This is a genomic window from Kribbella koreensis (genome assembly GCF_039525325.1).
In the GTDB taxonomy this organism is placed as follows: Bacteria; Actinomycetota; Actinomycetes; order Propionibacteriales; family Kribbellaceae; genus Kribbella; species Kribbella koreensis.
Genome location: NZ_BAAAHK010000002.1, coordinates 303,340 through 359,527, shown reverse-complemented (window position 1 = coordinate 359,527; position 56,188 = coordinate 303,340). Strand labels below are relative to the sequence as shown.

Annotated in this window: 52 protein-coding genes, 1 tRNA gene, 1 pseudogene and 1 riboswitch (2 of these 55 running past the window's edge); of the genes and pseudogenes, 22 read left to right on the top strand and 32 right to left on the bottom strand. The window is 68.2% G+C overall.

Going from position 1 to position 56,188, the window contains the following annotated elements; genetic code table 11:
* Positions 1-358, bottom strand: partial view of an N-acetyl-gamma-glutamyl-phosphate reductase gene (gene argC / locus ABD116_RS03895; protein WP_343964855.1) — the start only. It extends 674 nt beyond the left edge of the window; only the first 358 of its 1,032 coding nucleotides appear in the window; it begins with the start codon at positions 356-358; its stop codon lies off the left edge, out of view.
* Positions 359-454: 96 nt separating this feature from the next.
* Between argC and ABD116_RS03890 the strand changes: the two genes are divergently transcribed.
* The 4 genes and pseudogenes from ABD116_RS03890 (at position 455) to ABD116_RS03880 (ending at position 2,166) form a co-directional block, all read left to right on the top strand.
* Entirely contained in the window at positions 455-829 is a 375-nt protein-coding gene (locus ABD116_RS03890) for a hypothetical protein (RefSeq protein ID WP_343964853.1), read from the top strand.
* 137 nt (positions 830-966) lie between these two features.
* Positions 967-1,320, top strand: coding sequence for a hypothetical protein (locus ABD116_RS03885; protein WP_343964851.1), 354 nt, complete (start codon positions 967-969; stop codon positions 1,318-1,320).
* Positions 1,286-1,801 (top strand): annotated as a pseudogene (locus tag ABD116_RS41775) (sigma-70 family RNA polymerase sigma factor); the annotation flags it as partial. The gene ABD116_RS03885 and the pseudogene ABD116_RS41775, both read left to right, overlap by 35 nt.
* A 262-nt stretch (positions 1,802-2,063) precedes the next feature.
* Positions 2,064-2,166: transfer RNA gene (locus tag ABD116_RS03880), tRNA-OTHER, on the top strand.
* Positions 2,167-2,348: 182 nt separating this feature from the next.
* Here the strand turns inward: ABD116_RS03880 and cpt are convergent.
* Complete coding sequence (cpt, locus tag ABD116_RS03875) at positions 2,349-2,882, bottom strand: chloramphenicol phosphotransferase CPT (protein WP_343964849.1); 534 nt, start codon at positions 2,880-2,882, stop codon at positions 2,349-2,351.
* Positions 2,883-2,937: 55 nt separating this feature from the next.
* Here cpt and ABD116_RS03870 point away from each other — a divergent pair, with 55 nt between their 5' ends.
* A complete protein-coding gene (locus ABD116_RS03870; protein ID WP_343964847.1) occupies positions 2,938-3,456 on the top strand; it encodes a GNAT family N-acetyltransferase in 519 nt (172 codons plus the stop codon).
* A 49-nt stretch (positions 3,457-3,505) separates the two neighbouring features.
* Here ABD116_RS03870 and ABD116_RS03865 read toward each other — a convergent pair whose 3' ends face one another.
* The 8 genes from ABD116_RS03865 to ABD116_RS03830 form a co-directional block, all read right to left on the bottom strand.
* Complete coding sequence (locus ABD116_RS03865) at positions 3,506-9,481, bottom strand: Ig-like domain-containing protein (protein WP_343964845.1); 5,976 nt, start codon at positions 9,479-9,481, stop codon at positions 3,506-3,508.
* 102 nt (positions 9,482-9,583) lie between these two features.
* The gene (locus tag ABD116_RS03860; RefSeq protein ID WP_343964843.1) at positions 9,584-11,863 is read right to left on the bottom strand and encodes a DUF2339 domain-containing protein; all 2,280 of its coding nucleotides are present in this window, start codon (positions 11,861-11,863) and stop codon (positions 9,584-9,586) included.
* Positions 11,860-12,843 carry a glycosyltransferase family 2 protein gene (locus ABD116_RS03855; RefSeq protein WP_343964841.1) on the bottom strand — a complete coding sequence of 328 codons (984 nt, stop codon included), beginning with the start codon at positions 12,841-12,843 and terminating at the stop codon, positions 11,860-11,862. The genes ABD116_RS03860 and ABD116_RS03855 overlap by 4 nt, the downstream gene beginning before the upstream one ends.
* A 322-nt stretch (positions 12,844-13,165) precedes the next feature.
* Entirely contained in the window at positions 13,166-14,713 is a 1,548-nt protein-coding gene (locus ABD116_RS03850; RefSeq protein ID WP_343964839.1) for a gamma-glutamyltransferase, read from the bottom strand.
* A 125-nt stretch (positions 14,714-14,838) separates the two neighbouring features.
* Positions 14,839-17,463 carry a phenylalanine--tRNA ligase subunit beta gene (pheT, locus tag ABD116_RS03845; RefSeq protein WP_343964837.1) on the bottom strand — a complete coding sequence of 875 codons (2,625 nt, stop codon included), beginning with the start codon at positions 17,461-17,463 and terminating at the stop codon, positions 14,839-14,841.
* Complete coding sequence (gene pheS, locus ABD116_RS03840) at positions 17,463-18,572, bottom strand: phenylalanine--tRNA ligase subunit alpha (RefSeq protein WP_343964835.1); 1,110 nt, start codon at positions 18,570-18,572, stop codon at positions 17,463-17,465. Before pheS ends, pheT begins: the two co-directional genes overlap by 1 nt.
* Before the next feature lie 111 nt (positions 18,573-18,683).
* The gene (locus tag ABD116_RS03835) at positions 18,684-19,403 is read right to left on the bottom strand and encodes a hypothetical protein (RefSeq protein ID WP_343964833.1); all 720 of its coding nucleotides are present in this window, start codon (positions 19,401-19,403) and stop codon (positions 18,684-18,686) included.
* A 138-nt stretch (positions 19,404-19,541) separates the two neighbouring features.
* Complete coding sequence (locus ABD116_RS03830; RefSeq protein WP_343964831.1) at positions 19,542-21,056, bottom strand: MFS transporter; 1,515 nt, start codon at positions 21,054-21,056, stop codon at positions 19,542-19,544.
* A 55-nt stretch (positions 21,057-21,111) separates the two neighbouring features.
* Here ABD116_RS03830 and ABD116_RS03825 point away from each other — a divergent pair, with 55 nt between their 5' ends.
* Entirely contained in the window at positions 21,112-21,672 is a 561-nt protein-coding gene (locus ABD116_RS03825) for a TetR/AcrR family transcriptional regulator C-terminal domain-containing protein (protein WP_343964829.1), read from the top strand.
* A gap of 22 nt (positions 21,673-21,694) precedes the next feature.
* Here ABD116_RS03825 and ABD116_RS03820 read toward each other — a convergent pair whose 3' ends face one another.
* The 5 genes from ABD116_RS03820 to infC form a co-directional block, all read right to left on the bottom strand.
* Entirely contained in the window at positions 21,695-22,594 is a 900-nt protein-coding gene (locus ABD116_RS03820) for a CehA/McbA family metallohydrolase (protein ID WP_343964827.1), read from the bottom strand.
* A complete protein-coding gene (locus ABD116_RS03815) occupies positions 22,591-23,403 on the bottom strand; it encodes a TrmH family RNA methyltransferase (protein ID WP_343964825.1) in 813 nt (270 codons plus the stop codon). The genes ABD116_RS03820 and ABD116_RS03815 overlap by 4 nt, the downstream gene beginning before the upstream one ends.
* A 29-nt stretch (positions 23,404-23,432) precedes the next feature.
* Positions 23,433-23,822, bottom strand: a complete 390-nt coding sequence (gene rplT / locus ABD116_RS03810; RefSeq protein WP_328327138.1) for a 50S ribosomal protein L20 — start codon at positions 23,820-23,822, stop codon at positions 23,433-23,435.
* A 71-nt stretch (positions 23,823-23,893) separates the two neighbouring features.
* The gene (gene rpmI, locus ABD116_RS03805; protein ID WP_328327140.1) at positions 23,894-24,088 is read right to left on the bottom strand and encodes a 50S ribosomal protein L35; all 195 of its coding nucleotides are present in this window, start codon (positions 24,086-24,088) and stop codon (positions 23,894-23,896) included.
* Positions 24,089-24,162: 74 nt separating this feature from the next.
* Positions 24,163-24,852: a translation initiation factor IF-3 gene (gene infC, locus ABD116_RS03800; protein WP_343964881.1), complete on the bottom strand. Its 690-nt coding sequence runs from the start codon at positions 24,850-24,852 to the stop codon at positions 24,163-24,165.
* Positions 24,853-25,177: 325 nt separating this feature from the next.
* On the opposite strand from infC, the gene ABD116_RS03795 reads away from it, so the two are divergent.
* Positions 25,178-25,642 carry a DUF1844 domain-containing protein gene (locus ABD116_RS03795; protein ID WP_343964822.1) on the top strand — a complete coding sequence of 155 codons (465 nt, stop codon included), beginning with the start codon at positions 25,178-25,180 and terminating at the stop codon, positions 25,640-25,642.
* A gap of 89 nt (positions 25,643-25,731) precedes the next feature.
* Here the strand turns inward: ABD116_RS03795 and ABD116_RS03790 are convergent, their stop codons facing one another.
* The 6 genes from ABD116_RS03790 to ABD116_RS03765 all read right to left on the bottom strand — a co-directional run bounded on the left by ABD116_RS03790 (position 25,732) and on the right by ABD116_RS03765 (position 32,251).
* Positions 25,732-26,880: an FAD-dependent oxidoreductase gene (locus tag ABD116_RS03790; RefSeq protein WP_343964820.1), complete on the bottom strand. Its 1,149-nt coding sequence runs from the start codon at positions 26,878-26,880 to the stop codon at positions 25,732-25,734.
* 1 nt (position 26,881) lies between these two features.
* Positions 26,882-27,565, bottom strand: coding sequence for a TetR/AcrR family transcriptional regulator (locus ABD116_RS03785; protein WP_343964818.1), 684 nt, complete (start codon positions 27,563-27,565; stop codon positions 26,882-26,884).
* A 107-nt stretch (positions 27,566-27,672) separates the two neighbouring features.
* Complete coding sequence (locus ABD116_RS03780) at positions 27,673-29,019, bottom strand: galactose-binding domain-containing protein (RefSeq protein WP_343964816.1); 1,347 nt, start codon at positions 29,017-29,019, stop codon at positions 27,673-27,675.
* Between the two features lie 39 nt (positions 29,020-29,058).
* The gene (locus tag ABD116_RS03775) at positions 29,059-29,943 is read right to left on the bottom strand and encodes a carbohydrate ABC transporter permease (protein WP_425552052.1); all 885 of its coding nucleotides are present in this window, start codon (positions 29,941-29,943) and stop codon (positions 29,059-29,061) included.
* 133 nt (positions 29,944-30,076) lie between these two features.
* Complete coding sequence (locus ABD116_RS03770) at positions 30,077-30,955, bottom strand: carbohydrate ABC transporter permease (protein ID WP_328327152.1); 879 nt, start codon at positions 30,953-30,955, stop codon at positions 30,077-30,079.
* Between the two features lie 3 nt (positions 30,956-30,958).
* Positions 30,959-32,251: an ABC transporter substrate-binding protein gene (locus ABD116_RS03765; protein WP_343964811.1), complete on the bottom strand. Its 1,293-nt coding sequence runs from the start codon at positions 32,249-32,251 to the stop codon at positions 30,959-30,961.
* Between the two features lie 95 nt (positions 32,252-32,346).
* Here ABD116_RS03765 and ABD116_RS03760 point away from each other — a divergent pair, with 95 nt between their 5' ends.
* Both ABD116_RS03760 and ABD116_RS03755 read left to right on the top strand, forming a co-directional pair.
* Positions 32,347-33,366 (top strand): LacI family DNA-binding transcriptional regulator, encoded by a 1,020-nt coding sequence (locus ABD116_RS03760; protein ID WP_343964809.1) that lies wholly within the window; start codon positions 32,347-32,349, stop codon positions 33,364-33,366.
* A gap of 45 nt (positions 33,367-33,411) precedes the next feature.
* Positions 33,412-34,581: a glycoside hydrolase 5 family protein gene (locus ABD116_RS03755; protein WP_343964807.1), complete on the top strand. Its 1,170-nt coding sequence runs from the start codon at positions 33,412-33,414 to the stop codon at positions 34,579-34,581.
* A gap of 6 nt (positions 34,582-34,587) precedes the next feature.
* Here the strand turns inward: ABD116_RS03755 and ABD116_RS03750 are convergent, their stop codons facing one another.
* A complete protein-coding gene (locus ABD116_RS03750; protein ID WP_343964805.1) occupies positions 34,588-35,319 on the bottom strand; it encodes a TetR/AcrR family transcriptional regulator in 732 nt (243 codons plus the stop codon).
* A 133-nt stretch (positions 35,320-35,452) separates the two neighbouring features.
* On the opposite strand from ABD116_RS03750, the gene ABD116_RS03745 reads away from it, so the two are divergent.
* Genes ABD116_RS03745 through ABD116_RS03735 form a run of 3 tightly spaced genes read left to right on the top strand, consistent with a single transcriptional unit; the run spans position 35,453 to position 39,248 of the window.
* Complete coding sequence (locus ABD116_RS03745) at positions 35,453-35,893, top strand: hypothetical protein (protein ID WP_343964803.1); 441 nt, start codon at positions 35,453-35,455, stop codon at positions 35,891-35,893.
* On the top strand, positions 35,890-36,675 hold the full coding sequence (locus tag ABD116_RS03740; protein ID WP_343964801.1) for an ABC transporter ATP-binding protein: 786 nt from the start codon (positions 35,890-35,892) through the stop codon (positions 36,673-36,675). Before ABD116_RS03745 ends, ABD116_RS03740 begins: the two co-directional genes overlap by 4 nt.
* Positions 36,672-39,248: an ABC transporter permease gene (locus ABD116_RS03735; RefSeq protein WP_343964799.1), complete on the top strand. Its 2,577-nt coding sequence runs from the start codon at positions 36,672-36,674 to the stop codon at positions 39,246-39,248. The genes ABD116_RS03740 and ABD116_RS03735 overlap by 4 nt, the downstream gene beginning before the upstream one ends.
* 27 nt (positions 39,249-39,275) lie before the next feature.
* Here the strand turns inward: ABD116_RS03735 and ABD116_RS03730 are convergent, their stop codons facing one another.
* Positions 39,276-39,767, bottom strand: a complete 492-nt coding sequence (locus tag ABD116_RS03730; protein ID WP_343964797.1) for an SseB family protein — start codon at positions 39,765-39,767, stop codon at positions 39,276-39,278.
* Between the two features lie 100 nt (positions 39,768-39,867).
* Between ABD116_RS03730 and ABD116_RS03725 the strand changes: the two genes are divergently transcribed.
* From ABD116_RS03725 to ABD116_RS03715, 3 genes are all read left to right on the top strand, one after another.
* Positions 39,868-40,386 (top strand): hypothetical protein, encoded by a 519-nt coding sequence (locus tag ABD116_RS03725; RefSeq protein ID WP_343964795.1) that lies wholly within the window; start codon positions 39,868-39,870, stop codon positions 40,384-40,386.
* On the top strand, positions 40,373-41,050 hold the full coding sequence (locus ABD116_RS03720) for a uridine kinase family protein (RefSeq protein ID WP_343964793.1): 678 nt from the start codon (positions 40,373-40,375) through the stop codon (positions 41,048-41,050). Before ABD116_RS03725 ends, ABD116_RS03720 begins: the two co-directional genes overlap by 14 nt.
* 91 nt (positions 41,051-41,141) lie before the next feature.
* Positions 41,142-42,032, top strand: coding sequence for an aldose 1-epimerase family protein (locus ABD116_RS03715; protein ID WP_343964787.1), 891 nt, complete (start codon positions 41,142-41,144; stop codon positions 42,030-42,032).
* Positions 42,033-42,208: 176 nt separating this feature from the next.
* Here ABD116_RS03715 and ABD116_RS03710 read toward each other — a convergent pair whose 3' ends face one another.
* From ABD116_RS03710 to ABD116_RS03700, 3 genes are read right to left on the bottom strand one after another with little or no spacing between them, the layout of a single operon-like run.
* Complete coding sequence (locus ABD116_RS03710) at positions 42,209-42,667, bottom strand: PH domain-containing protein (RefSeq protein WP_343964785.1); 459 nt, start codon at positions 42,665-42,667, stop codon at positions 42,209-42,211.
* Positions 42,668-42,672: 5 nt separating this feature from the next.
* Entirely contained in the window at positions 42,673-43,518 is an 846-nt protein-coding gene (hisG, locus tag ABD116_RS03705) for an ATP phosphoribosyltransferase (RefSeq protein ID WP_343964783.1), read from the bottom strand.
* 45 nt (positions 43,519-43,563) lie between these two features.
* Positions 43,564-43,827, bottom strand: a complete 264-nt coding sequence (locus ABD116_RS03700; RefSeq protein ID WP_343964781.1) for a phosphoribosyl-ATP diphosphatase — start codon at positions 43,825-43,827, stop codon at positions 43,564-43,566.
* Between the two features lie 102 nt (positions 43,828-43,929).
* On the opposite strand from ABD116_RS03700, the gene ABD116_RS03695 reads away from it, so the two are divergent.
* Positions 43,930-44,925 (top strand): P1 family peptidase, encoded by a 996-nt coding sequence (locus ABD116_RS03695; RefSeq protein ID WP_343964779.1) that lies wholly within the window; start codon positions 43,930-43,932, stop codon positions 44,923-44,925.
* Here ABD116_RS03695 and ABD116_RS03690 read toward each other — a convergent pair.
* Positions 44,888-45,856 carry a helix-turn-helix transcriptional regulator gene (locus tag ABD116_RS03690; RefSeq protein ID WP_343964777.1) on the bottom strand — a complete coding sequence of 323 codons (969 nt, stop codon included), beginning with the start codon at positions 45,854-45,856 and terminating at the stop codon, positions 44,888-44,890. The two genes, ABD116_RS03695 and ABD116_RS03690, sit on opposite strands and share 38 nt — an antisense overlap.
* 61 nt (positions 45,857-45,917) lie before the next feature.
* On the opposite strand from ABD116_RS03690, the gene ABD116_RS03685 reads away from it, so the two are divergent.
* Positions 45,918-47,792: a hypothetical protein gene (locus tag ABD116_RS03685; RefSeq protein ID WP_343964775.1), complete on the top strand. Its 1,875-nt coding sequence runs from the start codon at positions 45,918-45,920 to the stop codon at positions 47,790-47,792.
* A gap of 139 nt (positions 47,793-47,931) precedes the next feature.
* On the opposite strand, the gene ribH is transcribed toward ABD116_RS03685, so the two are convergent.
* Genes ribH through ribD form a run of 5 tightly spaced genes read right to left on the bottom strand, consistent with a single transcriptional unit; the run spans position 47,932 to position 51,952 of the window.
* Positions 47,932-48,402: a 6,7-dimethyl-8-ribityllumazine synthase gene (gene ribH / locus ABD116_RS03680; protein WP_343964773.1), complete on the bottom strand. Its 471-nt coding sequence runs from the start codon at positions 48,400-48,402 to the stop codon at positions 47,932-47,934.
* Entirely contained in the window at positions 48,402-49,634 is a 1,233-nt protein-coding gene (locus tag ABD116_RS03675) for a bifunctional 3,4-dihydroxy-2-butanone-4-phosphate synthase/GTP cyclohydrolase II (protein ID WP_343964771.1), read from the bottom strand. The genes ribH and ABD116_RS03675 overlap by 1 nt, the downstream gene beginning before the upstream one ends.
* Positions 49,635-49,637: 3 nt before the next feature.
* Entirely contained in the window at positions 49,638-50,315 is a 678-nt protein-coding gene (pnuC, locus tag ABD116_RS03670; RefSeq protein WP_343964769.1) for a nicotinamide riboside transporter PnuC, read from the bottom strand.
* Positions 50,312-50,920, bottom strand: a complete 609-nt coding sequence (locus tag ABD116_RS03665) for a riboflavin synthase (protein ID WP_343964768.1) — start codon at positions 50,918-50,920, stop codon at positions 50,312-50,314. The genes pnuC and ABD116_RS03665 overlap by 4 nt, the downstream gene beginning before the upstream one ends.
* 3 nt (positions 50,921-50,923) lie before the next feature.
* A complete protein-coding gene (ribD, locus tag ABD116_RS03660) occupies positions 50,924-51,952 on the bottom strand; it encodes a bifunctional diaminohydroxyphosphoribosylaminopyrimidine deaminase/5-amino-6-(5-phosphoribosylamino)uracil reductase RibD (protein WP_343964766.1) in 1,029 nt (342 codons plus the stop codon).
* A gap of 122 nt (positions 51,953-52,074) precedes the next feature.
* Positions 52,075-52,206, bottom strand: a riboswitch (FMN riboswitch).
* A gap of 120 nt (positions 52,207-52,326) precedes the next feature.
* Here ribD and ABD116_RS03655 point away from each other — a divergent pair.
* The 5 genes from ABD116_RS03655 to ABD116_RS03635 all read left to right on the top strand — a co-directional run.
* On the top strand, positions 52,327-53,250 hold the full coding sequence (locus tag ABD116_RS03655) for a 2-dehydropantoate 2-reductase (protein ID WP_343964764.1): 924 nt from the start codon (positions 52,327-52,329) through the stop codon (positions 53,248-53,250).
* On the top strand, positions 53,250-53,825 hold the full coding sequence (locus ABD116_RS03650; RefSeq protein ID WP_343964762.1) for a CGNR zinc finger domain-containing protein: 576 nt from the start codon (positions 53,250-53,252) through the stop codon (positions 53,823-53,825). Before ABD116_RS03655 ends, ABD116_RS03650 begins: the two co-directional genes overlap by 1 nt.
* 169 nt (positions 53,826-53,994) lie before the next feature.
* Positions 53,995-54,864: a substrate-binding periplasmic protein gene (locus tag ABD116_RS03645; protein WP_343964760.1), complete on the top strand. Its 870-nt coding sequence runs from the start codon at positions 53,995-53,997 to the stop codon at positions 54,862-54,864.
* On the top strand, positions 54,864-55,613 hold the full coding sequence (locus ABD116_RS03640) for an amino acid ABC transporter permease (RefSeq protein WP_343964758.1): 750 nt from the start codon (positions 54,864-54,866) through the stop codon (positions 55,611-55,613). Before ABD116_RS03645 ends, ABD116_RS03640 begins: the two co-directional genes overlap by 1 nt.
* A protein-coding gene (locus ABD116_RS03635) for an amino acid ABC transporter ATP-binding protein (RefSeq protein WP_343964756.1) crosses the window boundary here: on the top strand, positions 55,597-56,188 show its 5' portion. 152 nt of this gene lie beyond the right edge of the window; only the first 592 of its 744 coding nucleotides appear in the window; it begins with the start codon at positions 55,597-55,599; its stop codon lies beyond the right edge, outside the window. The genes ABD116_RS03640 and ABD116_RS03635 overlap by 17 nt, the downstream gene beginning before the upstream one ends.

The window sequence follows — 56,188 nt, the reverse complement described above, 5'->3', positions numbered from 1 at the left end:
GACCGGCGTGCTTGCCACCGTAGAACTCCACCCACGCCTCCGCCTCGACCAACCGGAAGTCCGCGCCGCAGTCGATCACGGTGACGTCCTCGCCGAGCTGCTCGGCGATTTCGGCGGACTGCCCGTGTGGAAGGGCCAGGAACACCACGTCGTGACCCGCCAGCGTCTCCGCTGAGGTCTCGACCAGGATGCGCCCGGCCAGGGGCAGGAGGTGTGGGTGGTGGACGCCCAGCGCGGTACCGGCGCTGCCGCCCGCCGTGAGTGCGCCGATCTCGACTTCTGGATGCACCGAGAGCAGCCTCAGCAGCTCTCCCCCGGCGTACCCACTGGCTCCAGCCACCGCGACCGTCAAACTCATGTGAATGAGTATGTCAGATACCGCATGATTATCCAACCCTGAAGATCGGTAGTTCCACTCAAGCGCACTCCCGCCGGGATCGCCAGGATCATCCGTATGAACAGTGACCGACCGTCAGCGGTGCGCGAAGCGCAGGACGCCGAGGATCGCCGGGCGTCGAACAGCTACCTGGTCTTCCTCGGCTGGATCGGCATTCAGCTGGCCGGGTATGCACTGCTGGTGCTGTCGGCCTCCGATGTGAGCCCGATGGGCTGCACCGGGCTCTGCTTCAGCCCGCGGGGCACGCTGATGGTGATCGGGATGGCGTTCGTCGCACCGGTGGTCCTCGGCCAGGTGGCCATGGGGTTGCTGCTCACGGTCGTCTACAACCGCAAGCGGATGACCTCGCTGGCGACCGGCAGCCTGTCCTTCTTCGCCACCTTCGTGGTCGCACTCTTCATCGCCGGCTGCTTCCTGCAGGCCAATCGCTGACCTGCATGTCACAAACGACCTGGCGCCACGTGTCCGGAGGGGTGACACGATAAGCGACCAGGAAGGAGTACCGCGCGCTGTGAAGATCAGTAGATTCACTCAGGTGCTGGGACGGTCCGGCGGCCACGATCGTTGGTATGCAGACCGAGTCCAAGACCAAGCAGATGTCGTCCGGCTATCTGGTGTTCCTCGGGTGGGTCGGAGTGGAGCTGGCTGGATATGCCCTGCTGGCGCTGCTCGCTTCCGACGAGCCGCCGGCGACCTGCAGCGGGCTGTGCTTCACCGACCGGGGGCTGATTCTGTTGCTCGGGATGATGTTCGGGGTGCTGACCTTGGGTGTTCAGCTGGTAGTTGGGGTGCCGCTGACCAGGATGTACGGTCGGCGCGGGATGCGGCCTCGCGGGGCCGGCAGCGCCGCCTTCTTCACGACTTTCGGGGTGATCGCGCTGGTACTCGGTGTTCTGTCGGTGGCGAACCTGTCTCATATGTGAGGTCGGCGTGAGTGGTGACGAGGAGTTGGCGGCGGAGTTCGACGAGCATCGGGCGGTGCTGGTCGGGGCGGCGTACCGGGTGGTCGGGAGTGTGGTCGACGCGGAGGACGTCGTCCAGGAGACGTGGTTGCGGTGGTCGGCCGCGGATCGGGAGGACGTGCGGGATGTCCGGGCGTACCTGATCCGGATCACGTCGCGGCTCGCGCTCAATCGGTTGCGGCAGCAGAAGACGCGGCGGGAGCAGTACGTCGGTCCTTGGCTGCCCGAGCCGATTCTGTCGACCCGCGAGGCGGACGACCCGGCTGTCGTGGCGGAGGTCGCCGACTCGGTGTCGATGGCGATGCTCGTCGTACTGGAGACGCTGTCGCCGTTGGAGCGGGCTGCGTTCGTACTGCGGGAGGTGTTCGATCTGCCGTTCGGCGAGATCGCGGGGACGCTCGGGCGGTCCGAGGCGGCGGTACGGCAGTTGGCTCATCGGGCGCGGGAGCACGTACACGCTCGGCAGCCTCGGCATCAGGTCGACAAGGCTCGGCACGTCGAGGTGACCAACCAGTTCCTGTCGGCCGCCTGGTCAGGTGATCTCGACGGGATGGTCGCGCTGCTCGCACCGGATGTCGTGCTGGTCGCCGATGGCGGCGGCAAGAAGCAGGCCGCGATCCGGCCGCTGCGCGACCCGAACAAGATCTCCCGGTGGACGATCGCGCTGCTCGCGCCCGGTCAGCCGGCGCGCGATCTGGTGGTGCGGCTGATGGAGCTCAACGGCGAGAGCGCGTTCGTCTTCTACGACGGCGACGAGGTCGACAGCGCCGGCTTCTTCGACTTCGACGAAACCGGCCGGATCAGCCAGATCTACGTCGTCCGCAACCCCGACAAACTCACCCACGTCCCCCGCCTCAGCGAACTGCCTGACTGAGCCGGTCGAGCGCACCCTGACCGGCTTGGGGAGGATCTTGTCCGGGACCGGGGAGGGCTGTACCCCAGTTCCGGGGTATTTTCCTCCCCACTCGGGCCCGGGCAGGGGCGTCCGGTTAGCGGAGGTGGGTGGCGATGGTACGGGCGCAGGCGAGGGATTCGGCGGCACCGGTGTCGACCTCGAGGTCGTAGACGACGCCTTCGTGGACCGAGATCGCCTGCAGCTCCGCCATGCCGCCTGTGCGGTCGCCTCGGGCGAGCTCGCGGCCGGCGGCGATTTCGGGGGCGCAGTGGACTCCTACCCAGAGGACTTCGAGGCCGTCGAGCTGTGAGCGCACTCGGGCCTGGGAGGCGGCGCCGCTCAGGAAGACGTCGTCGAGGATGATTCGGGCGCCGGCTCGGGCCATTGCGGCGATGCCGGTCATCCAGGCGGCTTCCAGCTCGCGGAAGCCGGCACCTACCTCCACCTCGCCGTGGTCGCCGAAGGCGATCCCCGAGCCGGAGTCGAGCAGCCCGGGCGGCAGCGCGTCGACCAGGTCGTCGACGCCGAGGCTGATCCATGGCTGCGGCAGGACGGCCTTCAGGCAGCGCGCGATTCCGGTCTTTCCCGAGCTGGACCCGCCGTTCAAAACGATGACTTGAGTGGACACCTCAGCGATTCTGCCAGTTAGGCTTCTGCAAGTCAGTCGCATTTAGGAGGCAGCGGTGGAGTACAGAGTGATCGACCCCGAGGCCGTTTCGGACCCGGAGCTGCGCGCCGATCTGCTGGATACCTGGATCGCCGCCACCGACGCGGGCGGCAGCGTCGGGTTCACCGCGCCGGCGCCGGTACACCTGGTCGCCGAGACGCTCGACCTCGCGCTCGAACGAGTTGCCGCGGGCAAGGACCTGCTCGGCGTCCTGCACAACGGCGACCGGTACGTCGGCATGGGACTGCTCGTCGGCAAGGACAGCGCCCTCAACCTCCACTGGCGCACCGTGCTGCGAGTCATGGTGCACCCGAAGTACCAGGGCGGTGGCGCCGGCTCCCTGCTGATGAACGGGCTGCGGCAGTCCGCGGTAGAACTCGGGCTGGAGCAACTGCAGCTGACTATCCGCGACGGGAACAGCCTGGAGGAGTTCTACGGCAAGCTCGGCTACCGGGTCGTCGGCAGCCACCCCCGCGCAGTACGGGTCGCCGCTGACGACTACCGCGACGAACTGATGCTGGTCACCGATCTCTAACGGCGATGCCGGGCCCCGCCTCCCAGTGACGGGACCCGGCGGTTCCCCACTATTTTTGGCGGCCCCGGCGGGCTATGCCCAGCAAGGTGATACCCATGCCGACCAGCAACAGGGCCAGCGTGAGGAGCAGGACCGACGGGCCACCGGTGTCCGGTAGTGCGGTCCTGTCCAGGCCGGCCTGCGCGGCAAGCTGAGCCCCGATGGTCACCTTCACCTGCGAGTCCACTGTCACGCCATCCGTGTCAGTGACCCGGTACGACTGCTTCGCCGTACCGATGAAGCCCCGCTCCGGAACGAGCCTGATCGTCCCGTCGGTACCGACCGTCCACTCGCCGACGTCCGGTACGACCACCCGCTTCCCACAGGTGGCCGGCCCGGTGGCCAGGCAGACACTGCCCGGGTCCCAGGCCGCGCCCTGAGTCGCAGCGTCGTTCAGGAGGGGGTTGACGACCACCGGGTTGCCAGGGCTGCCGGTACCGCTGTCCGGGATGGCCTTCGACGCGCTGGGAGCACCGACGGTGATCTCCAGGCGTGCCGTGTCCGACGTCCCGTTCGCATCGGTCACCCGATAGGTGAGCGATCTGGTGGTACCGGCGAAGCCCTTCACCGGGGTGTATCCGACGGTGCCGTCCGGCCGGGCGGTGAAGCCGCCCTCGTCCGGGATCGTCACCGAAGTCTTGTCCTTGCCGTCCGCCGGGTCGCGCAGCACGACCGAGGAGACGACCAGGGGCGCCGACGGATCGCCGGCCTTGTCATTGCCGAGCACCGGCACGCTGACCCCTTGTCCGTACTGCGTAGTCGCGCTGTCGTCGACCGCGACCGGCCGGACCGGCAGCACCGTCACCGAGACCGTCGAGCGGGCCGCGTTGCGGTCGCTGTCCTTCACCTCGTACGCCGCCGGCCGCGCGCTGCCCACAAAGGTCTTGATCGGAGTGAACGTCACCTTGCCATCGGCCACCGCATAGCTTCCTTGCGCAGGGATCGTCACCTTGTCGACAAGGTTGCCCGAGGCATCGACCAGGAGCAGCGTGGCCGGATCGAGGGTCGCGCCGGCGCCGGGCTTGTCGTTGGCCAGCGGGTCGAAGGTGACCGGGACGTGCTGCTTGGTCTTCGCCACATCGGGCAGGGCGACCGGCTTCGCGCCGACGGTCACGGTGAGGGTCGCAGTACCGGCGCTGCCGTTCTCGTCGCTGACCTGGTACGTCACCGGCGTCGTCTGCCCGACCCAACCGCCCCGGGGCAGCAGGCGGATGCCGCCGTCCGGCTGGACCGTGTAGGTGCCTTGGCCTTCGACGCGCAGGCTCGTCACCGGGTCGCCGGTCGCGAAGTCGATCAGCCGGACGCTGGCCGGGACGAGAGGTGCGGTGGGGTCGCCGGGCTTGTCGTTGGTCAGTACGGGCACGGTGATCGGGGTGTCGAAGGCGGTCGCGGCCGTGTCGTTCGCCGGATCGGGGGTGATCGGGTCGACCGTGACGGTGACCGTCGACATCGCCTTGTTCTTGGCTGTGTCCGCTACTTGGTACGCGATCGAACTCGGGCCGCTGAAGGCCGGCACCGGGTCGAAGGAGAGCTTGCCGGTGACCGGGTCGACCTTGTACGTGCCCTGGCCGCTGATCGTCGCGGTCTTGGTCCAGGCCTTGCCGTCGTAGAGCTGGACCGACGTCTTCTCGAGTTCGGCCTGGGTGCCGGGCTGGTCGTTGGCCAGTGGGTCGAGTTGGGTGTCGACGTTCTGCTTCGTGGTACCGGTGTCTGGTTTGGCCTGTGGTCCCTTGCCGACGGTGATGAAGAGCAGTCCGTCGGCCGGGGTGCCGTTGGTGTCGCTGACCCGGTAGGTCGCGGGCGTGGTCAGGCCTTGGAAGTCCTTGACCGGCGCGAACGTGATCGAGCCGTCGGCCTTGGCGGTGTAGGTGCCCTCGCCGGCTTGGGTGACAGTCTGCTGGTACTTCGTCGGGTCGGCCGGGTCCTGCAGCAACAGACTCTTGGGCACCAGCGGGGCGCTCGGGTCGCCGGGCTTGTCGTTGGTCAGCACGTTCAGCGTGATCGGCTGGTTGAACGGGGTGATCGCCGAGTCGTCGACGGTGAACGGCTGGATGCCGGTGACCTCGACCCCGAGCGTCGACGACGCCGTGTTGTGCTGCGAGTCGGTGACCTTGTACTGGACGAAGCTGGTGTGTCCGTCGAAGGCCGGGTCGGGGTCGAACTGGACCGCGCCGCTCTTCTGTACCTCGTAGGTGCCCTGGCCGGGGACGGTCAGCTTCTTCGTGAAGACGGCCGGCTTCGCCGCGGGCAGTTCTGGCGAGGCGATGACCACCGAGCCCGGGTCGAGCTTGGCGCCGGTGCCGGGTTCGTCGTTGGCGAGCACGTCGATCGTGACGGTGACGTTCTGAAGGGTGGAGGCGCTGTCGGGTTGGGCGACGGGCGGGAGGCCGACGGTGATCCATACGGTTGCTTGGGTGGTGGTCCCGTTGTCGTCGGCGACTTGGTACGTCAGCGCAGTACCGGGTCCGCTGAATCCGGCGACCGGCTCGAACACGACGACGCCGGCTCGCGCGGTGTAGACGCCTTCTTCCTTGACCGTCACCGTCGGCTTGAACAGTCCGTCCGCCGGATCTTTGAGTTGCAGGCTGCCGATGACGAGCGGCGCGCTCAGGTCGCCGGGCTTGTCGTTGGCGAGCACCTTGACCGTCGCCGTGACGCCGTACGGCGTGGTCGCGGTGTCGTCCTCGGCCTTGGGGACGATCGGCGTCACAGCGATCGTGATCGTCGAGCGAGTCGCCTGATCGAACCAGTCCGACACCCGGTACGTCAGCGTGGTCGCCGTGCCGGTGAAGGCCGGGAGCGGATCGAAGCCGACCGTGCCGTCGGGATTCACGTGGTAGGTGCCCTGATCGGCGACCGTGACGACCTTCTTCAGCGAGCCGTCGGCCGGGTCGATCAGTACGACGCTCAGCGGGTCGAGGCCGGTGCCCTGCCCGGACTCGTCGTTGGCGAGCGGGTCGATGGTTACCGGGTCGTCCTGCTTGGTGGTCGCGGTGTCCGGCTTCGCGGTCGGTGGCGGCGGTTTGGCGACGGTGACCGTGATCGTGGCCGTCGCGAGGGTGCCGTTGACGTCCGAGACGGTGTAGGTGAGCGCGGTCGCGACGCCGGTGTACGTCGGCAGCGGGTCGAACTGCACGTCGCCGTCGGCCACCACCTTGAAGGTCGCCTCGCCGTCGACGACGACGGTGGTCTTCGGTTGGTGCGTCATCGGGTCGATCAGCTTCACGCTGCTCGGCACCAGCGGCACGGCGGGGTCGCCGGCGCTGTCGTTCGCGAGCACATCCACGGTCACGTTCTGGTCGTACGCCGTACTGGCGGTGTCGTCCGTCGCATCCGGCTGGACCTTGGTGATCTCGAGGGTCAGCGTCGCCTTGCCGATGGCACCGTTGCCGTCGGCCACCTGGTAGGTGATCGGGGTGGCGTGGCCGCTGAAGCTGGGGACCGATTCGAACAGCACTCGGCCGTCCGGCTTGACCGTGTACTTGCCCTGGCCGGCGACGACGATGCTGGTGGCCGGGTCGCCGGCGGCTGTTGCTGTCGGCATCGGCAGCGGGGTTGCGGGGGCTGGCGGCTTGGAAGGGGTCGACCGGGTTGCGGTGATCGTGGCCGGAGTCGGCGGGATCAGGCGGACAGTGCCCGGTACGAGCGCTGAGCCGGTCGGGCCGGGCTTGTCGTTGCCGAGGACCGGGACGAAGATCGAGCCGCCTTGGAGAAGTACGGCCTGGTCGGGGTTGGCGACGGGCGGGCCGGGTGCGTCGACCGAGACAGTGAGCTGGGCGCGGGCAGGGGTGCCGTTCTTGTCGAGCACTTGGTAGGTCAGCGGGGTCGTGACGCCCTGGAAACCCTGGGCGGACTCGAAGGCGACCTTGCCGTCGGACACCGTGTAGGCGCCCTGGTTCGGCACCGTGACCTGGTCGACGAGTTTGCCCGCCGGATCGACCAGCTTGAGGGTCTGTGGGTTGAGCGGGGCCTCGGGTGAGCCGGGCAGGTCGTTGTCGAGGACCGGGATCACGACGTTGGTGTCGAAGGGGGTGGTGACCGAGTCGCCGAGCGCCTTCGGGGTGATCGGGGTGACGGTGACCGCGATCGTCGACTCGGCGACCTGGCCGGTGCTGTCGGTGACCCGGTAGCCGAGGGTCGTCGCGACGCCGGTGAACTGGGGCAGCGGCAGGAAGTCGACGGTGCCGTTGGGCTTCACGACGTACGTGCCTTCGCCGGGGACGATCACCTTCTTCTTGAAGGTGTCGGCGGCTGCTGTGGTGAAGGCTGCATCGGCCGGGTCGCGCAGGACCACCGAACTGGGGTCGAGGGTGACGCCTGGTGCGGGGCGGTCGTTGGCCAGCGGGGCCAAGGGGATGCTGACGTTCTGCTGGGTGGTGGCTTTGTCGGGGACGGCTACCGGCTTCGCGGGGAGCGCGACTGTGACGGTCAGTTTTGCGGTGGCGGTGGTGCCGTTGGTGTCGGCGATTCGGTAGGTGACCGGTTTGCCTTGGCCGACGAAACCGGGGACGGGCTCGAAGGCGATGGTGCCGTCGGGCTTGGCGACGTACTTGCCTTGGGCCACGACGTTGATCATGACGCCGCACTTGCCTGCTTCTTCGAGGCAGAGCGAGCCGGGTTTGAGGGGGCTGGCCGGGTCTCCGGGGCGGTCGTTGCTCAGGACGTCGGTGGTGAGGTCCTCGTTGTAGGGCGTGGTCGCGGTGTCGTCCAGTGCGATCGGTGGGGGTGGGGGCGCGATCGCCAGGGAGTAGTCCTCTACCTCGCCGCTGTCGGCGGGGCCGGTGGGCTTCTCGACCTGGGTTGTTGTGTAGCCCGTGCGGATGCGGACGTACGTAGTACCGGCGGTTGGTTTGTCGAAGGCTGACCAGGTCAGGGTCACGGCGCTCTGGCCTGGGGTGAAGGTGGCGCAGGCTCGCTCGGTGGGGTCGAACTTTCCGTCCTTGTCGAGGTCCAGCCAGCCGCAGACCTTGCCGGGCCTGCTTGCTCCGGTGAGGGCGACTGTGGCGGCGTAGTCCTTGGCTGTGGTTGCCAGCGGTTTGAGGGTTGTGCCGTCGTCGGCCTGGTCTTGGGTTTTCGGGCCGGTGGTGCCGTTGGCGGTTGCCGCATTGTCTTCGGTCGCGTCGTCGCCGAGGCGGAGGTCGGTGAGGACCGACCAGGCTGCGCCGTACGAGGTGGGCGCGTCGCCGAAGTCCTCACCGGTGGAGGCGACGATCGAGAACGCGTCGGCGGAGGACGGTGTGTTGAACGCGGGGAGCTTGGCGTTCTTGGTGAAGACGGCGGTGAGGTCGAAGGTGATCGACTTGGCGACGCCGTTGACCTTGACCGAACCGCAGGCGGCGGTGGCGGCCGCGTCGGGGCCTTCGCCGGTGTCGGTGTTGATGCAGTTCGGGCCTGCGTCGGGGTTGAGCGCGGTGATCGTGTCGCTGCTGACGGCGAGGTTGTTGCCTTGCCCGACCTTTGTCAGGCTGAGACCGGCGGTCGTGAGTCTGAGGACCGAGTGCAGCTCGGACTGGCCGCTGGTCCGGCCGTTGGTGGTCTCGGTGGCCGCGCCGCCGAGGCCGGCGAGGTGGAGGATCGGGTCGCGGACGGGCTGCGAGAAGGTGACCGTGAGGGTGCCGCGGCTGCTGCAGGTGCCGATCGCGGCGCAGGTGCCGGTGTTGACGAGGATGTCCTGGGCGGGTGTCGTGCGCGCGATGACCGGTTCGTACGTCTTGGCGGTACTGCCACGGACGCCCGCGGTGGTTGCGTCGAGCAACTCGGTCTGGCCGGTGACGGTGATCGACTGGGTGAGCCCGGACCCGGGCATCGTCGCGGTCGCCGTGTTGCCCTGGGCAAAGGGGGCCGTCGGCACCTGGTACGCCGCGGCTGGACTCAGCGCGGTCGTTGCGACGACAGCAAGACTGAGCGAGACGCCGGTGAGGACGACCGGCAGGCGCCGGTGTGCCGGCGATCGGCGGATGGCGGGCCGGTGGCCGGTCCTCGTCATACCCACGCCCTCCCGAGCACTCACGTTTCCGCATGCGTCGGCCTCGGGGCGAGCGGGCCAGCGTAGAGCTAACGCGCTACGCCAGTCCGATGTTACGCGGGATCAGCCAGTGAGTTCGTAGATCCGGACGTGCTGCCAGGAGTGTCGGAGTACCGCAAGCTTGCCGAGGTCCGGCGACACGGGTCCGCCGAACAGATCGGCGTACACCCAGCGCACGTGGTACTGGTCGCGCAGCTTGCGCAGTACGTCGGCAGTCGGCTCGTAGATCGCCTGATTCGTCAGCTCGACGCGGTCCGGCCAGGGCGACGGCTGCTGGTTGTACCGCAGCCCACCGTCACCGTGGTGGGCCATCGCTTGCGACGTGTAGCCCCAGCCTTCGAGGAACGTCCGGCGCCCGGCGATCCCGCTGACGATGTACCCACGCGCATCACACCCCGGCCCTTGCTTGCCCGCCGGGCGACACCAGGTGTTGCTGACGACAACATCCGTCGTCTTGGAGTTCTTCGCCAGCCAGAGCGCGGCGGCTTCCTCGTCCGGATAGACCCACCAGGTAGCCGACGTAAACGTCTGCGCCTGCTTCCCGCCGTTCAAATGCAGATTCTGCTCGAAGGTCCGCGCCGACGGCACCACCAACAACGTCAGCAGCACCAACAACCCACCGAGCCCAGCCACCCGCGGCACCCGCTTCACCAGCAACAACCACACAAACATCAACGCGGCGGTAACTGCGACCACAACAAGCAGCGGCCGGGCGACAAGCGCGACCCGGCGCAGCTGCGAGCCGCTGGGCAGGGCGTCGGTGGTGAGGAGAATGAAGGCGAAGAGTGCACCAAGAAGCACCCCGGCCACGGCAATCCACAGGAGCACCCGGCGCCGCCCCGCCGGTGCACATGACCTGGTGATGGTTGCGGCTAGCCAGCCTGTGGCTGCGAGGCTGAAGGGGACTGCGGAGTGGACGAAGTAGGCCTCGGAGATTGAGGGGTGGTCTACGAGGAGGAAGCCGGCCCAGCCTGCGATCAGGGCTCCGAGCAAGAACCAGGCGATGGGGTCTAGGCGGAGGGTGCGGTTAGCCAGGAGGGCGTAGCCGGTGGCGGCTAGGAGTTGGCCTGTTAGTAGGAGGGCGCACAGGACTAGTACGCCGGCGATGGAGAGTAGGTGGCCGGAGGTTAGGGCGGGGAGGATGAGGCCGCCTTCGCCTGCGGGGGTGGTGTCGCGGGTGGCTGCTGCGTAGCCGCCTTGGGTTTTCAGGACTGCGAGGAACTGGAGTCCTGAGCCGCTGGTGCTGCCGGCGACGGTGACCATCGTGCCGATGGCGGCGGCGACCAGTAGGGAACCGGCGGCTAGGAAGCGGGGTGGTAGGCGGCGGTCGCGGATCAGGAGGAAGAGGGCGGGGAGGCCTACCGCGCCTACCAGGATCGGCAGAGTGGTTGGTTTGGAGCCGCCGCCGACTACCGCGACGGTGAAGGCCAGTAACCACAGGCCCTTGCTGGATTCGCCTTTGAAGAGCAGGTGGATCAGGAAGACGGCTGCCGCGGTACCGGCGACCATGCCGAAGGTTTGGGACGGGCTGAGCAGGCTGAGCGGCGGCGACAGATTTACAGCGGTGTCGATGAAGAGGAACAGTTGCGGGCCGGCCAGCGCGACAGCGGCCAGTACGCCGGTCCACCACGCGCGACTGACCGTCCTGGCCAGCGTGGCGCACACCAGCAGCGCGACGAGCAGTTGCGGCAGCAACCACAACCGGTAGAGCACGATGATCGGTGAGAGCTTGGTGATGTCCACCGCCGCCGCCATGTCGGCATTGGCGAACCAGTGGTACTCCAGCGACTCCCCCGACACCTGCGGCAGCTGCGGCGGTACGGAGCGAGTCAGCTCGTTCAGCATCGACAGGTGGTACAGCAGGTCTTGGTAGTACGACGTGCCGTCCGGCGGCGCCGGGTGGTACTTCATCGCCCCGAGCACCGCCCCGCCGAGCAGTACGGTCGAGGCGATCACCATCCCCCACGTCCACAGCAACGGCAGCGGCTTGGGGTCGTGGATCCGCCAGTACTTCCTGAGCCGCGGCACGGCGGCGAAGGCGACGAGCACGAGCGCCGGCCAGATCATCAGCACGCGTTGCCAGCCCAGCGCGGTGAAGATCGCCCAGCCGGCCAGCTGGTACGTCGCTCCGACGGCTGACCCGAGTCCGAAGTCCTCCGCCCAGTTGCCCGTACTCCGCCAGAGCGCGCGCAGGATCAGGATCCCCGGCAACGCGACCGCCAGAGCGAAGTACAGGCTGTACTTCGCGATCGGCACGACCGGGACGTCGAGGGAGATCAGCGCGAGAACCGTGACGACATACGGAATCAGCCACGGCGCCAGCCGCGGCAGGAAACGCGTCATCTAGCAGAGACCTCATCCAGTGGCTTGTCGATGGTCTCGTGGCCGGGGTCTTCGAGGCTGTCGTAGCCGACCAAGAACTGTGGGCGCCGCTGGCTCGACTGGAACAGGCGGGCGACGTACTCCCCCAGCAACCCGAGGCACAGCAGCTGGATCGCGCCGATGACGCTGACGGCGAGCACGGTCGACGTCCAACCGGGAACGCTGTTGCCGGACAGCTTGATCACCAGCGCGCCGACCGCGAACATCCCGGACAGCAGACCGCCGAGCAACCCGAACCATGTCGCCAGCCGCAGTGGCGCCGCCGAGAACGCGGTCACGCTGTCGAACGCCAGCCGGAACATCTTCGACCAGTTGTACTTCGTCACGCCCGCCGCCCGCTCCGCCCGGACATACGGGACCTCCGCACTCGGAAAGCCGAGCCACGGGATCACCAACCGGAAGACCCGTCCGTCCTCGGGCAGCGAGTTGACCGCGTCGATCACCCGCCGCGAGACGAGCCGGAAGTCCGCCGCGTCGAACGGAATGTCCTTGCCCACCAGGCGACACATCAGCCGGTAATACATCCGCGCCGTCGTCCGCTTCGGCCACGAGTCGCTCGAACGGTCGGAGCGCACGCCGTACACGACGTCGACGTCCTTGTCCCGGGCCGTCGCGAGCAGCTCGGCGATCACCTCCGGCGGATCCTGCAGATCGGCGTCGATGGTGACCAGGTACTTCCCCCTGGCGCGACGGAACCCGGCCGACTGGGCGGCCTGGTGGCCGGAGTTGCGGAGCAGCCGGACGACCCGGAGCTGATGCCAGTCGACCGCCGCTTCGAGCAGCATCGAGGCGGTCGCGTCCCGGCTGCCGTCGTCGACGACGAGCACCTCGTAGCTGATACCGAGGCCGTCCAGCAGGGGGCGCATCCGCTCGAAGAAGATCGGCAGCACCTCTTCCTCGTCGTACATCGGCACGACGACGGAGAGTTCGGGATCCGGCATGTCCGGTGGTCCTCCACGACTGATCTGGCTGAGCCCCGTTCGGGCGGATCGGGCGGCCGGGTGGAAAGTACAGGGGCCGAAACTAGCAGGTCACACCCCGCGGCCACCCATCCCCGTCCGCCTCGCACCGGGCGCGAGGCCGACGCCCAGCCCATCAATCCGCCCCGGTTGGCCCATCGTTGTCCTCAGCACACGCTCGTGCCGCTCCCTGGACTCGACTTGGGCTGGCGATTGATGGGCTGGCGGTCCGCGCCCATCACTCCCCGGGTGGTGGGGGGCGAGCCGACGTGAGGACGAGCGGTAGGCGGGGCGAGGCGGCCGGTCAGCTGGGTGGGGAGACGGCGATGGCGCCGGTGCGGCGGGGGTCGCCTACTGCGAGGAGGCCTTCGGTGGGGTCCCAGAAGGCTGCGGCTACGCCGCCGAAGTACATGGAATGGGGTGGCATCGGGCGGGTGGGGAGGTTTGTGGCGAAGCCGGAGACGGCGAGGTCGTCCTCGTAGTCGACGACGATGTCCTCACGGACGCGGACGTGGAGCCGGGGGTACTCGACTGCCTCTTCGAGCGACAGGCCGCCGTGGGTGTAGAGCGCGTAGACCTGAGCGATCGCGGTCGGGATCCGGTCGGAGCCGGGTGAGCTGATCGCCAGGACGGCGCCATCGCTGTCTCGGCGGGCGACGCTCGGGGCCATGTTGGAGGTGAGCCGGGTGCCGGGGGCGAGGCTGTGGGGGCCGCCGTGCACGAGCTCTTGTTCGCCGAGGGCGTTGTTGAGCCAGATGCCGGTACCGGGGGTCATCACGCCGGAGCCGTAGCCGGACGAGACGGTGATCGCGCAGGCGTCGCCCTCGTCGTCGACCACGGAGACTGTCGCAGTACTGGGTGAGCTGATCGCCCGCAGATCACCGGCGTTGGCGAGGTCGAGCAGCTTCTGGCCTTCGAGCTGGCGAACGTCTTCTTCGTCGAGCTCGGCCAGCCGGCGACCGAGCACCGCGTGCTGTACCTCGATCAGCCGCTCAAGCTCGGCTGGATTCCAAGCACCCTGGCCCGGTACTCCGTCGAGCAGCGCGAGGATCGCGGCCGCCGCGACTCCGCCGACGGCCGGTGGTGGGTTGGTCGCCAGCCGCCAGCCGTTCTGCCGGATCATCAGGGCCGGGCGGACGATCGCCTCGTACGCCGCGAGGTCCTCCGCCGTCAGGATGCCGTCGTTGTCGGCCATGTCGCGGACCAGCAGCTCCGCGAGCGCGCCGGTGTAAAGCGTCTCCGCGCCTTCGCTGGCGATCAGCTCGAGCGCCTCGGCCAGCTCGGGGATCACGACGGTACTGCCCGCCTTGATCACCACGCCGTCGTCGTCATGCACGACGCCGTGGCTCGGTTGATGCCAGCCGAAGATGATCTCGTGGGTGTACCCGAGGTAGTACCCGGAGGTCCGGCTGAGCGAGAACCCGTTGCGCGCGACCTCGATCGCCGGCCGGACCACCTCACTCCAAGGCGCCTTCCCAGACCGCTCGTGCGCAAGCGCCAGCGCCTTCATCCCACCCGGCGTCGCCACGGACCCATGCCCGACAGTGGTCGTCGTACCACCGCCGTACTCCGTGGTGATGTCCCAAACCCCCTGGCCGAACTTGTGCTCCGGCAACCCACGCCCAGGCATCTCCACCCAGCCGTCGATCGTGACCGCGTCGCCACCCTTCACCTGCAAGGTGACAAACCCACCCGAGGCCGGCGACACCACCCCGATCTCATTGACCATCGTCACCAAGGTCGCGGCGATAGCAGCATCAACCGCATTGCCACCCTCGGCAGCCAACCGCACACCCGCATCAGCAGCAGCCTTGTTGGGCGCCGCCACCGCAACCCGCGGATGCCCGCTCATCGTGCACCACCCGCGCGCAGACCTCGTGCGACGTTCGCCTTTCCGTCCGCCCTGTCCTCCGCTGGGACGGCGGAAGACAGCGCGGTGGAGTCGCCGATGGACTGCGCGGCCGGGGGCATCGGGGGTCAGCCGACTCGCTGGACTGCGCCGAAGCGGTCGACGGTCACCTGGACGGCTGCTTGGCGGGCGGCGCTTACTTCGGTTTCGGTGAGGGTTCGGTCGTGGGCGCGGAAACGGAGGGCGAAGGCGAGCGACTTCTTGCCTTCGCCGATCTGCTCGCCGGTGTAGAGGTCGAAGAGCCGGATCGACTCCAGCAGCTCCCCCGCACCTTCGACCAGCGCCGCCTCGACGTCCGCCGCGGCGACCTCGGCCCCGACGATCAGCGCGACGTCTTCCTTCGCGACCGGGTACGACGAGAACGGGTGCGCCGTCACCGACGCCGGAGCCGCGGCCATCAAAGCGTCGAGATCCAACTCGACCGCACCGGACCGGGCCGGCAGCCCGAACGCCTGACACACCTTCGGGTGCAGCTCACCGGCATGACCGATGACCTTGCCACCGACCGACACCTCGGCACACCGACCCGGATGCCACGGCGCCAGCTCGACGTTCCGCAGTACCGGCTCGACACCGACGACAGCGGCAACCGACCGAGCAACCTGTACCGCGTCCGCCCAGCTCGCGGGCCGGCCCTTACCCCACCAACCGGTCGGCGTGCGCAAACCGGTCAGCACGACGCCGAGGTGGAGCGGCTGACTCGGCAGCGCGTCGTACAGCGCCTGGATCTCCGCATCGCTGGGACGCTGCGCGACGGACGGCAGCGGCGCGGGCTTCGACTCCGGCCGGGGCAGGAACACCAGCCCGGTCTGGAAGATCGCCAGATCAGTAGCACCGCGACCGACGTTGCGCTCAGCGGTCCGGAGCAGGGTCGGCAGCAACATCGTCTGCATCGACGGCTCTTCGTCCGAGATCGGGTTGGCCAACTTCACCGTCGTACGCCGGACGTCGTCAGCAGGCAGCCCCATCGCATCGAAGTCTGCGTCGCCCGTGAACGGGTAAGACACAACCTCGGTCAGCCCTGCCCCAACCAGCGCAGTGGCAATCCGCCGCCGACGCTGCTGCGAGGCGGTCAGCCCCTTGCCGCCGGGCGCCTTCGGCAGTACGGACGGAACGTTGTCGAACCCGAACAGCCGAATGACCTCTTCGGCGTAGTCGTTGGGGTCCCGCAGATCCGGCCGCCACGACGGCGGCGTCAGCATGAGCAACGCCCCGCCGGTGCCCGCACCGGTTGTCGCGGCGCCTGCGTTTGCTTCGGCGGTGCTTGCGTCGCCGATGGCGAGGGGGGCGCCGCTCAGCGCGACCGCCTCGGCGAGCATGCTCGCCCCAGCGGCGGTGCCGGCCGTGCCGCTTTCGTTGCCTTCGACAACTTCGCAGCCCACCGCGCGGAGGTGGCGGATCGTCTCCTCCAGCGAGATCGGTGCGCCGGCGACCCGGGCCGCGTGGTCGGCGCGGATCGTCACGCGCTTGGGCAGCAGGTGGGTGTCGATGACGGTTTCGTCGGGCTGGATGGTGCCGCCGGCAAGCTCGGCCAGCAGGTCGGCGACGCGTTGGGCTGCGTACCGGGGAAGCTGCGGGTCGACCTCGCGCTCGAAGCGGCGGGAGGCCTCGGAGGAGAGTCTGTGGCGGCGCGACGAGCGGGCGATCACGATCGGGTCGAAGTGCGCCGCCTCGATCACGACGTCGGTGGTCGACGCGGAGATCTCGGTGGACGCGCCACCCATCACGCCGGCGATACCGATCGGGCCGGAGTCGTCGGTGATCAGCAGGTCCTCGGCGTCCAGCTCGCGGGTCTGATCGTCGAGCGTCATCAGCTTCTCGCCGGCCGCTGCCCGGCGTACGACGATCTCGCCGGTCAGCCGGGCCTTGTCGTAGCCGTGGATCGGCTGACCCAGCTCGAGCATCACGTAGTTGGTGACGTCGACGCCGATCGAGATCGGGCGCATACCCGACATGACCAGCCGCTGCTGCAGCCAGCGCGGCGACGGCGCCGCCGGGTCGATACCGGTGACCGTGCGCGTCACGAAGACGCTGCAGGCCTCAGCGTCGTCGACCCGCACCGGGTAGCCCCCGGATTGCGTGCCGGTGACGGTCAGCGCGGCCGGGTCCTTCAGCTCAACGCCGTACGCCGTGGCTGCCTCGCGCGCGACTCCACGGATCGACAGGCAGTACCCGCGGTCCGGGGTGACCGCGATGTCGAGCACGTCGTCGCGCAGGCCGAGCAGCTCGATCGCGTCGGTACCGACCTCGGCCTCGCCTGGCTCCAGTACGACGATGCCGCCCGTGCCGTCGTCGCCCAGACCGAGCTCCGACGACGAGCAGATCATCCCGCTGGACACGTGCCCATAGGTCTTGCGCGCGGAGATCGCGAACCCGCCCGGCAGCACGGCACCCGGGAGTACGACGACGACCAGGTCGCCGACCTCGAAGTTGCTCGCGCCGCAGACGACCCATTGCGGCTCGTCGTTGCCGATGTCGAGCGAGCACCAGCGGACGGTCTTGCCGTTCTTCTGCGGTTCCGGCTCGTAGCTGAGCACCTTGCCGACGACGAGCGGACCGGTCAGGCCGCCGCCCGCCTCGTCGACGGTCTCCACCTCGAGGCCGGCGCGGACCAGCTTCTCGCCGACGTCGCGACCGGTGACGCCGGCCGGCAGCTCGACGTACTCACGAAGCCATGACAGTGGGACCCGCATCAGATCTCCATCCCGAACTGGCGGCTGAACCGCACATCACCCTCGACCATGTCGCGCATGTCCTCGACGCCGTTGCGGAACATCAACGTCCGCTCCAGCCCCATTCCGAACGCGAATCCGGAGTACCGGTCGGTGTCGATCCCGCAGGCCTGCAGCACGCGCGGGTTCACGACACCGCAGCCGCCCCACTCGATCCAGCCCTCGCTGCCACACGTCCGGCACGGGCGGTCGGGGTTGCCGACCGACGCGCCGCGGCAGACGAAGCACTTGAGGTCGACCTCGGCCGACGGCTCGGTGAACGGGAAGAAGTTCGGCCGCAGGCGCGCTTCGAGCCCCTCGCCGAACATCGAGACGACGAAGTGGTCGAGGGTGCCCTTGAGGTGCGCGAGCGTGATGCCTTCGTCCACCACCAGGCCCTCGACCTGGTAGAAGACCGGCGTGTGCGTCGCGTCCAGCTCGTCGGTGCGGAACACCCGGCCGGGGCAGATCACGTAGATCGGCGGCTTGCGGGTGAGCATGGATCGCGCCTGGACGGGCGACGTGTGCGTACGTAGTACCGTGCCGGAACCGGGCGGGTCGATGAAGAACGTGTCCTGCATCTGCCGGGCCGGGTGGTCGGGCTGGAAGTTCAGCGCGTCGAAGTTCAGCCACTCGGCCTCGACCTCGGGTCCCTCGGCGACGTCCCAGCCGAGCGCGGTGAACACGTCCGCGACCTGCTCGGAGATCAGGCTCAGCGGGTGCCGCGCGCCGAGCTCCGGGCTGTGCCACGGCAGCGTCACGTCGACGCGCTCGGTGGCGAGCATCCGCTCCTCGTGCTCAGCCTCCAGTACGGCGAGCCGGCCCGCGAACGCGTCGTTGATCGCCTTCCGAGCCGACCCGATCCGCTGCCCGGCCTCCTTGCGCCCCTGCGGCGGCAGCGCACCGATCTCCCGGTTGGCCAGCGCGATCGGCGACCGCTCCCCGAGGTGGGCGACCTTCGCCTCCTGCAGCGCGCTCAGATCCCCCGCCTTCGCGAAGGCGTCCAGAGCCTCATCGCGCGTCCGTTCGACCTCGTCGGCATGCAAGGGTGTGACCTCGACGGGGTCATAATTCTGGTTCGGACCGGACATGGCTCTCTTCCCGGGGTAGCTGATACCTGAAACTGCTCAAAGCAGTCTAGGAACCCCAAGCCCCCGAGCGTGAATCGGTCGTCCACAACCACTCCCCCGCAGCCTCGGGAATTACTGGTGGAGGCCGAACCAGGGTCCTTTGGCGCGTTCTCGGTGTAGGACTTCCTGGTCGCCTGGGTCGGCTACTTGGGCGGTCAGGTCGGTGGCGCGGGCTAGTTCGAGTCGGGCGGCTTCGAATGAGCCGGTGGCGGCTAGGGAGCGGGCTAGGGCTTCTCGGGCGAAGGGTTCGTCCCAGTCGGCCATCAAGGTGGGGTGGGCCAGGACCAGGGAGAGGCAGCGTTGGGCGTGTTCCAGGCCTAGGGCGGCGCGGCCGATGCGGAGGGCTGCTCTTGCGATCATGTACTCGCCTCGGGCGTGGTTGGCCTCATTGCCGGCTTCCAGCCAGTGCAGGCAGGCGGCGTACGCGCCGTAGAGGAGGCGCTCCTGGTCGGCCAGGGGGCTGGTTTCGTCGATCTGGTCCATCAGGTCCCAGGTCTCGTTGTTGAGTTCTACGCCGAAGTAGCGGTGGAGTTCGCGGCCTTCGACCAGTTCGGAGGCGACCTTCTCCATCAGTTCGGGCCAGCTGGGCATGCCGTGTTCGCGGGCGATGGTGAGCTGGGCGTCGCGCAAGGTGAAGGTGCCCGGGTCGACTGCGTTTCGCCGGTACTCCGGGTGGTGCGCCCGGACTCGGGCGATCGCGTCCGGGCGGGCCTTGGCGACGGCCTTGCGGAGGTCCTTCGCGCGGGTGCGGAGCTGGCTGAGGCTCGCCTTGGCGGGCAGTTCGGTGGTCATCGACTGATCCTTCCGGGCAGCCTGCTCCGCTGAACCAGGCCGTCCCGAAGGGTTCGTCGGCCATCGCTCACAACCACATGATCCCAGGTGCACTCGGTGCTTGCCGCGGAGAAGAGGCGCCCTGGCGCGCGCTGCGGCCTACGCTGACACGCCTTGCTCCTCCGCGTCAATCTGCACCGGGTCGGTACGCCGGCGAGGCAGCACGACCAGAGCCACCACGGCACCAGCAGCGGCGCCCACCAACCCAACCGTCATGGCGATGGACATCGCGTCGGTGAAGGCAGTGCGGGCGGCCGAAGCGAAGCCTGGGCCGAGTGCGAAGGTTTCGGCGATGGAGCTTCGAGCGGTGGCAGGGATCGAGTCTGGGAGGGCTGCTGTGTACGCCGCCGCCAGCACACTCCCCAGTACGGCGACTGACAACGCCGCCCCCGTCTGCTGCACGGTGTCGTTCATCGCCGACCCGACGCCACGATGCTCCGCCGGTACCGCCTGCATGAGCAGCGTGTACGCCGCCGGCCCGGCCAGCCCGCCGCCGACCCCCATCACCAGCAGTCCCACGATCAGCAACCCGTACCCCGTCGAAGCGCTGATCTGCGTCAGGATCCCGAAGCTCACCGCGATCACCGCGAGCCCGATCACGATCAGCGTCCGGTCAGCCAGCTTCTTGCCCAGCGTGGCCCCCAACCCGTTGAACACCGTCGCGGCCACGGCGTACGGAATCAGCGCCAACCCGGCCTTCAGTGGGCTGTACCCGAGTACGAACTGCAGGTACTGCGTCAGCGCCAGCAGCAACCCACCCGCGGTGAACGACAGCAGCACGATCGAGAAGCTCGTCCCACTGAAGTTGCGATCCCGGAAGAGCCCCAGCGGCACCATCGGATGCGCACTCCGCTTCTCCCACAAGGCAAAACCGAGCAGCCCCACGACCCCTGCCGACAACCCACCCAGCACCCGGGCAGAACCGAACCCAGCCGAAGGAATCGAGATGATCGCCCAAACCACAGCGCCCATCCCGACGATCGAGAGCAAAGCACCGACCGGATCCACGGCCCGCGCCGGACCGCGCGACTCAGGAACGAAGGCCAGCGTCCCCACGATCGCGACCACCGCGATCGGCACGTTCAGCCAGAAGATCGAACCCCACCAGAAATGGTTCAGCAGTACGCCGCCAACGGTCGGCCCGGCCACCACCCCGAGCATCGCGACCGCCGACCAGCCGGCCATCGCCTTCCGCTGCTCCTCCGGCGGGAACACGGTGAACAGCAGCGACAACGTGCTTGGCATCAACAGCGATCCCCCGACGCCCATCAGCCCGCGACAAGCGATCAACTGCCAGGGACTCCCGGCAAAAGTAGCGAGTAGCGACGCCGCCCCGAAGAGCACCAGACCGACCAGGAGCAATTTCCGCCGCCCGAACCGGTCGGACAGGCTTCCGGCCGTCAGCAGCAGCCCGGCGAACGCCAGGATGTAGGCGTCGATGACCCATTGGATGTCGGCCGGCGTCGCGCCCAGATCGCGCATCAGCGACGGGATCGCCAGGTTGAGCACGGTGTTGTCGACCACCAGAACCATCAGGCTCAGGCAGAGAATCAGCAGGATCCACCAGCGGCGCGGGTGTCCCGGAGCGGTTGACTCGAACGCTGTACTAGTCACTCGCACACTGTACGACAGACTCGTACGCCGTACCAGCGCGAGCTAGGATCACCCCATGGACTCGATCTGGACCCGCGAACGGCCGGCCCCCGCACGCGAGACGCTCAGTCGGGCCCAGATCGTCCATGCCGCGATCACCCTGCTCGACGCCGAAGGGCTCCAAGGCCTGAGCATGCGCAAGCTCGCGGCCAGACTCGACTCAGGCGCGACCAGCCTCTACTGGCACGTCCAGACCAAGGACGACCTGATCGAGCTGGTCATCGACGAGGTCTACGGCGAGGTCGACCTGCCGGAACCCGAGCTGGCCGGCTGGCGTCCCGGCGCGATCCTGTTCGCCCACAGCCTCCGCGCGGCGATCATGCACCACACCTGGCTACCCGAGGTCGTCTACACCCGGCCGAGCCTCGGCCCCAAGGCGATGTCACTCGGCGAGCGTGGACGGGTTCTGTTCGGCGCCGCCGGATTCGCCGACCGTGAGATCGACTACGCGATGGGCGCGGTGATGTCGTACGTGATCGGCGCCGCCCGCCGCGCCGGCGACATGATGCAGAACGAAGCCTTCGCCTTCGGCCTCGACAGCCTGCTCGACGGCCTCGACGCCCGCCTGAAGAAGTAGGTCGCCTGAAGAAGCAGGCGGGCTAGCCCAGGTAGATCGGGTTGGTCCAGGCCCGGCCGCCGGTGGCATCCTCGATGGTGATGCGGCAGTGGCTGCCGCGGAAGAGCGCGAGTGGGAGCGAGCAATCGGTCAGATCGGTGCCCTGGGCAACCTCTGCGCCGGGGTGGCCGCCGCTCAGCAGGATTTTCGTCGCGGGTGAGCAGTGGACCAGGACCACATCGCCTTCGATCCGTACGTCATACAGGTCGGGGCCGGTGCTGGAGTAGAAGTGGCCGGCCTTCAGCGCGGTCAGGAGTGCGTCCGGCTCGAGAGCTTCCGCGCGAACCTGGACCCAGGCCTGACACGGCGGCGGGTCCTGCGGTTGGAGGTGCGCGTCGTCGGCGGCGTACGTCGTGAGTCGGTGGCCGCGGTTCAGCAGAACGTCCGTGAGGTGCCAACTGTCGCCACGGTTCTCCCGGTCGGCGAGGGCGTTGTAGACCTCGACCGAGTGAGCCGCGTCCAGGCTCTCGGCGTCGGCTGCTGACAGCAGCGAGGCCGACGGATGCGCCATCCCGATGAACGCCCCGGCCGCCCGGGCCCGGCGCGCGAGCGATGGCCCCGTCTCCGCCTTCCCCGGCGGCTCGAAATCCAGCGGGAGGCCGACCGCCACGATGTGCCAGGACTGTCCCGCCTCGGTACGAGGCGCGTGCAACTCGGCGCCGATCAGCGTGGTGAATCCCTCCGACCGCAACATCCGCGTGTCAGTCACCGGGAAGCCGTACTCCGGCCGGAAGTGGTCGGTGATCGCCACGAAGTCGTAGCCGGCGTCGCGGTAGACTCGCGCGGTCTCGGCCGGCGACAGCGCTCCGTCGGAAACGTTCGAGTGGGTATGCAGATTCCCCCGCCAGAACCGTCCCGGGAGCCCGAACGGCAGCCCGGTCATCGACGCTGGGCGCGGGCGGAGGCGTACAGGCAGACGGCCGCCGCCGTCGCCAGGTTGAGGGACTCGGCGCGGCCGTAGATCGGCACCTTCACCGAGCGGTCGACGATGGCGTCGAAACCGTCGGGCAGGCCGTGCGCCTCGTTGCCGAACAGCCAGACGGACGGTTTGGCCAGCGTGCCGTCGTCGATGCACTCATCGAGGTCGGAGGAGCCGTAGCCGTCGGCGGCCAGGACCTGCAGGCCTTGGTCTCGCCAGGACTTGGCGGCCGTGACGATGTCGGCCTCGACCGTGATCGGGAGATGGAAAAGGCTGCCGACGCTGGCGCGGACGGCCTTCGGGTTGTGGGGGTCGACCGACTCGGCCGACAGTACGACGGCATCCGCGCCGGCCGCGTCCGCCGTACGGATCAGCGTGCCGACGTTGCCCGGGTCGCGGACCTGGACGCCGACCGCGACCAGCCGCGCTGTGCTCAGTACGGCGTCGGACAGCGGTACGTCGACCAGCTGGCAGACCGCGACAACGCCTTGCGACGTGACGGTCTCGCTCAACGCCTCGATCGCGGCGCGGTTGACGTCGTACCACGGGACGTCAGCGATCTGGGCGAGATCACGCAGGTCGCGGTGCCGGGTGGCGACGTCGGGCTCGGCGTACACCTCGACCACCAGTTCGCGGTGCTCGAGCGCCTCGCGGACAGCCTGGGGTCCTTCGGCCAGGAAGCGGCCGGTCTTGCGGCGGAACGCGCGAGTGGCGAGCCTCCGGGCCTGTTTGATCCGCACGGATTGCGCGGTCAGCAGACCTGGGCTCGCCACTCGGGGTGCTATCGGAGGGATGACGCGGCTCAGGCCGCGGCGTCGCTCTTGGCGTTGACGTCGGCCGGCAGAGCAGCCTTCGCCAGCGCGACCAGCGCCGAGAACGCCGGCGCGTCGTTGACGGCCAGGTCGGCGAGGATCTTGCGGTCGACCTCGATCTCGGCCAGGCGAAGACCCTGGATGAGACGGTTGTAGGTCAGGCCTTCGGCGCGGGCCGCCGCGTTGATCCGCTGGATCCACAGCTTGCGGAAGTCACCCTTGCGCGCCTTGCGGTCACGGTAGGCGTAGACGAGCGAGTGGGTGACCTGCTCCTTGGCCTTGCGGTACAGCCGCGAGCGCTGGCCGCGGTAACCGCTGGCCTGCTCGAGGACGACGCGACGCTTCTTGTGGGCGTTGACTGCCCGCTTCACGCGTGCCATGAGGTGTTACTCCTTGTATCTGCGCCGAGAAGGTGGTCCACCCGGCGGGGGTGTTCGGGGTGGGAAGGACTTCAGATGCCGAGCAGCTTCTTGGCCTTCTTGACGTGCGACGAAGCAACCTCAACGGTGCCCGACAGGCGGCGCTTGCGCTTGGTCGACTTCGCCTCGGCGAGGTGACGCTTGCCGGTCTGCTCGCGACGCAGCTTGCCCGAACCGGTCACCCGGACGCGCTTCTTCATCCCCGAGTGGGTCTTCATCTTCGGCATGGCTATGTACTCCTGGTTTTCTTCGTTGACTCGATCGGGGGTGAAGGCTCCGGTCTCGCGACCGGAGCGTCATGTCACTCCGGGTCGAGGTTGTCTGCCGGACCCTTCGGCTTCTTGGTGGCGCCGGCGGCCTTCTCGGCCTCGTAGGCCTTCAGCTGCTCGGCTCGCTCCAGCCGCTCGGCTTCGAGCTCGGCCTCGTGCTCGGCCTGCTTCTTGGCCTTCTCGGCTTCCACGTCCACGCGCGCCTCGGACTTCTTCTTGTGCGGTCCGAGCACCATGATCATGTTCCGGCCGTCCTGACGCGGCGACGACTCGACGAAGCCGAGCTCGCTGACGTCCTCGGCCAGCCGCTGCAGCAGCCGGAACCCCAGCTCGGGGCGGGACTGCTCACGACCGCGGAACATGATGGTGATCTTGACCTTGTCACCGGCACGGAGGAAGCGGACGACGTGACCCTTTTTGGTCTCGTAGTCGTGCGGGTCGATCTTCGGCCGCAGCTTCATCTCTTTGATGACGGTGTTGGTCTGGTTCCGGCGAGACTCGCGCGCCTTCTGCGCGGTCTCGTACTTGTACTTGCCGAAATCCATCAGCTTGCAGACCGGCGGGCGTGCCGTGGCCGCAACCTCGACCAGGTCGAGATCGGCTTCCTGTGCCAACCGAAGTGCGTCCTCGATCCGGACGATGCCTACCTGCTCACCGTTCGGTCCGACCAGGCGCACCTCAGGAACGCGGATGCGCTCGTTGACGCGCAGTTCAATGGTGATGGGTCCTCCTGGGTTGTTCGTTTACTGGGTACCACCTCGTGTCCGCACCGGGGCCGGAACAGCAAAAAGGCCCTCGTGCGTCCACACGAAGGCCCAATTCCCAGATCGACGGCTCCGCAACCCCGTTGCCGGGAACACGAGCCGTACAATTCGCCGCGATTCCCCGGCCGGAGCCTTGGAACCTCGACGTGACCGGGACCCGCCGACTCTTCGTCGACTGGGTGGGAGGTGGCCCTCCGCTTAGACTCGAACCGTTGGCAGCCCTTGAGTATTCCGCTCAGGGGTCACCGTCGGACCGGGTCGGTCGCCATGTAAGAGTAACAGCATGAGCGACCAAGTCTCCACTCCACCTGCAACCACCCCCGAACCGCCCGCTGAGGAGCAGTCCACGGTGGATCCGTTGTCGACGGTATCGCGGGACATCGCCGAGGTGCCGAGCGTGGAGATCATCTCGACCGCCGCCCTGCACCTGATGAGCGCCGCCGCGGTCCACCTCGGCCTGGCCGAGGACCTGCCCGAGCACCGCGATCTCGACGAGGCCCGGTCCCTGATCGACTCGCTGGCCGGCCTGCTCGACGCGGCAGCGCCGTCGCTGGGCCACCACCACGCAGCTCCCCTGCGCGACGGCCTCCGCTCGCTGCAGCTGGCCTTCCAGGAGGCCTCGACCATCCCCGACGAGCCCGGCGCGGGCCCCGGCGAGAAGTACACCGGCGCCGTCCACCCGGCCGCCGCTTCCCGCCCGCAGTACACCCGCCCCCTCCCAGTCGAGGATGTGCCGACCGACAGGTAGTGCACTCCGATACGCCGTACACAGGCTGACCGCCCACGCTCAAGTGCACTACCGCGCGTCGAGGACGTCCTATCGATCGGCACGGAAGGCTAGTGCGGGCGCACCTGGGAGAAGAAGTCCAGGATGCCCTGCGGACTGTCCGGCGCGAAGGAGATCAGCAGGTTGTCGGCCGACCCCTGGGCCGCTGACTCGCTGCGCGGGAACAGATCCGCCTCGTACTCCGCCAGCGCCGTCTCCCGATCGGCGTTGCGGGCGATCGCCTCGGCCAGCTCCGCACCGTCGAGCATCGCGAGGTTGGCGCCCTCACCGGCGAAGGGCGACATCACGTGAGCAGCGTCGCCGAGCAGCGTGACTCCAGGAACCCGATCCCAGCGATGACCGATCGGCAGCGCGTGGATCGGGCGGCCGACCAACTCCGTGTCCGCCTCAGTGACCAGCGCGCGCAGGTCATCGCTCCAGCCTTCGAAGTTCTCCAGCAGGGTGAGCTTGGCTTTCTCCGTGTCCGTGAAGTCGATCGCGGTCGACCAGTCGGCCGGGACCATCAGCGCGGAGTAGATGTGCAGCGACCCGTCGGTCTCGCGGTGAGCGAGGAAGCCACGGCTGTCACCGAGCGCCATCATCATGCCCGGGCCGACCAGTGCGGCAGCCGCCGGATGACGCTCGTCGGCCTCTTCGAGGCTGAACTCGACAAAGGACAAACCGGTGTAGACAGGCACGGCATCCGACACCAGCGGCCGCACCCGCGACCAGGCGCCGTCCGCACCGATCAGCAGGTCGGTGGTGAAACTGTTGCCATCGGCAAGCGTCACCTCATGCCGTCCGTCGCCGAGCGCCCGCATCCCGGTCGCCTTCGCGCCCCAATGCACCGCCTCAGAAGGCAGCGAGTCGAGCAGCAGGTCGCGCAGGTCGCGCCGGTTGATCTCGGGGCGATCGCCCGCATCACCCTCGTCGGCGTCATCGTCGCTGGCAAGCCGGACGGTGCCCTGGCTGTCGAGGATGCGCATCGCCTGCCCGCCTTGATGAACAAGCGTGCGGAACTCGTCGTACAGGCCGGCCGCTCGCAGTGCTGCTTGGCCGGACTCGACATGCATGTCGAGCATGCCGCCCTGGCCGCGGGCAGTGGCCGAGGCGTCCAGGTCGAAGACAGCGGACTCGATGCCGTTGACGTGCAGGACACGGGCGAGCGTGAGCCCGCCGAGCCCCGCGCCGATGATCGCGATCGGGTAGTGGGTGGTCATGTCAGTCTCCTTCGGGTCGCGGGGTGGCAAGCACCCCGTTGATCAGTACGCGGAATCCCCAGCTGAGCCGCGCCTCACCAGGACCGCTCAACAAGTCATCACCATGAGCCGCCAAGTGCGGCCTGTTCTCCGACGCCCGCAGTGCCCGCACCAGCGGCCCGGCGTCGGCCTCGGGTGGGCCCTGACGCGGATCAGTCGGCGCATGCTCAGCAGCCGACGAGGTGGCGAAGTGGAGCAGGATGTCCACGCCCCAGGCCGCCTGCGCTTGCGGCACCCCACCCTCTGCGAGCAGTGCGAGCACCCCTTCGAGCAGGTCGAGGTAGTGCTCCCCCGCAGGCCGAGCCACCAGAGCCGCCTGCGCCAGCCCCGGGTACTCGAAGAGCACCCCGGCGTACGACGTCAGCACCTGCTCCAACCGCTCCCGCCAGTCCCCCGCAGCCGTCACCGGCTCCAGATCGACAACACCGAGCAGCTCATCCAGTACTGCGGCATGCAACTCAGCCGTATTGCGCACGTACACGTAAAGCGACGCCGCCCCCGTGTCGAGCTCCTGCGCCAACCGCCGCATGGTCACCCGGCCAAGTCCCTCGGCCCGGACCAACTCCACAGCGGTCGCCACAATCCCGTCCCGCGTCAATGCCGGCTTGGCAGGTCGCTCCCGCCGGCTCTTCGATTCGCTGCCCATGTCTTCGACCATACACGAACATGTTCGTAACGAACATGTTCGTCAGATCACAAAAGCAAGCCCGCGCCGGGGAAAGGAGGCTCGGCGCGGGCTTGCTGGTCCCTGGATCAGGCGAAGACCTTCACTTCGTAGATGCGGGCGGCGGGGTCGGTGCCTTGGGTGGGAGTGGTGATGTTGAGGCGGACGTAGCGGGCCGAGACGCCGGCCACCGAATGCGTGGTGACGCCAGCGGTGTTGTTGGTGACGGTGGCCCGAGTGGTCCAGGTGGAGCCGTCCGGGGACGTCTGCAGGGTGAAGGCTCGGGTGTTGTAGGAGGCGGACTCGCCGCCGGCCGAGGCGTGCGAGATCTCGACGGACCCGAGCGCTTGTGAAGTACCGAGGTCCACCTGCAGGAACTTGGTCGCGACCAGGGAGCAGAACTTGTCGGAATTGCCGCCGGAGACGCTGCCGTTGAAAGCCTTGGCGGGGCCCTCGGTGGAGGCACAGGAAGCCGAGCCGGTGGCCGGCTTGTTGAGGGCGAGGTCCGCCGGGCCGCCGGTGCCGCCCGCCATCGCCGACGTCATCTCGCGCGCCCATTGCCACGGTGCCGAAGTACCGCCCGGGTCGGAGTTGAAGTACTCCCAACCATCGACGCCGCCGAAGGTCGGGTACTTCGCGACGAGCGCGGCAAGGGTGCTCTTCAGCGTCGGCAACGCGACGTACCCACCGCAGTTGGCCGAGTTCGTCACCACGCCCGCGACCACCTTCGACGCCGGGATCAGGCCGCGGTTGATGATGTTGTCGTAGCCGGTGGTGTTGGCCATCGAGCCCCAGCCGCAGTAGAACTGCGCGTTGTACCAGTCGATCTTGGCGCCGCGATCGCGTTCCAGCGTCTCGTAGTTGAAGCCCGACAGGTTGCCGCCACCGGTCAGCGCCGGCGCGACCGGTGCCAGCGTGATGATGAAGCCGGTGCCGAAGTCGGTGGTCAGCTGGTCGATCAGCCGGTTGATGCCGGCCTGCGACATGCTCTCCTCGACGTCCAGGTCGAGCCCGTCCAGCCCGTACGTCGTGACCAGGTTCTTCAGCCTCGGGTAGTACGTGGTGAAGTCGGTGTCGAGCCGCTGGAAGCTTCCTTGCGCCGCGCCGCCGACGAAGGCCGAGACCTTGACGCCGGCCGCCTGCATCGCGTGCAGGTCGGCCCACATCTGGGTGAACTTCGCGGCCTCGGGCGGATCGTCGTTGAGGTGCACGACGTCCGGGTCGAGGTGGATCGCCCCGACCAGGACGTTCGTGACGCCGGTGTTGTTGTCGGTCAGCGCCTTCGGCGAGACGTAGACGCCGTTGACGTACTGGGTCTGGTAGTAGACGACGACCCGCTTGCTGTCGGCCGTCGTACCGGCCTGGGCCGTGCCGGTCGACAGCACGGCTGCACCGAGCAGCACCGCAGTCGCCAAACTGATTGCCTTACGCAACATGTCGAGCTCCTTGCAATGGGCGGATTGCAAACAGTGGAACTAACCCTTCACGGCGCCCTCCTCGACGCCCTTGAAGAAGAAGCGCTGCAGGGTCGCGAACACGATCACGATCGGGATGAACGCGATCATCGTGCCCGCGGCGATCAGCCGGGGGTTGTTGCTGAAGGTGCCGGACAGGTACTGCAGCCCGACGGTCAGCGTGTACTTGTCCGGATCGGTCAGCACGATCAGCGGCCAGAGGAAGTCGTCCCAGGCGCCGATGAAGGAGAAGATCGCCACCACGCTGAGGGTTCCGCGCACACTCGGCAGCGCGATGTAGACGAACCGCTGCCAGACGTTCGCGCCGTCCACCACCGCCGCCTGGTCCACCTCGAGCGGCAGCGACCGGAACGCGTTGTACATCAGCAGCACGTTCAGCGCGCCGATCATGCCGGGCAGCGCCACCCCGAACAGGGTGTTGGCCAGTCCGAGCTCCCGCACGGTGACGTACTGCGAAATGATCGTCACCTCGCCCGGCAGCACCAGCGTCGCCAGGAACAGCCCGAGCACGATCTTGCGGAACCGGAACTCCAGCCGGGACAGCGCGAAGCCGGCCAGCGACGATCCGACGATGTTGCCGCCGATCACCAGGACCGCGACCTCGATCGAGTTGCGCATGTAGTTCCACACCGGGATGGTGTCGGCCACCTCGCCGTAGTGCGACAGGGTCGGCTGGGACGGCAGCAGCCGCGGGATCCGGGTGTAGATGTCCTCCCCCGAGCCCTTCAGCGAGGTGGACAGCTGCCACAGGAACGGCCCGATCGTGATGAGCAGCACGAACACCAGCAACAGGTACCGGACGACCTTCTCGGCCGGCGACAACGAGTTGAAGCTGAACGTCCCCCGCTTCCGCTTGCGCGGCGGCGTACCGGAGGAGTCCGGCACGGCGATCGGGCGCACAGGGTCGGTCACCGTGGTCATCGGGCCTCCCGGTCTGGACTGAGGAGCGAAGCGACAAGGGAAGACCGGGAGTTCAGCCCCATGACCCGCCGAGCCGGAGGCGAGGCCAAAAGTACAGTCACGCGTCCGCCGCCTTTCGGTTCATCCGGGCCAGTACGAGCATCGGTACGACGGTGACGAAGAACAGCACGATCGACAGGGCGGACGCGTAGCCGAGGTTGCCCTCGAAGCCCTGGCTGTACTGCTGGATCAGCATCACCACCGAGTTGTCCCGGCCGCCCGGACCGCCCTTGCCGCCGGACAGGATGAACAGCTCGGAGAAGACCCGCAGGGCCGACACCGAGATCAGGATCGAGATCAGCACCATCGTTCCCCGGACACCGGGAATCGTCACGTTGAGGAACCGGCGGAAGGCCGACGCGCCGTCGACCGCGGCGGCCTCGTGCAGCTCACGGCCGACGTTCCCGAGGGCGGCCAGGTAGATGATCATGTAGTACCCGAGCCCCTTCCAGATCGTCAGACTGATTGCACTGAGCAACAAAAGCCACTGGTCGGACAGGAACGGTAGCGGCCCGGAGATCACGCCGAGCTTCTCGGCCAGGCCGTTGACCAGGCCGCGGTCGTCCAGGATCCACTGCCAGATCAGCGCCACCACCACGGCCGAGGCCACCACCGGGGTGTAGAAGGCGGTCCGGAAGAAGGTGATCCCGGGCAGCTTCTTCTCCACCAGCACGGCGAGCAGCAGCGGCAGGATGGTCAGGAACGGCAGGCAGACCACCATGTAGATGACGCTGTTCAGCAGCGCCCAGCGCAACTGCTCGTCGTGCAGCAGGGCCTCGAAGTTCTTCAGCCCGACGAAGGTGCCGCCGCCGATCGGCTTGGCGTTGGTGAACGACAAGATGACGGTGTTGATCGACGGCCAGAGGTTGAACACCAGCAACCAGGCGAGTGCCGGGATCACCAGCACCCACGGCGTGAACCAGCGGTGGTAGCGCATCGATCAGGACGCGAGCAGCTGGTTGGCCTTCGCCACCGCCGCGTCGAGAGCCTGCTGGGACGTCACCTTGCCGGAGATGGCCAGCGAGATCTGCTGGTTGATGAAGTCGTTGGTCGCCCCGCTGATCACGGCCGGCTGCAGCGACTTGGCCTTGGCCAGCGACTCGAACGCGAGCACCTTGGCGTCCGACTCCGGGGTCCCGTCGCTCTTGGAGAAGTACGGGTCGTTCGCCGAGGCCTTGGTGGACGGGAAGATGTTGACGATCTTCGCGAACGCGGCCTGATTCTCGGCGTTGGTGACGAACCGGGCCAGCGCGATCGCGGCCGCCTGGTTCTTGGTCTTGGCCGAGACGGACAGGCCCTGGACGTACAGCGGCGGGGTGTCCAGCGCCGGCGACGCGACGATCTTGCCCTTCAGCGACGGGTTGTCCTTCTGCATGTCGACGATCGCGTTGCCGCCGCCGGTGGTCCAGGCGACCTTGTTCTGGGTGAAGAGCTTGGAGTTGCCCAGGTACTCCTGGGTCAGGATGTCGCGCGGCAGGTAGCCGGCCTTGTAGGCGGCGGCGTACTTGTCCAGCAGCGCGACAGCCTCCGGGGTGTTGAAGGTGAACTTCTTGCCGTCGTCCGACAGCACCTTGACGCCGGCGTTGGTGAAGTCGCCGATGCCGGGCAGCCGGCTCATCATGTACTCCTTGCCGCCCGACTTGTCGTGCATCACCTTGGCCGCGGCCAGCAGTTCGTCGAAGGTCTTCGGCGGGTTCTTCGCGTCCAGCCCGACGGCCGCGAACTTGGTCGCGTTCCAGTAGTCGATGTCGGTGTTCAGGTACCACGGGTAGCCGAAGGTGCCGCTCTGCCCCTGGTACTGGTACGCCTGTACGCCGCCCTCGACGTACTCCTCGGCGATCTTCGGGTCGGCCGCGCCGACGTCGAGCAGCATCGACTGCTTGGCCAGCGGCAGCGCGAAGTCCGGCGGCAGGTTGACGACGTCGGGCAGATCGCCGGCCGAGGCCTGGCTCAGCACCTTCTTGTCGTAGCCGTCACCGGGCTGGTCGAGCCAGGTCACCTTGGTGCCCGGGTACTTCGCCTCGAAGGCCTTGATCACGCCTTCGACGTACGAGGTGAACTTCGGCTTGAGGGCCCAGGTCTGGAAGCTGACATCACCCGTCACCTGGGCGTTCGCGTCAACGGTGGGCTTGCTCCCGGACGACGTGTCGTCGGAGGAACCGAGGCCACAACCAGCAAGAGTGAGGGCCGCGACGGCAAGAGCTGCCACCCCGGTCAGACGACGACTACGCATGGAATTCTCCTGAGGTGATAAACCGGTATAGCTCCTGCACTATCCACATCGTAGAATCCGCTGTCAAGGGGACACTGAGGTAAGGGAGGCTCCCGATGGCACGACCGACGATCGCGGACATCGCCGACAAGGCGGGCGTGTCCAAGGGCGCGGTCTCGTTCGCGCTGAACGGGCGGCCCGGGGTGAGCGACGCGACCCGGGCACGGATCCTGCAGATCGCCGAGCAGATGAGCTGGCGCCCGCACAGCGCCGCCCGCGCGCTCGGCGCCTCCCGGGTGGACTCCGTCGGGCTGGTGATCGCCCGGCCGGCCCGCACGCTCGGCGTCGAGCCGTTCTTCGCCCACCTGCTCTCCGGCCTGCAGTCCGGGCTGTCCACGCACTCGATCTCGCTGCAGTTGCTGATCGTCGAGAACACCGAGGCCGAGATCGAGGTCTACAAACGCTGGGCCTCCGAGCACCGCGTCGACGGCGTGATCCTGGTCGACCTGACCGTTCGCGACCCGCGGATCGACGCCCTGCGCGCGCTGGAACTGCCCGCGGTGGTGATCGGCGGCCGCGGCGGCAAGGGCGCGCTCGCCTCCGTCTGGGCCGACGACCGGGACGCGATGCTCTCGATCGTCGACTACCTGGCCGCGCTCGGCCACCGCCGGATCGCCCACGTGGCCGGTACGCCGAACTTCCAGCACACCCAGCGCCGGATCCGGGCCGTCCGCGACGCCGCGCCGCGCCTGGGCCTGATCGACGCCCCGTCGTTGACCACCGACTTCAGCGACGCCGAGGGTGCCGCCACCACGCGCAAACTGCTCTCCCAGGCGGACCGCCCGACCGCGATCGTCTACGACAGCGACGTGATGGCCGTGGCCGGCCTGGGGGTCGCGATGGAGATGGGCGTCTCCGTCCCCGGCGACCTGTCGATCGTCGCCTTCGACGACTCGATCCTGACCCAGCTGATGCATCCGGCGCTGACCGCGCTGTCCCGCGACACCTTCGAATTCGGCCGCCAGGCGGCCGAGGTGCTACTCGAAGTGATCGCCCATCCCGCCAACGTGATCAACCTGCGGACCGCCGACCCGGTGCTGACGGTTCGCGAGTCCACTGCCCCACCCAGCTCCTGAGCGCGTGGCTGGCGGTTTTTGCTAAACCGATTTAGCATCCTTCTCATGCTCTCGGATCCCGCCACGCCCCGGTTCGGCGCGAACTACGTCCCGTCGTCGGGGTGGTTCTACAGCTGGCTCGACTACGACCCGGCGGCGGTCCGCCGGGACTTCGCCGATCTGGCCGGGCTCGGCCTCGACCACGTCCGGGTGTTCCCGATCTGGCCGTGGATCCAGCCGAACCGGGCGATCATCCGCGAGCGCGCGATCGACGACCTGCTCGACCTGATCGACGCCGCCGCCGAGCACGGCCTGACGGTCGCGGTCGACCTGATCCAGGGACACCTGTCCAGCTTCGACTTCCTGCCGTCCTGGGTGCTCACCTGGCACAGGAGCAGCCTGTTCGAGAGCGAGACGGTGCGCGACGGACTGACCGCGTACGTCGATGCCGTCGCGCGCGCGGTGGCCACCAAGCCCAACGTCTTCGCGATCACCCTGGGCAACGAGGTCAACAACCTCTGGCCGGACAGCTCGACGACGCCGGAGGCCTCGACGCGCTGGGCCCACGATCTGCTGCTGACGCTGCGGAAGGCCGCGCCCGACGTCCTCGCGCTGCACTCGGTCTTCGACGACGCCTGGTACAAGCCGGACCACCCGTTCCTCCCGGCCGACGTCGTCGACCTGGGTGATCTGAGCACCGTCCACTCGTGGGTTTTCAACGGGGTCTCACGGGTGGACGGCCCGCTCGGTCCGGCGACGCTGACGCATGCCGACTACCTGGTCGAGCTCGCGGCCGCCACCTCGCTGGACAGCTCCCGAGCCGTGTGGTTGCAGGAGATCGGCGTACCGGGTCCGGACATCCCGGTCGAACTGCAGGCGGAGTTCACGCGCCGTACGGTCGAGCTGGTCGTCCACAATCCGGCGCTGTGGGGTGTCACTTGGTGGTCCTCGCACGACATCGACCGGCGGCTGCTCGATTTTCCGGATCGTGAGTACGACCTGGGCCTGTTCACGGTCGACCACCAGCGCAAGCCGGCTGCGCAGGCGTTGGCCGACGTCATCGCGGAGGTGCGCGCGAACGGCGTACGGGCTCAACCAGCCACCACCCTGATGAGCCCGCTCAACCCACGCACCGAACCAGGGCGCCGCGGCGAGCTCGCGCCCGGCAGCGACTTCCACCGCAGCTGGGTCGAAGCCCGCACAACCGGCCCGGTCCGCATCGCCTTCCCCACCTGACCCTGTTCAAGGACGCCGGTCGATGAGGGCCTGGATGCCGTCGAGGATTCGGTCGAGGCCGAAGTCGAAGTCGAAGTCGTCGTCGAGGGTGTCCTCGTACTCCTGGTTCGTGTACATCGCCAGGAGGCGGTCGTAGCCGGCTGCCTGTAGGCGGGGCACCAGGAATTGGCCGACCGCCATCGACTCGACCGGAGCCGAGTCGCTTGCGCCCAGTTGGCGGGCGAGGTTGGCGTAGCTGCGTGCGTAGCCGTCGAAGAGGACCGCGCAGCCGAGGGCGTCATGCTGGCTCAGGCCGGTGTCTTCCATCACCGCCAGCAGCGTCTCCACCCAGTGCAGCAGGTTGGGTGTGACAGGGGCGCCGCGGATGGGGACGTCGAGCAGCCATGGACGTTCGGCGTACCGGTCGACCTGGGCCTTGACCCAGGCGCGGGCTCCGGCGCGCCAGCCGGGCGCGGCGGCGATGTGCTCCGGCGCGCGGCCCCACGCCTTCTCCGCGACGAGGACGATCAGCTCGTCCTTGGAGGAGAGGTAGCGGTACATCGCGTTGGTGGAGACGCCGAGGTGGGCCGCGATCTTCTGCAGCGAGATGGCCTCGAAACCCTGCGCGTCGCCGAACTCGATCCCGGTGGCGACGATCTGGTCGACCGACAGCGCCGGCTTCGGGCCGCGGCGCTGGACCGGGTGCACGCCCCAGGACAGGGCAAGGCCGGGCGGTAGCTGCGCCGGCTCGTCTGTCATACCCCCATCCTTCCGCACCCGGGCGCGGGGCGCAGGAAGGTCTGGCACCCGGCGCGTAGGGGGCCTGACACCACCGCTGGAACGGGTTCCAAGACCATCCAAGTGAAACTGTTCAATCCCTACGCTGTTTTCCATGAACACACTCAACGCAACCCTCGGCCCGCTGGTCTCACCCGACGAGCTGGAGCTCAGTCACACCGACAAGCAGGTGGCGCACGTCAAGATCGAGAGCGCCGCCCGGCAAGGAATCCTGTCCGCACAGCAGGCTGCCGACCGGCACCGGCTGCTGAACGCATCCCACCAACGCGGCGAGTTGCGCGAAGTACTGGCCGGTCTGCACGACGCGGTACCGCCGACCGGGCTGACCCTCGCGCTGCGGATCGCGGCGGTCGGCTGGCTCGCGGTCTGCGTGATCCAGTTCGTCATCTGGGTCGTGCTCGCCGCCTTCGGACACCTCGACTGGCCGTGGTGGCTGTGGTCCGACGTGGGTCTCGGGCTCGCGGTCGGGGTGTTGTGGTGGTCGAACGAGTCGTACCACCGCAAGTCCCGGCTCGACCCCCGGACTGCTCGATGAAGGCGCCGGTTCAGCTCAGCGAAGTACAGAAGGTGTATGGCTCCGGGCCCGGCGCGGTGACCGCGCTGGGCGGGGTGAGCTACTCCTTTGCCCAAGGCACCTTTACCGCGGTGATGGGTCCGTCCGGTTCCGGCAAGAGCACGTTGCTGCATTGTGCAGCCGGGCTGGACGAGCCCAGCTCGGGCGAGGTGCACCTGGCCGGTACGCCGTTGCGCGGCCTCGACGAGACCGCGTTGACCGAGCTCCGGCGTGAGCATGTCGCCTTCGTGTTCCAGGCGTTCAACCTGATGCCGGCGCTGACCGTGCGGCAGAACATCATCCTGCCGCAGACGCTGGCTGGGCGGACGCCGGACGAGGCGTGGGTGACCGAGGTCATCAAGCGGGTCGGGCTCAGTGAGCGGACTCGGCACCGGCCGAGTGAGCTGTCAGGTGGTCAGCAGCAGCGGGTCGCAATCGCTCGAGCGCTGGCTGGGTCGGCGGCGATCACCTTCGCGGATGAGCCGACGGGTGCCCTCGACACCCAGACCGCGCTCGAAGTACTCACGCTGCTCCGCGACCAGGCCCGCGCCTCCGGCCAGACGATCGTGATGGTCACCCATGACCCGGTCGCCGCCTCGTACGCCGACAACGTCGTCTTCCTCGTCGACGGCCACATCGTCTCCGAGTCCCCCGCACCCACGGCCGAAAGCGTCGCGGCGGAACTCGCCAAGCTGTCCCGCCTTGCCCGCCGAGGCGCCGCCGCTGCCGCTGCCGGCGACTCGACTCCGGGGGTGCTGACATGATCCGGCTCGCTCTGTCCAGCCTGCGGTTTCGTGCCGCGGCCTTCCTCGCGATCTTCGTCGCCGTGCTGCTGGGTAGCTCGCTGATGTCGGCGGCAGGCGGGCTGCTCGAGACTGGACTGCGACTCAACGCAGCGCCACAACGCCTAGCCGGTGCGCCGATCATCGTCACCGGCCGCCCGGCCTACCACCCGCCGAACGGCTCAGGGTCCGTCGCGTACCCCGAACGCCACGGCGTCGACCCAGCTCTGGTCGCCAAGCTGGCAAACACTCCGGGCGTCGCCAAGGCGATCCCCGATGTCTCCTTCCCCGCTGTCGTTGCCCAGGACAAGGACAACGGAAGGAAAGCGGAGGAGGAAGGCGGCGGCAAGGTCGCCGAGGCGGGCAACGGCGCCGCCGCTGAGCTGGATGGCAGCGACGGCGCGGGGCTGGGCGGCCATGCCTGGGGCTCGGCGGCGCTTACGCCGTACAAGCTGATCGCCGGCGCGGCGCCAGCGACCGGGCAGGTCGTCCTCGACAACCGGCTGGCGCATGGCGCAAAGCCGGGTGACAAGGTGCGCGTCATCGTCAGCGGTACGGCCCGCGAGTTCGTCCTCGCCGGGGTGGCCTCGCCGCAGCACGAGGTCGACGTACCGTCCATCTTCTTCGCCGCGGCTGACGCCGCTGCAGCCGGCGCCAGTCGCCCGGCCCTGTCCGTTCCGGCTCGCGTTGACGCTATCGGCGTCTTTCCGGCTGCCGATACTTCGGTGGCTGAGCTGGTCAAGCGGTTGGAGCTGCCCGAGGGGGTGTCCGCGCTGACTGGGGATGATCGGGGTGCGGCCGAGTTCGCGGGGATTGCGACGAGTTTGCCGCTCATCATCTTGTCCGGCGTGTTCGGTGGCATGGTCGCGGTGGTGATAGCGCTGGTCGTGTCGGCGACGATCGGGGTGTCGGTGCGGCAGCGGCGGCGGGAGTTGGCGTTGTTGCGGGCGAGTGGAGCGACGCCTGGGCAGGTGCACAAGATGGTCGTCGCCGAGACGATGCTGGTGGCGGTCGTCGCGCTGATCGGTGGGTTGCTGCTGGGGCGCACGATGGGTCGGTGGATCTTCGGGATGCTGAGCGGGAACGGCGTCGTACCGGCTGCTCTGCGGTTTGACCAGGGCCCGCTGCCGTTCGCGGGGGCTGCCGTGCTGACGCTCGTGATTCTGCGGCTCACGGTTGGGTTCGCGGCTGGGCGGGCTGCCCGGATCAGGCCGATTCAGGCGCTGACGGAGGCTGCGGTACCGCCGGTGGTGATCGGTCGGGTGCGGCTGATCATCGGGGCGGTGTTCGCCGCGGCGACGGTCGGGGTCGGGATGTCGACGATCTTCATGAGTCCGACGAACGCCGCCGCGATCGGTGGGCCGGCCGTGCTCACCGGGTCGATCGCGGTCGCCGTGCTCGGTCCGTTGGTGATTCGCGCGATGCTCACCGATCGGATCACGGCGTTCCTCGAGCGGCGGGCGGGGACGAACGGCGTACTGGCCGCGATCAATCTGCGGGTGAGGGCCGTGCAGTTCGCGGCGATCCTGGTGCCGATCACGCTGGCCACGGCGATTGCGCTGGGCAACATCTACTCGCAGACGACCCAGCAGAAGGCGGCTGTCGAGGCGTACACGGACAATCTGATCGCCGATACCGTCATCACGAGTGCGGTGGGCGGGATTCCGGCCGGGATGTTCGATCAGGTGCGGAGTGCTCCGGGGGTGACGGCGGCGTCGGAGCTGGTGCGGAGCAAGGGGTGGATCGAGGAGCCGTACGACACCACTCACACGAGCGATCCGTGGCCGTTGCTCGGGCTGAACGGGCCTGTTTACAAGGGAAAGGTTCGGGCTGGTTCGCTGGATCAGCTGACCGGTGACACCGTTGCGCTGCCGCCGGGTGCGGCCAGGCATTTGAAGGTCGGCGTCGGGGATCAGATCGGCGTGCGGCTGGGCGACGATGCGCTGGTCAAGGTGAAGATCGTGGCGCTGGTCGAGGGGACTTCGGGGTATGAGTCGATTCTGTTGCCGTCGGCGCTGTTGGCGGCGCATACGACGGCTGGGCTGCCTTCGCAGATCCTGTTGAAGACGTCGAAGCCGGTCGACGTGGGGAATTGGCTGGGGACGACGGTTGGTGGGTGGGCGTTGCTCTCCGCGGAGTACGACGCCGGGCTCGGGATCGACGCTTGGATCGCTTATCTGCTGGCGGCGATCGCGATCGCTTACACGGCGATCGCCTCGATCAACACGATCGCTGTCGCGGTGCTGGACCGGCGGCGGGAGTTCGGGTTGCAGCGGCTGACCGGGTCGACGCGCAAGCAGGTGTCGAAGATGCTCTACCTCGAGAACCTGGTGATCGCTGCTCTGGGCCTGGTGCTCGGCTTGGTCGCCGCCTGCTTCAGCGTCTTCCCGATCGCGATCGCAACCCGAGGCTGGCCGATCCCCTCCGGCCCCATCTGGGTCCTCCTCGGCTGGGTCGTCCTCGTCCTGCTCCTGGTCGTGCCAGTCACCGGCATCGCCGCCCGCCTGGCCATGCGCCCCAAGCCCATGGACGCCGTCAACTCGCCGGCCGGGTGACCCTGGGAGCCGCTCCAGCCGGTGACTTCAGTCGCCGGTGGAGATCCAGCCGTAGCCGCCGTCTTCCAGTCTGACCACCTGGAGGCCGGCGGCTATCCGGCGTACGTCGTCGGTCTCGATCACCGCTGGAGCGGGGCCGGCCACGTCGAGCACGATCGCGGCGGCGCCTTCCTGGATCGCGGCGGTCGCGACCAGCTGCGCCAGAGCGGGCATCGGCCGCGCCTCCGGGCTCCAGAGCTTCAGGCTCTCGGTGCTCGTGAACGCCAGCAACGCGTTCCGTCCGTCCTGCCCTTTCAGCAGCGCGACAGCCATGTCCGAGGTCTTGTCATGGGCCAGCCCACGCTCGTCGTACTCGACCTCCCCCAGCATCGCCACCACCGGCACCAGCAACCGAGCCTTGGTCAACGCCGCCAGAACCGCCCCCTGATCCCGCCGGACCAGCGCCTCGCTGAGCGCAGCATCAGCTGAGCCGTCATCATCATCGAACCCGGTGAAGGCAAGCTTGCGTTCTGGTTGCACGGGTCTCATTGTCCGCTCAGCCTCCCCGGAGCACGGTTTCAGGGTGGTGTCAGGGCTGTTCCCCCCTTGGTTCACGGCGTTCCTGTGCGAGCCTGGGTATGTGCCTGACTTCAACGATCTGACGCTGCTGCCGTTCTGTGCCGGCCTCACGCTGCTCGGCCTGATCGGTTCGTGGGCCGCCTGGCGGCGCCGCGGACTCGCTTCGGGCGTCCGCGGCGTGGCTTGGTCGCTGCTCCCGGTCTCGCTGTACCTGACCGGGCTGCTCGAGCTGATCTGGGACGTGGTGAAGTCCGTGAGCAGCTGGGTCACGCACCTGATCTTCTCCCCCACGGTGTGGGCCGGCGTGGCGCTGTTCGGCGTCTCGGTCGTGCTCTACGTCGTCTCCGGCTTGGCCAAGGGCCGGGGTGGGAACAGGGAGAAGGCACCCAAGCCCCAGTCGGCCACCCGGCCGGCCTCTGACGCGATCGGTGAACTGACCGCCGGCGGCCCCGCCCCGGCCACCGCCGCGGGGCCCGCCAAGACCCCCAAACCGGCCAAGGCCCCCAAGGCGGCGAAGGGTCAGGATTCGTCGGAGTTCGACGAGATCGAGGACATCCTGAAACGCCATGGAATCAACTAATCGCCTGACCAGCGACCCCCTGACCACCCATCCGGTGACCATCGACAGCCTGCTCGACCATGTCCAGGCGGCCCCCGCCCGGCTCGGCAAGACCCGGCTGATCAGCATCGACGGCCCGGCCGGATCCGGCAAGAGCACCCTGGCCGACCGCTTCGCCGCGCGTGCGGAGGCGCGCGGCCTGCGAACCACGGTGCTCCACATGGACGACCTGTACGCCGGCTGGGACGGCGCAGTACAGGGTTTCGCCCTCCTGCGAGACCACGTACTCACCCGCCTGGCCGACGGCCGCGAGGGACGGTACCGGCGCTACGACTGGGCTGCCGGAGCGTACGCGGAGCTGCACCTCGTGCCGGCGACTGTCGAGCTCCTGATCGTCGAAGGCGTCACCTCCTGCGACCGCGACGCCGACACCTGGCAGTCGCTGAAGATCTGGATCGAGACGACCAACGAGGTCCGCCTCGACCGTGGCATCGAGCGCGACGGCGAAGCCCTCCGTGACCAGTGGCTCGACTGGATGCGCTGGGAACGCGACCACTTCGCCATCGAGAACACCCGCACCCGCGCCAACCTGATCGTCGACGGCGACCCCACCCTGCCCCACGACCCGGACCTCGAACTCATCACCAAATCCGTCAACCTCCCCCACGACTCAGCCGCGTCCTGAGCACACTTTGTGTCCCACCTGAGCATCCAGCGGCCACCGATTCGCTCAGGTCGAGCACAAAGTGGCACGGCCAGTAGGCGAGGATGGGTGGATGAGCGTTCTGCCGTCGGGTGAGCAATGGACCATTCGCGCCGGGGAGTACTCCGGGACCGTCGTGAGCGTGGGAGGTGGGTTGCGGGGGCTCTCGTACGCCGGACGCGAAGTCCTACTCGGCTACCCCGAGGACCAACCCGCCCGAGCAGGCATCGGCCAGCACCTGATCCCGTGGCCGAACCGGATCACCGACGGGAAGTACACGTTCCAGGGCGTCGACCAGCAGCTGTACCTGACCGAGCCGGCCCGGAGCAACGCGATCCACGGCCTGACCCGCTGGGCCAACTGGGAGCGGGCCGACGACGGCAGCGACGAGTCACTCGTCGAGGTCGGCTACCGGTTGCACGGGCAGCCGGGGTACCCGCACCAGCTCGACCTGACCCTTACCTACCAGCTCGACGCGACCAACGGTCTGACCGTCACGGCCCGCGCGGTCAACGTGGGCGCCGGCGACGCGCCGTACGGTTATGGCACCCATCCGTACCTCACCGTCGGGCGGCAGATCGACGAGTGCGAGCTCGAGTTCACGGCCGCGGACTGGCTGGAGGTCACCCCCGACCGGCTGAGCCCGATCGGACTCGCGCCGGTCGCCGGCTCGCAGTACGACTTCGGCCAGGCTCGCCGACTCGGGGACCTGGACATCGACAACGCCTTCACCAACCTGCCGACCCCCTGGGAAGTCCGGCTCACCGACCCCGCCACCGGCAACTCGGCCCGCCTGACCAGCGATACCAAGTGGATGCAGCTCTACACGGCCAACGCGATCGACCGCGTCGGTCTGGCCGTAGAACCCATGACGTGCCCACCCGACGCCTTCATCACCGGCACCGACCTGGTCGTGCTCGAACCTGGTGAAGAACACATCACCAGGTTCACCGTCAGCAGCTGAGCGGGCCCTACTTGGTTTCGTAGTACATCTCGTCCACGCTGTCCTCGGAGTGGCGGCAGTAGATTCTCGAGGCCGGGTTGTCGGACACCGATCCGTTGCCCCAGACCCAGGGACCGTAGGACGTGTACCAGCCGCTGCCGACGACGCCGGAGGGGCCGCTTCGAAATGTCTAGAAATCAGGAGCCGGCTCCGTGCGAGCGGGCCACGGCCGCCAGCTCCTTGGCGGCCCGGCTTGCCCGGGCGCCTTCGGAGGCTTGGACCGCGAGGATGCCCAGGCGGTTGCCCTCGGTGTCGAAGAGCTGCAGCCAGGGGTCGCCCGAGCGGAACCGCAACGCCTTCACGTCCTGCCACGAGTACCGGTAGGTGCGGAAGACGTTGCGCACCCGCAGGCTGTCCTCGTACGCCGTGACGCGAACCGTCGCCATCCGGTACAGCAGGTAGAGCACCGTGCCGAAGAACGCGAGCAAGGTGAGCTGCTGGAAGAGGCTGAAGGTGTCGCGGGACTCGGGCGACAGCCGGAACCAGATCACCCCGAAGACGGCGACGATCGACAGTCCCATCACGCCGGCCATCACGGCGATGGCCCACGGATGGAACGTCCACAGCGCCTTGGCCGCCGGCGCCTTCGGGGTCATCGCGCTCAGATCCGGCAGGCGTGGATGTCGGTGGTCAGAATCGCGCGCGCCCCGACCTCCCAGAGCTGGTCCATGATCCGCTGTGCGTCGGCTCGGAGCACCATCACCCGGACGGCGACCCAGCCTTCCCGATGAAGCGGCGAGACCGTCGGCGACTCCAGGCCCGGCGCGACCGCGTTGGCGGCCTCGACGGCTTCGGCGCGGATGTCGTAGTCCATCATCACGTAGTTGCGCGCGACCAGGACGCCTTCCAGCCGGCGGACGAGCTGCTCCAGGCCGGCCGGCTGCTCGACACCGTGGCGGCGGATCAGCACGGCCTCGGACTTGAGGATGACGTCGCCGAACACCTCGAGGCCGGCCTGGCGGAGCGTCGTACCGGTCTCGACCACGTCGGCGATCACGTCGGCCACGCCGAGCTGTACGGCGGACTCGACCGCGCCGTCGAGCTTGACCACGGACGCCTCGACGCCGTTCTCGGCCAGGTGGTCGCCGAGGATGCCGGCGAAGCTGGTGGCGATCCGCTTGCCCTGCAGGTCCTTGACCGACTGCGCCACGCCCGGTCGGCCGGCGAACCGGAAGGTCGAGCCGCCGAAGCCGAGCTCGAGGATGGTATCGGCGTCGGCGTGCGAGTCGAGCACCAGGTCGCGGCCGGAGATACCGACGTCGAGGGTGCCCTCACCGACGTACACGGCGATGTCGCGCGGGCGCAGGTAGTAGAACTCGACGCCGTTGTCCGGGTCGGTCAGCGAGAGGTCCTTGGTGGTCCGGCGCTGCCGGTAGCCCGCCTCGGACAGGATGGAGGTGGCGGCTTCGCTCAGCGAGCCTTTGTTGGGTACTGCGACGCGCAGCATGACTTGGGCCAATCTGTGGGAGGTGAACCGGCTCTGTGGGTGCTCCTACAGATGTCGGTACACGTCGTCGAGGCTCAGGCCGAGCGCATGCATCATCACCTGCGCGTGGTAGAGCAGCTGGCTCAGCTCCTCCGCGGCCCGCTCCTTGCCCTCGTGCTCGGCGGCCATCCAGGACTCGGCGGCCTCCTCGACCAGCTTCTTCCCGATCGCGTGCACGCCGGCATCCAGCGCCGCCACCGTCCCGGATCCCTCCGGCCGGCTCACCGCCTTCTCGCCCAACTCGGCGAACAACTCATCAAAGGTCTTCATCGCCCCTCCACCCTAAAGGTCGCCACCCGAGAGGTTGCGATCAGGTCTCGCTCCCCGGACTTCCCGGTACTACGGGACGCCGGTCTGCCCGACGATGGCGACATGAGAATCCGCGCCCTGGGCGTCACTCCCGGCTCCTTGCCGCCTGGCCGGCTGAACGCCATCACGGACGTGCCCGGGGTGCTCGTCGGGCACACGACGCTGGCGACCGGGCCGGTGAATACCGGGGTCACGGCGATCGTGCCGCCTGGGTACGAGGGCGGGCAGGCTGGGTACGCCGGTGGGCTGCCGGCTGCGATTGCCGTCGGCAACGGGTATGGGAAGTTGGTGGGGTCGACCCAGGTGGAGGAGCTCGGGGTTCTGGAGACGCCGGTACTTCTGACCGGGACCCTCTCGGTGTTCCGGGTCGCCGACGCGCTGGTCAGTTGGCTGCTGGAGCGGGATCCGTCGGCGATCAGCCTCAACCCGGTGGTCGGCGAGACCAACGACGGCTACCTCTCGGACATCCGCTCCCGCCCGATCACCCCCGAACACGTCTTCGCCGCCCTCGACTCAGCCACCGCGGACCTCCCCGCCGAGGGCAACGTCGGAGCAGGAACCGGCACAGTCGCCCTCGGCTTCAAAGCCGGCATCGGTACCTCGTCTCGCCAACTGACAGCTGGGGTTGTCGGGGTGTTGGTGCAGGCGAACTTCTCGGGGACTTTGACTGTTCTTGGGACTCCGGTGCTGCCGCCGGTGGAGTCGCCCGTGCCGGAGGGGAATTCTTGTGTGATCGTCGTCGCCACCGACCTGCCGCTCGACGCCCGGCAGTTGGGCCGGGTCGCCAGGCGGGCGGTGTTCGCGATGGGGCGGGTCGGGTCGGACTTCTCGCCGGGGAGTGGCGACTACGCGATCGCGTTCAGCACCAACCGGGCGACACCGCCGCAAGACCAAGCCTTGAAGGAGGTCTTCAATGCGACCACCGAAGCGACGGAGGAGGCGTTGCTCAACTCGTTGACGATGGCTGGCACCGTCACGGGCCACCACGGGAACACGCAGTACGCCGTACCGCATGAGCTGATCAGTAGAGCGCTGCGACCGACTCCGCCAGCCGTTTGAGTTCAGCGCGCAACTCGGCCGGCTCCAGCACCTCCAGAAGGTTGCCGTAGCGGATCAGGCCGGTTGCCGCGTTGCCGATGGACTCGATCGGGACCGAGACGGTGATGCTGCCGTCGGCGGCGGGCTCCACGCCAGTGTCGGCGATTGCCTTCAACAACAAGGTTGCGGACAGGTCGGCGAGGCCGGCGACCAAGCCGGCGGAGATCCGCACCAGCGCAGCGCCGGTGAAGCGTTCGGACTCGAAGCGGTCGAGGTGTTCCTGCCAGCGTTGAGCGAGGTCGAATCCATCGGGACGCGTGAAGACTTCGTCAGTGGGAGCGAGCTGCAGGATGTTGGAGACGCGGTACGTCCGCACCCCACCGGGCGCCGCGGCGACGACGTACCAGGTGCCGTTCTTCAACACGAGCCCGTACGGTTCGAGGGTCCGCTCGACCTCACGCGGCGCCTCCCACCGGCGGTACAGCACCTTGATCCGCCGATCCTCCATCACCGCCGACGCGACCGCGGACAGGTACGGCGACTCCTCCGCGTCCCGGTACCAAGCGGGCATGTCGAGATGGAACCGATTCTTCAGCCGCCCAGCCCGATCCCGCTGATCCGGCGCCAACGCGGCAAGCAGCTTCAACTCGGCCGAACTCGTCTGCTCGGTCAATCCGAGCGCCGCCGCCGGTCCCGGCATCCCGACGAGAAACAGCGCCGCTGCCTCCCCCTCGTTGAGCCCGGTCAGCTTGGTCCGATACCCGTCAACCAGCCGATACCCACCGGCGCGCCCCTGATCGGCATAGACCGGTACGCCGGCCGCCGCCAGCGCCTCCACATCGCGATAGATCGTCCGGAGCGACACCTCCAGCTCCGAAGCGAGCTCGCGCGCGGTCAACTGCCGCCGCGTCTGCAGCAGCAGAAGGATCTGGAGAAGCCGGCTCGAGCGCATCTCCACAGGTTAGCCGTAATCACTGACACTCACTGGCAGGTATAGGCGACAAGCTCTGGGCATGAGCACAAACGACTTCGACTTCCTCAACGGCCACTTCGACGTCGCCCACCGCGTCCTCACCCCGGCCGGCGACTGGACCGAGTTCGCCGGCACCCACAGCGGCCGCACCCATCACGGCGGCGCGGTCAGCGTCGACGAGGCACGGTTCCCGGCCAAAGCGGCGTACGGGATGTCACTGCGGCTGTACGACCCGGCCGAGCAGATCTGGACGGTCTACTGGGTCAGCAGCACGACGGGCAAGCTCCAGCCGCCGGTCCGCGGCGGCTGGTCGGACGGCGTCTGCACCCTGTACGGCGAGGACGACCTCGGCGACCGGATGATCCCCGTCCGGCTGCGCTGGTCCGACGTCACGGAGACGACCGCGCACTGGGAGCAGGCGTACTCCGAGGACGGCGGCGAGACCTGGCAGACCAACTGGACGATGGACCTGACCCGCCGGTCGACCGAGCCGCCGCCGTTGGACACTCCCAAGCTCACCGGCGACTTCGACTTCTTCGCCGGCTCCTGGAAGGTGCAGCATCGCCAGCTCCTGGCCCCGCTGACCGGCAGCGACGAGTGGCGCGAGTACGCAGGCACGGCCGAGACCTACACGCTCTTCAACGGCGCCGTGTGCATCGACGAGACCTTCTTCCCGACCGAGGACTTCGACGGGATGACGGTCCGCCTGTACGACGTGGAGGCCGGCGCGTGGGCGATCTACTGGATCAACAGCAAGCGCGGCGTCCTGGAACCGCCCGTGTACGGCGGCTTCGGGCCCGACGGCGTCGGCATCCTCGAAGGCCCGGACACCCACGACGGCCGGCCCGTCGATGTCCGATTCCGCTGGACGAAGGGCGACGTACCGGTCTGGGAACAGTTCTTCTCGGAAGACGGCGGCGCGACCTGGGAGAGCAACTGGTCGATGACGTTCACCCGGATGTTCCCCAAAGTGACCAGCGATTTCGACTTCCTCAACGGGTACTTCGATGTGCGCCACCGGACTCTGAACAAGGTGTTCGTCGGCAGCGACGACTGGCAGAGCTACGAAGGCACGTGCTCGGCCCGGACCCATTTCGACGGCGCGATCAGCATCGACGAGATGCAGTTCCCGGGCAAAGCGTCGTACGGGATGTCGGTGCGGCTGTTCGATCCGGTCGCCGAGGAATGGACGATTTACTGGATCAACAGCACGACGATGGAGCTGTATCCGCCGGTGCGGGGCCGCTGGGCCGACGACGGCAAGTCCTGCTGGCTGACCGGCGAGGAGGAGCTCGACGGCAAGCCGATCCTGGTCAGCTACGCCTGGTCGGACATCACCGAGACGACCGCGCACTGGGAGCAGTCGTTCTCCGAGGACGGCGGGACGACCTGGGAGGTGAACTGGACGATGGACTTCACCCGGCGCCCGACCGAACCGCCGCGGCTCGGCATCCCCAAGCCCACCAGCGATTTCGACTTCCTGGTCGGCGAATGGGACATGCACAACGAACGCCGCCGGCCGCCGCTCGGCGAGCCGTCAGAGTGGTACGAACTCGCCTCGAAGATGAAGGTCTACTCGTACTTCGACGGCGCGATCAGCTTCGACGAAGGCTGGTACCCGACCGAGGGTTTCCGCGGCGCGACGCTTCGCCTCTACAACCCAGAGGCCGGCACCTGGTCCATCCATTGGATCAACAGCCTCCGCGGCACCCTGGAAACCCCAGTGATCGGCTCCTTCGGCACCGACGGCCGAGGCACCTTCGAAGGCCCCGACGAATGGAACGGCCAACCCATCGACGTCCGCTTCATCTGGACCCCCGGCACCACCCAAGCCGCCTGGGAACAACTCTTCTCCACCGACCACGGCAAAACCTGGGTCAGCAACTGGAAAATGCGCCACACCCGCACCGCCTGAGCACGGCGCGCCCCCAAGAGGTGGCGAGCCCACATCATGTGGGCATGAACACGAAGCGGTGGGCTTGGACAAGGTCTGCACTGTTCAAGCCCACCGTTTGTTGTTCAAGCCCACATGATGTGGGCTCGCCACTCGGCGGTTAGAGGGTGCGGGTGGCGAGGAGGGTGGAGAGGGCTGCTTGGGCCGACTCGTAGCCCTTGTCTTCGCGGCTGTCCGGAAGACCAGCCCGGTCGAGGGCCTGTGGGTCGTTGTCGCAGGTCAGGAGGCCGAAGCCGACTGGTACGCCGGTCTCGACAGCGACCCGCATCAGCCCTTCGGTCGCCGCCTGGCAGACGTATTCGAAGTGCGGGGTGTCACCACGAATCACCACGCCCAGCGCGACGACCGCGTCGTACCCAGCCTTGGCCGCATGCAACGCCGCGACCGGCAACTCGAACGATCCGGGCACCCGGATCACCTTGAAATCGGTCACTCCTGAGTCGGCGAGTGCTCGCTCCGCGCCGGCGACCAGGGAGTCGGTCACCTTCGGGTGCCACTGCGCCGCGACGACCGCGACGCGTACGCCCTCGGCCTGCGGGATCTCGATGGTGGGTGCTCCACTTCCCGACATCAGATGGTTCCGTTCTCTTCGGTGCCGGTGGGCAGGTGGTGGCCCATCCGGTCGCGCTTGGTCGACAGGTACCGCAGGTTGTGCTCGGTCGGATCGATCGTGATGCCGCGGCGCTCGACGACGTCGATGCCGTAACCCTGCACGCCCGACAGCTTGGCCGGGTTGTTCGTCAGCAGCTTCACCGAGGTGATCCCCAGGTCGGCCAGGATCTGCGCGCCGGTCCCGTAGTCGCGGGCGTCGGCCGGCAGTCCGAGATCGAGGTTGGCGTCGACCGTGTCCCGGCCGGCGTCCTGCAACTCGTACGCCTGCAGCTTGTGCAGCAGGCCGATGCCGCGCCCTTCATGCCCACGCAGGTACACGACGACGCCGCCTTCGGCCGCGACCTGGCGCATCGCCTCGTCGAGCTGCGGACCGCAGTCGCACCGCTGCGATCCGAACACGTCGCCCGTCAGGCATTCCGAGTGCAGCCGCACCAGGGTCGGCCCGTCGCCGATCTCGCCACGGACCAGCGCCAGTTGCTCGGTACCGTCGATCGTGTTCCGGTAGCCGTGGGCAACGAAATCGCCGTACTGCGTCGGCAGCGTGGTGGTCGCCACCCGCTGGATCTGGGTCTCGGTCCGCTGCCGGTACCGGATCAGGTCCTCGATCGAGACGAGCACCAGCCCGTGCTCGTCGGCGAAGGTCCGCAGGTCTGTCCCGCGCTTCATCGTGCCGTCGTCGTTCACCAGCTCGGAGATCACCGCGGCCGGTCGCAGCCCTGCGAGCCGGGCCAGATCCAGCGACGCCTCGGTGTGCCCGGGCCGTACGAGGACGCCCCCCTCGCGGCCGCGCAGGGGGAAGACGTGGCCCGGCTGTACCAGGTCGTACGGCTCCGAAGCCGAGTCGGCGAGCACCCGGATCGTCCGGGCCCGGTCGGCCGCCGAGATGCCGGTGGCGATGTTGTCGCGGGCATCCACCGAGATCGTGTACGCCGTCCGCAACCGCTCACGGTTGTGCGGCGTCATCAACGGGATGCCGAGCCGGTCGAGTTCAGCCGGCTCCATCGGGACGCAGACCACGCCGGAGCTGTACCGGATCAGGAACGCCAGCAGCTCCGGCGTCGCCTTGGAGGCCGCGAAGATCAGGTCGCCCTCGTTCTCGCGGTCCTCGTCGTCGACCACGATCACCGGCCGTCCGGCCCGGATCTCGTCGATCGCATGCTCGATCGTGTCGAGCTTCAGTACCTCGCCCATCGGTCAGCCCACCGTCACTGGCTCAGGAGTGGCCGTAGCCGACTCGCGATTCTGGATCCGCCACCATGAGACGAATCCGAGGACACAGAAGAGCCCGTAGACGACGTACATCGTCGCGGACGGGTAGAACTTCGCCTGCACGAGCAGCGGTACGCCGACCACGTCGACGGCGATCCAGATCAGCCAGAACTCGACGTATCCGCGGGCCATCCCGTACGTCGCCAGGATCGACCCGGTCAGGATCCATGCGTCCCACTGCGGACCCCACGAGCCCAGCGCCTTCAGCACCGGGTAGGCGATCGCGTAGAGCACGACGCCCACGCCCAGCAGCTCGATCCGCTGGCGGGTGGTCGCCCACTTCGGTTGCACGCCCGTCGCCGCGCCACCGTGGCGGGTCTGGTACCACCGGTACCAGCCGTAGAGGCTCACCAGCGCGAAGAACACCTGCCGCCCGGCCTGGCCCCAGAGGTCCTTGTCCTGCGGGGTGTCGAACAGCCCGCCGACGAAAACCGTGAACAGCAAGACGTTGCCGATGATGCCTACCGGCCACGCCGAGACGAGGCGGCGCATCCCGAACAGCGCGCTGGCCAGGCCGAACACGTTGCCGACGATCTCGCGGACCAGCACCGGCGAGCCGCCGATCGTGACCTGCGAGTGCAGTAACCAGTCGAAGAAGTTCATTCCTTGCCTCCAGCAACTAGCAAGCGCTCTACGTATTTGGCGATCACGTCGACCTCGAGGTTGACGGTGTCGCCGATCTTGTTCGTCCCGAGCACGGTCAGCTCGAGCGTGGTCGGGATCAGGCTGATCCCGAAGGTGCCGGTGCTGTCGTCCACGTCGGTGACGGTGAGGGAGACGCCGTCGACGGCGATCGAGCCCTTCTCGGCGACGTACTTGAGGATCTCGGCGGGCGCCGCGATCCGGACGACCTCCCAGTGCTCCGCCGGCTCGCGGCCGGCGATCGTGCCGGTGCCGTCGACGTGCCCCTGGACGATGTGTCCGCCGAGCCGGGCGTGGGCGGTGACGGCGCGCTCCAGGTTGACCCGGGAGCCCTTCTCGACGCCGCCGAGGCTGGTGCGCTGCAGGGTCTCGCGCATCACGTCCGCGGTGAACGTGCCGTCGCCGTGCTCGATCACCGTGAGGCAACAGCCGTTCACCGAGATCGAGTCGCCGTGGCCGGCGTCCTCGGTCACCTTCGGCCCACGGATGGTCAGCCGGGCGGCGTCGCCGTCCAGCAGGTCGAGCGCTTCGACCGTACCGAGCTCTTCGATGATTCCGGTGAACATGGGTTATTTCCCTCCCAGGGGAGTCAGGGTGAGGCGGACGTCGTCGCCGAGGCGGGTGACGTCCGCAAGGTTGAAGCGTTTGAGGTGGTCGATCGATTCCGCGCCGAGGTCGCCGATGGCGGAGAAGCCGGAGCCGAGCAGCGCGGGAGCGACGTACGCGACGATCTGGTCGACCCAGCCGGCGCGCAGGAACGCGGCGGCGAGGGTCGGGCCGCCTTCGAGCCAGAGGTGCCGGATCTGGTGGTCGTCCAGCTGGCGGAGTACCTCGGCGGGGTCGTGGGTGGGGAGAATGAGCGTCTCGGCGCGGTCGTTGCGGACCTTCGCCGTGAGCGGGATCTCGCGGTCGCCGACGACGACGCGTAGCGGCTGCCGGGCGGCCGGGCGGTCCTGCTCGTCGCGGACGGTCAGCTCGGGGTCGTCGGTGAGTACGGTCTGGGTGCCGACCGCGATCGCGTCGCACTCCGCGCGCTTCTTGTGCACGTCGGCGCGGGCGAGCGGGCCGGTGATCCACTTGCTGGAGCGGTCCTTGGCGGCGGAGCGCCCGTCGAGCGTGGTGGCGAACTTCCAGGTGACGAACGGGCGGCCCTGGCGGACGCTGTGCAGCCAGACGTGGTTGACGGCCTCGGCCTCGTCTTGCAGCACGCCTTGCTCGACGCGGATGTTCTTGGCCTGGAGCTTCTCGGCGCCGCCGGCGGCCTGCTTGTTCGGGTCCGGTACGGCGTACACGACTCTGGCGATGCCGGCCGCGATGAGTGCGTCGGAGCACGGCCCGGTGCGGCCGGTGTGGTTGCACGGCTCGAGCGTCACGTACGCCGTACCGCCGCGAGCGCGATCACCGGCCATCCGGAGCGCCTCGACCTCCGCATGCGGACCGCCCGGGTAGGCGTGGAAGCCCTCGCCGACCGGATGACCGTCACGGCCGGTGATGACACAACCGACGACCGGGTTCGGATGGGTGCTGCCGACGCCGCGCGCGGCGAGCTCGACGGCACGGCGCATCCAGGCGATGTCGATCGGCGAAGCGTTCTTCACTGACGGGTCCCTCGTTGTCACGGACGCACACCGGGGCCATGACAACCGGCGCACGCGCGGACCCGACGCCTGGAAAACGACTCGCCTGAGCCACGTCCGGACGCCGGAGCGCACCCGCCGACCGCGTGCGCCTCCCATCCGGACTTTCACCGTCGGTCCTGGAATTCCACCAGGTCAACCGGCCGAGATACTGCTTCGACCGGGTCGCGGACTATCACCGCCGGCTCGGAATTACACCGACCCCGGAGCACGCGAGTGGGTTCACTCGTACTACGAGTGTGCCACGCCCCCGAAACCTCGCCAGGATCTGGGTCACATCCTGATACCGGACATGGCTTGTAGTGGTTACCGGTTAAACCGGTAACATCGGGGCCATGACGATCAAGGTGGCTGTGCTGGGTGCGGGTGGGGTCGGCGGGTACTTCGGGGGGCGGTTGGCTCAGGCCGGGCATGACGTGCGGTTTGTCGCGCGCGGCGAGCATCTTGCGGCGTTGCGCGAGAGCGGGCTGACGGTCGAGAGCGTTGCGGGCGATTTTGCGTTGGAGACAGTGGTGGCGACTGATGATCCGGGGGAGATCGGGGTCGTCGACTATGTGTTGCTGGGGGTGAAGACGTGGCAGCTCGAGGCGGCTATCGCGTCGTTGGGGTCGCTGGTCGGGCCGAACACCGCGGTGGTGACTACGCAGAACGGAGTCGAGGCGCCGCAGCAGGTGGCGGACGTGGTCGGGCGGGAGGCCGTGCTTCCGGGGGCGGTCGAGGTGGTCGCGTTTCTGGATGGGCCGGGGCGGGTGCGGCACATCGGTGGGCTGGGAAAGCTCACGTTCAGCGAGTGGGACAACCAGAAGAGCGAGCGGGTCGAGCGGTTGCGGAAGGCACTGGAGGAGTCGGGGCTGACTGCAGTCGTCCCGGATGATGTCTGGGTCGCGCTCTGGAGCAAGTTTCTGGCGCTCGGGTCGTTCGGGGCGGTCGCGACACTCGCGGATTCGCCGTACGGCGTATTGCGCAGTCGCCCGGGCATGCGGCACCTGATCGTCGACAGCATGAACGAGATCAAGCAGGTCGCGAAGGCAACCGGCGTCGAACTGCCGGGTGACGCCGTCGACAAGACGCTCGCGTTCCTCGACAGCCTGCCCGAGGCGGGCACCACCTCGCTGCAGCGCGACATCAACTCCGGCAAGCCCTCGGAGCTGGAGGCGTGGACCGGCGCCGTCGTCAGGCTCGGGCGCGCGACGGGCACGCCGACCCCGATCAACGACATCCTGTACGAGCTGACCAGCGCGCGGACCCTGGCGACCTGATGCCCGTCGACCTACTCGCCTTCCCGTTCGTCGGCGGACGGCTAGCCCTCAACTTCGTCGGCACGCTCGGCAAGCGGACCACGGAAAGACTCGAGCGGATGCGTACGCCGGAGGACCTGGCCCACTGGGTGGAGCTCGCCGGCCTGGGGTCCGTCTCCACCACGGCGGAAGATCTCATGAACGCCCGCGCCGTACGAGAAGCCCTGTACTCGCTGACCCTGGCAGCCCTCAACCGAGGCGCCCTGCGCCAAGCAGACATCGACCTGGTCAACGAGTGGGCAGCCCGCGCGACGCCGGCCCCGGCGCTCGCGACTGGCGTGGGCCAGGCGGACGGCGTGCGGGCCAACGCGTTGCAGCGACGGGATCCTGAGCCGTCGACTTCCGGCGTACTGGCTGTTGTTGCTCGTGATGGGATCGAGTTGCTGTCGGGTCCGGAGGTCGAGGCGGTTCGGGAGTGTGAAGACCCGGCCTGCACACTGCTGTTCGTGGACAGCAGCCGCGGTCGCCGCCGTCGGTGGTGCTCGATGAATTCCTGCGGCGCCCGCGCCAAGATGCGCACTCTCCGCAACCAGTAGTTGCCCACTGCAAGGAAGCCCGCCCGCCACATATACCATGACTGGACTAGACATTCCGGACCCGTCTCATCCGGTGTCAGGGTGGAATTCGGTGGTCGCCGGCGGCGTTAGCGTCGAACGGTGGGCCAACCCCACCGTTCCCGTATCGCCTGGTCCTAAGGAGACACCCGTGCGCGCCACCAGCGCCTTCCGCCGTCTTGCCGCCATCGGTACCGCCGTGACCCTCATGGTCGCGCTCGCGGCCTGTGGCAGTGATGACAAGTCCGATGCCTCCGGCCCCGATCTGGGCCTGCTCCAGAAGGGCACGCTGCGGATCGGCACGCTCACCGACGCGCCGCCGAACGTGTACGTCAAGGACGGCAAGTTCACCGGTTTCGACAACGACCTGATCAGCGCGGTCGCGGCCAAGCTGAACCTCAAGCCCGAGTTCGTCGGCACCGACTTCTCCGCCCTGCTCTCGCAGGTCAACGGCGGTCAGTTCGACCTCGGTAGCTCGTCCATCACGATCACCGAGGCCCGCAAGAAGACGGTTGCCTTCAGCAATGGGTACGACTTCGGCTACCTCGGCCTGAACACCACCAAGAGCTCCGGCATCACGAAGTTCGACCAGCTCGACGGCAAGCGCGTGGTCGTCGTCCAGGGCACTGTGCAGGACGACTATGCGACCCAGAAGAACCTCAACCCTGTCCGCGTCCCGAACTACAACGCGGCCGTCGGCCAACTGAAGGCCGGTACCGCGGACGCCTGGATCTCCCCCGCCGAGATCGGCGAGAAGATGGCCAAGGAGCAGGGCGGCGGCGTGGTCGTCCTGGCCGCCAAGGAGCTCAGCTCCGCGCCGACCGCGTTCGCGGTTGCCAAGAGCAACGACAAGCTGCGCGAGGCGGTCAACAAGGCTCTCGACGAGGTCATCGCCGACGGCACCTGGACCAAGCTCGTCGAGCAGTACTACCCCGGCCGCGCCGTACCGGCGACCTTCAAGCCTGGTAGCGGTTCTGTGAAGTTCACAGCGCCGAAGGCCAGCGCGCCTGTCGCCGGCTGATGGACGTTTGGTCCACCCTGAACGACACCTTCCTCGACTGGGGGTCGATGAAGGCGGTCCTGCCCGAGATGCTGAAGGTCGGGCTGGTCAACACCCTCGTCTTCGCGGCCGCCTCGGTCGTGCTGGGCACTGTGCTCGGCATGGTCGTGGCGGTCATGGGACTGTCCCGCAAGTGGTGGCTGCGCTGGCCGGCGAAGATCTACACCGACATCTTCCGCGGCCTGCCGGCCATCCTGACCATCCTGCTGATCGGCCAGGGCCTGTCGCCGATCACCCGGCACTGGTGGGGGCCGAACCCGTACCCGCTGGGCATCCTCGCGCTGTCGCTGATCGCGGCGGCGTACATCGGCGAGATCTTCCGCTCCGGTATCCAGAGCGTCGAGAAGGGCCAACTCGAGGCGGCGCGGGCGCTCGGCTTCAGCCACAGCTCCGGCATGTGGCTGATCGTCATCCCGCAAGGCGTGCGCCGGGTACTGCCTGCGCTGGTGAACCAGTTCATCGCCCTGATCAAGGAATCAAGCCTCGTGTACTTCCTGGGCCTGCTCGCCAGTCAGCGCGAGCTGTTCCGGATCGGCCAGGACGCCGCCGCGACCAACGGCAACCTGTCGCCGCTGCTGCTGGCCGGAATCTTCTACCTGATCATCACGGTGCCGTTGACCCACCTGGTCAACTACTTCGACAAGCGGCTGCGCGAAGGCCGTCCCGCCGATCTCGAGGTCGAGGAGCTCGCCCATGCCGACATTCGCTGAGGCCGCGGCGAGCCTGGAGCTCACCGGGATCGAGCTTGCCTTTGGCAACAACAAGGTACTGCGTGGCGTCGACCTCGCCGTCGCGGCCGGGAAGACGGCTTGTGTGATCGGGCCATCCGGCTCCGGCAAGTCGACGCTGCTGCGGGCCACCAACCGGCTGCTCGAACCGGCGGCCGGCGACATCAAGCTCGGCGGCGAGTCGGTACTGCGGTCCAACCCGGACGAGTTGCGCCGGCGGATCGGGATGGTGTTCCAGCACTTCAACCTGTTCCCGCACAAGACGGTACTGGAGAACATCACCCTGCCGCTGCGCAAGATCAAGAAGTTGACCACCGACGGGGCGGTCGAGGCGGCCCGGGTGCAGCTCGAGCTCGTCGGGCTGAAGGAGAAGGAGTCGGCGCGGCCGGGCAACCTCTCCGGTGGACAGCAGCAACGAGTGGCGATCGCCCGGGCGCTGGCGATGAAGCCCGAGGTGATGCTGTTCGACGAAGCGACCTCGGCGCTCGACCCGGAGTTGGTGAAGGGTGTCCTCGGGCTGATGGCCGACCTCGCCGGCGCCGGGATGACGATGATCG

Bases quoted from the DNA above. Each gene is read 5' to 3' on its own strand.
- ABD116_RS03780 (WP_343964816.1), bottom strand. From the start codon at position 29,019: ATGTTGCGTAAGGCAATCAGTTTGGCGACTGCGGTGCTGCTCGGTGCA.
- pheT (WP_343964837.1), bottom strand. From the start codon at position 17,463: ATGCGGGTCCCACTGTCATGGCTTCGTGAGTACGTCGAGCTGCCGGCC.
- ABD116_RS03825 (WP_343964829.1), top strand. From the start codon at position 21,112: ATGGACTCGATCTGGACCCGCGAACGGCCGGCCCCCGCACGCGAGACG.
- ABD116_RS03850 (WP_343964839.1), bottom strand. From the start codon at position 14,713: ATGAGCGGGCATCCGCGGGTTGCGGTGGCGGCGCCCAACAAGGCTGCT.
- ABD116_RS03890 (WP_343964853.1), top strand. From the start codon at position 455: ATGAACAGTGACCGACCGTCAGCGGTGCGCGAAGCGCAGGACGCCGAG.
- pnuC (WP_343964769.1), bottom strand. From the start codon at position 50,315: ATGAACTTCTTCGACTGGTTACTGCACTCGCAGGTCACGATCGGCGGC.
- ABD116_RS03675 (WP_343964771.1), bottom strand. From the start codon at position 49,634: ATGGGCGAGGTACTGAAGCTCGACACGATCGAGCATGCGATCGACGAG.
- ABD116_RS03710 (WP_343964785.1), bottom strand. From the start codon at position 42,667: ATGACCCCGAAGGCGCCGGCGGCCAAGGCGCTGTGGACGTTCCATCCG.
- rplT (WP_328327138.1), bottom strand. From the start codon at position 23,822: ATGGCACGCGTGAAGCGGGCAGTCAACGCCCACAAGAAGCGTCGCGTC.
- ABD116_RS03770 (WP_328327152.1), bottom strand. From the start codon at position 30,955: ATGCGCTACCACCGCTGGTTCACGCCGTGGGTGCTGGTGATCCCGGCA.
- ABD116_RS03855 (WP_343964841.1), bottom strand. From the start codon at position 12,843: ATGCCGGATCCCGAACTCTCCGTCGTCGTGCCGATGTACGACGAGGAA.
- ABD116_RS03740 (WP_343964801.1), top strand. From the start codon at position 35,890: ATGAAGGCGCCGGTTCAGCTCAGCGAAGTACAGAAGGTGTATGGCTCC.
- ABD116_RS03640 (WP_343964758.1), top strand. From the start codon at position 54,864: ATGGACGTTTGGTCCACCCTGAACGACACCTTCCTCGACTGGGGGTCG.
- ABD116_RS03735 (WP_343964799.1), top strand. From the start codon at position 36,672: ATGATCCGGCTCGCTCTGTCCAGCCTGCGGTTTCGTGCCGCGGCCTTC.
- ABD116_RS03760 (WP_343964809.1), top strand. From the start codon at position 32,347: ATGGCACGACCGACGATCGCGGACATCGCCGACAAGGCGGGCGTGTCC.
- ABD116_RS03835 (WP_343964833.1), bottom strand. From the start codon at position 19,403: ATGACCACCGAACTGCCCGCCAAGGCGAGCCTCAGCCAGCTCCGCACC.
- ABD116_RS03720 (WP_343964793.1), top strand. From the start codon at position 40,373: ATGGAATCAACTAATCGCCTGACCAGCGACCCCCTGACCACCCATCCG.
- ABD116_RS03765 (WP_343964811.1), bottom strand. From the start codon at position 32,251: ATGCGTAGTCGTCGTCTGACCGGGGTGGCAGCTCTTGCCGTCGCGGCC.
- ABD116_RS03865 (WP_343964845.1), bottom strand. From the start codon at position 9,481: ATGACGAGGACCGGCCACCGGCCCGCCATCCGCCGATCGCCGGCACAC.
- ABD116_RS03685 (WP_343964775.1), top strand. From the start codon at position 45,918: ATGAGCACAAACGACTTCGACTTCCTCAACGGCCACTTCGACGTCGCC.
- ABD116_RS03885 (WP_343964851.1), top strand. From the start codon at position 967: ATGCAGACCGAGTCCAAGACCAAGCAGATGTCGTCCGGCTATCTGGTG.
- ABD116_RS03655 (WP_343964764.1), top strand. From the start codon at position 52,327: ATGACGATCAAGGTGGCTGTGCTGGGTGCGGGTGGGGTCGGCGGGTAC.
- ABD116_RS03795 (WP_343964822.1), top strand. From the start codon at position 25,178: ATGAGCGACCAAGTCTCCACTCCACCTGCAACCACCCCCGAACCGCCC.
- ABD116_RS03665 (WP_343964768.1), bottom strand. From the start codon at position 50,920: ATGTTCACCGGAATCATCGAAGAGCTCGGTACGGTCGAAGCGCTCGAC.
- ribH (WP_343964773.1), bottom strand. From the start codon at position 48,402: ATGTCGGGAAGTGGAGCACCCACCATCGAGATCCCGCAGGCCGAGGGC.
- ABD116_RS03755 (WP_343964807.1), top strand. From the start codon at position 33,412: ATGCTCTCGGATCCCGCCACGCCCCGGTTCGGCGCGAACTACGTCCCG.
- ABD116_RS03715 (WP_343964787.1), top strand. From the start codon at position 41,142: ATGAGCGTTCTGCCGTCGGGTGAGCAATGGACCATTCGCGCCGGGGAG.
- ABD116_RS03785 (WP_343964818.1), bottom strand. From the start codon at position 27,565: ATGGGCAGCGAATCGAAGAGCCGGCGGGAGCGACCTGCCAAGCCGGCA.
- ABD116_RS03695 (WP_343964779.1), top strand. From the start codon at position 43,930: ATGAGAATCCGCGCCCTGGGCGTCACTCCCGGCTCCTTGCCGCCTGGC.
- ABD116_RS03745 (WP_343964803.1), top strand. From the start codon at position 35,453: ATGAACACACTCAACGCAACCCTCGGCCCGCTGGTCTCACCCGACGAG.
- ABD116_RS03700 (WP_343964781.1), bottom strand. From the start codon at position 43,827: ATGAAGACCTTTGATGAGTTGTTCGCCGAGTTGGGCGAGAAGGCGGTG.
- ABD116_RS03650 (WP_343964762.1), top strand. From the start codon at position 53,250: ATGCCCGTCGACCTACTCGCCTTCCCGTTCGTCGGCGGACGGCTAGCC.
- ABD116_RS03820 (WP_343964827.1), bottom strand. From the start codon at position 22,594: ATGACCGGGCTGCCGTTCGGGCTCCCGGGACGGTTCTGGCGGGGGAAT.
- ABD116_RS03690 (WP_343964777.1), bottom strand. From the start codon at position 45,856: ATGCGCTCGAGCCGGCTTCTCCAGATCCTTCTGCTGCTGCAGACGCGG.
- rpmI (WP_328327140.1), bottom strand. From the start codon at position 24,088: ATGCCGAAGATGAAGACCCACTCGGGGATGAAGAAGCGCGTCCGGGTG.
- ABD116_RS03750 (WP_343964805.1), bottom strand. From the start codon at position 35,319: ATGACAGACGAGCCGGCGCAGCTACCGCCCGGCCTTGCCCTGTCCTGG.
- hisG (WP_343964783.1), bottom strand. From the start codon at position 43,518: ATGCTGCGCGTCGCAGTACCCAACAAAGGCTCGCTGAGCGAAGCCGCC.
- ABD116_RS03790 (WP_343964820.1), bottom strand. From the start codon at position 26,880: ATGACCACCCACTACCCGATCGCGATCATCGGCGCGGGGCTCGGCGGG.
- pheS (WP_343964835.1), bottom strand. From the start codon at position 18,572: ATGTCCGGTCCGAACCAGAATTATGACCCCGTCGAGGTCACACCCTTG.
- ABD116_RS03860 (WP_343964843.1), bottom strand. From the start codon at position 11,863: ATGACGCGTTTCCTGCCGCGGCTGGCGCCGTGGCTGATTCCGTATGTC.